Annotated in this window: 41 protein-coding genes (2 of these 41 cut by a window edge); 19 read left to right on the forward strand and 22 right to left on the reverse strand. The window is 46.3% G+C overall.

Going from position 1 to position 57,671, the window contains the following annotated elements:
• Together QVC79_RS09630 and QVC79_RS09635 are read right to left on the reverse strand one after the other, a co-directional pair.
• Positions 1 to 794 carry the 5' portion of a leucine-rich repeat domain-containing protein gene (locus QVC79_RS09630; protein WP_270593091.1) on the reverse strand. It extends 1,978 nt beyond the left edge of the window, so only the first 794 of its 2,772 coding nucleotides appear in the window; it begins with the start codon at positions 792 to 794; its stop codon lies beyond the left edge, outside the window.
• A gap of 321 nt (positions 795 to 1,115) precedes the next feature.
• Complete coding sequence (locus QVC79_RS09635; protein WP_270593090.1) at positions 1,116 to 3,002, reverse strand: amidophosphoribosyltransferase; 1,887 nt, start codon at positions 3,000 to 3,002, stop codon at positions 1,116 to 1,118.
• A 192-nt stretch (positions 3,003 to 3,194) separates the two neighbouring features.
• On the opposite strand from QVC79_RS09635, the gene QVC79_RS09640 reads away from it, so the two are divergent.
• The 11 genes from QVC79_RS09640 to QVC79_RS09690 all read left to right on the forward strand — a co-directional run bounded on the left by QVC79_RS09640 (position 3,195) and on the right by QVC79_RS09690 (position 14,684).
• Complete coding sequence (locus tag QVC79_RS09640) at positions 3,195 to 3,569, forward strand: hypothetical protein (protein ID WP_124317574.1); 375 nt, start codon at positions 3,195 to 3,197, stop codon at positions 3,567 to 3,569.
• Positions 3,570 to 3,702: 133 nt separating this feature from the next.
• Positions 3,703 to 4,053: an NADH-quinone oxidoreductase subunit A gene (locus tag QVC79_RS09645; RefSeq protein WP_087422139.1), complete on the forward strand. Its 351-nt coding sequence runs from the start codon at positions 3,703 to 3,705 to the stop codon at positions 4,051 to 4,053.
• Entirely contained in the window at positions 4,044 to 4,607 is a 564-nt protein-coding gene (locus QVC79_RS09650) for an NADH-quinone oxidoreductase subunit B (protein ID WP_027199792.1), read from the forward strand. Before QVC79_RS09645 ends, QVC79_RS09650 begins: the two co-directional genes overlap by 10 nt.
• A 129-nt stretch (positions 4,608 to 4,736) precedes the next feature.
• A complete protein-coding gene (locus QVC79_RS09655; RefSeq protein WP_270593088.1) occupies positions 4,737 to 6,362 on the forward strand; it encodes an NADH-quinone oxidoreductase subunit D-related protein in 1,626 nt (541 codons plus the stop codon).
• Positions 6,363 to 6,478: 116 nt separating this feature from the next.
• A complete protein-coding gene (gene nuoH / locus QVC79_RS09660; RefSeq protein WP_027199794.1) occupies positions 6,479 to 7,555 on the forward strand; it encodes an NADH-quinone oxidoreductase subunit NuoH in 1,077 nt (358 codons plus the stop codon).
• Positions 7,556 to 7,565: 10 nt separating this feature from the next.
• The gene (locus QVC79_RS09665; protein WP_087422137.1) at positions 7,566 to 8,060 is read left to right on the forward strand and encodes a 4Fe-4S dicluster domain-containing protein; all 495 of its coding nucleotides are present in this window, start codon (positions 7,566 to 7,568) and stop codon (positions 8,058 to 8,060) included.
• A gap of 75 nt (positions 8,061 to 8,135) precedes the next feature.
• Positions 8,136 to 8,648, forward strand: coding sequence for an NADH-quinone oxidoreductase subunit J family protein (locus tag QVC79_RS09670; protein WP_027199796.1), 513 nt, complete (start codon positions 8,136 to 8,138; stop codon positions 8,646 to 8,648).
• Positions 8,649 to 8,795: 147 nt separating this feature from the next.
• On the forward strand, positions 8,796 to 9,131 hold the full coding sequence (gene nuoK, locus QVC79_RS09675) for an NADH-quinone oxidoreductase subunit NuoK (RefSeq protein ID WP_151412216.1): 336 nt from the start codon (positions 8,796 to 8,798) through the stop codon (positions 9,129 to 9,131).
• A gap of 265 nt (positions 9,132 to 9,396) precedes the next feature.
• Positions 9,397 to 11,301, forward strand: a complete 1,905-nt coding sequence (gene nuoL, locus QVC79_RS09680; RefSeq protein ID WP_270593087.1) for an NADH-quinone oxidoreductase subunit L — start codon at positions 9,397 to 9,399, stop codon at positions 11,299 to 11,301.
• Positions 11,302 to 11,479: 178 nt separating this feature from the next.
• Positions 11,480 to 12,970, forward strand: coding sequence for a complex I subunit 4 family protein (locus QVC79_RS09685; RefSeq protein WP_270593082.1), 1,491 nt, complete (start codon positions 11,480 to 11,482; stop codon positions 12,968 to 12,970).
• A gap of 292 nt (positions 12,971 to 13,262) precedes the next feature.
• Positions 13,263 to 14,684: an NADH-quinone oxidoreductase subunit N gene (locus tag QVC79_RS09690; RefSeq protein ID WP_270593080.1), complete on the forward strand. Its 1,422-nt coding sequence runs from the start codon at positions 13,263 to 13,265 to the stop codon at positions 14,682 to 14,684.
• 226 nt (positions 14,685 to 14,910) lie between these two features.
• Here the strand turns inward: QVC79_RS09690 and QVC79_RS09695 are convergent, their stop codons facing one another.
• Positions 14,911 to 15,642, reverse strand: coding sequence for a hypothetical protein (locus QVC79_RS09695; RefSeq protein ID WP_270593079.1), 732 nt, complete (start codon positions 15,640 to 15,642; stop codon positions 14,911 to 14,913).
• Positions 15,643 to 16,027: 385 nt separating this feature from the next.
• Between QVC79_RS09695 and QVC79_RS09700 the strand changes: the two genes are divergently transcribed.
• The gene (locus QVC79_RS09700; protein WP_270593077.1) at positions 16,028 to 16,819 is read left to right on the forward strand and encodes a hypothetical protein; all 792 of its coding nucleotides are present in this window, start codon (positions 16,028 to 16,030) and stop codon (positions 16,817 to 16,819) included.
• Positions 16,820 to 17,104: 285 nt separating this feature from the next.
• Here QVC79_RS09700 and QVC79_RS09705 read toward each other — a convergent pair whose 3' ends face one another.
• The 4 genes from QVC79_RS09705 to QVC79_RS09720 all read right to left on the reverse strand — a co-directional run bounded on the left by QVC79_RS09705 (position 17,105) and on the right by QVC79_RS09720 (position 22,900).
• Positions 17,105 to 19,330, reverse strand: a complete 2,226-nt coding sequence (locus QVC79_RS09705) for a patatin-like phospholipase family protein (protein ID WP_270593075.1) — start codon at positions 19,328 to 19,330, stop codon at positions 17,105 to 17,107.
• Positions 19,331 to 19,761: 431 nt separating this feature from the next.
• Entirely contained in the window at positions 19,762 to 21,141 is a 1,380-nt protein-coding gene (locus tag QVC79_RS09710) for an alpha/beta hydrolase family protein (protein ID WP_270593074.1), read from the reverse strand.
• Between the two features lie 324 nt (positions 21,142 to 21,465).
• Positions 21,466 to 22,125 (reverse strand): hypothetical protein, encoded by a 660-nt coding sequence (locus QVC79_RS09715; RefSeq protein ID WP_270593072.1) that lies wholly within the window; start codon positions 22,123 to 22,125, stop codon positions 21,466 to 21,468.
• A complete protein-coding gene (locus QVC79_RS09720; protein WP_270593071.1) occupies positions 22,106 to 22,900 on the reverse strand; it encodes a metallophosphoesterase family protein in 795 nt (264 codons plus the stop codon). Before QVC79_RS09720 ends, QVC79_RS09715 begins: the two co-directional genes overlap by 20 nt.
• Positions 22,901 to 23,114: 214 nt before the next feature.
• Here QVC79_RS09720 and QVC79_RS09725 point away from each other — a divergent pair, with 214 nt between their 5' ends.
• Both QVC79_RS09725 and QVC79_RS09730 read left to right on the forward strand, forming a co-directional pair.
• Complete coding sequence (locus QVC79_RS09725) at positions 23,115 to 24,239, forward strand: sensor protein KdpD (RefSeq protein WP_270593070.1); 1,125 nt, start codon at positions 23,115 to 23,117, stop codon at positions 24,237 to 24,239.
• Positions 24,240 to 24,289: 50 nt separating this feature from the next.
• Complete coding sequence (locus QVC79_RS09730; RefSeq protein ID WP_270593068.1) at positions 24,290 to 26,005, forward strand: sensor histidine kinase; 1,716 nt, start codon at positions 24,290 to 24,292, stop codon at positions 26,003 to 26,005.
• A 305-nt stretch (positions 26,006 to 26,310) separates the two neighbouring features.
• On the opposite strand, the gene ybaK is transcribed toward QVC79_RS09730, so the two are convergent.
• On the reverse strand, positions 26,311 to 26,784 hold the full coding sequence (ybaK, locus tag QVC79_RS09735) for a Cys-tRNA(Pro) deacylase (RefSeq protein WP_027199809.1): 474 nt from the start codon (positions 26,782 to 26,784) through the stop codon (positions 26,311 to 26,313).
• A 298-nt stretch (positions 26,785 to 27,082) separates the two neighbouring features.
• Here ybaK and QVC79_RS09740 point away from each other — a divergent pair, with 298 nt between their 5' ends.
• Positions 27,083 to 27,478, forward strand: coding sequence for a response regulator (locus QVC79_RS09740; RefSeq protein ID WP_087422123.1), 396 nt, complete (start codon positions 27,083 to 27,085; stop codon positions 27,476 to 27,478).
• On the opposite strand, the gene QVC79_RS09745 is transcribed toward QVC79_RS09740, so the two are convergent.
• The 3 genes from QVC79_RS09745 to QVC79_RS09755 form a co-directional block, all read right to left on the reverse strand.
• Complete coding sequence (locus QVC79_RS09745) at positions 27,468 to 30,764, reverse strand: golvesin C-terminal-like domain-containing protein (RefSeq protein WP_270593065.1); 3,297 nt, start codon at positions 30,762 to 30,764, stop codon at positions 27,468 to 27,470. The two genes, QVC79_RS09740 and QVC79_RS09745, sit on opposite strands and share 11 nt — an antisense overlap.
• Positions 30,765 to 30,901: 137 nt before the next feature.
• Entirely contained in the window at positions 30,902 to 32,548 is a 1,647-nt protein-coding gene (locus tag QVC79_RS09750; protein ID WP_270593063.1) for a metallopeptidase TldD-related protein, read from the reverse strand.
• A 27-nt stretch (positions 32,549 to 32,575) separates the two neighbouring features.
• Positions 32,576 to 34,279: a TldD/PmbA family protein gene (locus QVC79_RS09755; protein WP_124318333.1), complete on the reverse strand. Its 1,704-nt coding sequence runs from the start codon at positions 34,277 to 34,279 to the stop codon at positions 32,576 to 32,578.
• A gap of 796 nt (positions 34,280 to 35,075) precedes the next feature.
• Here QVC79_RS09755 and QVC79_RS09760 point away from each other — a divergent pair.
• Positions 35,076 to 36,254, forward strand: a complete 1,179-nt coding sequence (locus tag QVC79_RS09760) for a metallophosphoesterase (protein ID WP_270593060.1) — start codon at positions 35,076 to 35,078, stop codon at positions 36,252 to 36,254.
• A gap of 86 nt (positions 36,255 to 36,340) precedes the next feature.
• Complete coding sequence (locus tag QVC79_RS09765) at positions 36,341 to 37,753, forward strand: alpha/beta hydrolase family protein (protein ID WP_270593059.1); 1,413 nt, start codon at positions 36,341 to 36,343, stop codon at positions 37,751 to 37,753.
• Positions 37,754 to 38,212: 459 nt separating this feature from the next.
• Here QVC79_RS09765 and QVC79_RS09770 read toward each other — a convergent pair whose 3' ends face one another.
• The 7 genes from QVC79_RS09770 to QVC79_RS09800 all read right to left on the reverse strand — a co-directional run bounded on the left by QVC79_RS09770 (position 38,213) and on the right by QVC79_RS09800 (position 51,444).
• Entirely contained in the window at positions 38,213 to 40,192 is a 1,980-nt protein-coding gene (locus QVC79_RS09770) for a TlpA family protein disulfide reductase (protein WP_270593058.1), read from the reverse strand.
• 86 nt (positions 40,193 to 40,278) lie between these two features.
• Entirely contained in the window at positions 40,279 to 41,712 is a 1,434-nt protein-coding gene (locus tag QVC79_RS09775; protein ID WP_270593056.1) for a RagB/SusD family nutrient uptake outer membrane protein, read from the reverse strand.
• Positions 41,713 to 41,724: 12 nt separating this feature from the next.
• A complete protein-coding gene (locus QVC79_RS09780; protein ID WP_270593054.1) occupies positions 41,725 to 45,321 on the reverse strand; it encodes a SusC/RagA family TonB-linked outer membrane protein in 3,597 nt (1,198 codons plus the stop codon).
• Between the two features lie 62 nt (positions 45,322 to 45,383).
• Entirely contained in the window at positions 45,384 to 46,550 is a 1,167-nt protein-coding gene (locus QVC79_RS09785) for a FecR family protein (protein ID WP_124317202.1), read from the reverse strand.
• Between the two features lie 73 nt (positions 46,551 to 46,623).
• Positions 46,624 to 47,187, reverse strand: coding sequence for an RNA polymerase sigma factor (locus QVC79_RS09790; protein WP_124317201.1), 564 nt, complete (start codon positions 47,185 to 47,187; stop codon positions 46,624 to 46,626).
• Between the two features lie 63 nt (positions 47,188 to 47,250).
• Positions 47,251 to 49,434, reverse strand: a complete 2,184-nt coding sequence (locus QVC79_RS09795) for a RelA/SpoT family protein (RefSeq protein WP_270593051.1) — start codon at positions 49,432 to 49,434, stop codon at positions 47,251 to 47,253.
• Between the two features lie 231 nt (positions 49,435 to 49,665).
• Complete coding sequence (locus tag QVC79_RS09800; protein WP_270593049.1) at positions 49,666 to 51,444, reverse strand: amino acid ABC transporter substrate-binding protein; 1,779 nt, start codon at positions 51,442 to 51,444, stop codon at positions 49,666 to 49,668.
• A gap of 163 nt (positions 51,445 to 51,607) precedes the next feature.
• Here QVC79_RS09800 and QVC79_RS09805 point away from each other — a divergent pair, with 163 nt between their 5' ends.
• Complete coding sequence (locus QVC79_RS09805; protein ID WP_270593047.1) at positions 51,608 to 52,432, forward strand: PASTA domain-containing protein; 825 nt, start codon at positions 51,608 to 51,610, stop codon at positions 52,430 to 52,432.
• Positions 52,429 to 53,505: an RluA family pseudouridine synthase gene (locus QVC79_RS09810; protein ID WP_270593045.1), complete on the forward strand. Its 1,077-nt coding sequence runs from the start codon at positions 52,429 to 52,431 to the stop codon at positions 53,503 to 53,505. Before QVC79_RS09805 ends, QVC79_RS09810 begins: the two co-directional genes overlap by 4 nt.
• Position 53,506: 1 nt before the next feature.
• On the opposite strand, the gene QVC79_RS09815 is transcribed toward QVC79_RS09810, so the two are convergent.
• The 4 genes from QVC79_RS09815 to QVC79_RS09830 all read right to left on the reverse strand — a co-directional run.
• Positions 53,507 to 54,805: an NCS2 family permease gene (locus tag QVC79_RS09815; protein ID WP_270593044.1), complete on the reverse strand. Its 1,299-nt coding sequence runs from the start codon at positions 54,803 to 54,805 to the stop codon at positions 53,507 to 53,509.
• Between the two features lie 27 nt (positions 54,806 to 54,832).
• Positions 54,833 to 55,933: a redox-regulated ATPase YchF gene (gene ychF / locus QVC79_RS09820; protein ID WP_087422353.1), complete on the reverse strand. Its 1,101-nt coding sequence runs from the start codon at positions 55,931 to 55,933 to the stop codon at positions 54,833 to 54,835.
• 291 nt (positions 55,934 to 56,224) lie between these two features.
• A complete protein-coding gene (gene araJ, locus QVC79_RS09825) occupies positions 56,225 to 57,376 on the reverse strand; it encodes an MFS transporter AraJ (RefSeq protein ID WP_124317208.1) in 1,152 nt (383 codons plus the stop codon).
• An 84-nt stretch (positions 57,377 to 57,460) separates the two neighbouring features.
• Positions 57,461 to 57,671 carry the 3' portion of a DUF5715 family protein gene (locus QVC79_RS09830; protein ID WP_270593042.1) on the reverse strand. The gene runs 422 nt beyond the window's last position, so only the last 211 of its 633 coding nucleotides appear in the window; its start codon lies beyond the right edge, outside the window; the stop codon is at positions 57,461 to 57,463.

A 57,671-nucleotide genomic window follows, 5' to 3' on the forward strand; every position in this document is an offset into this window, starting at 1 on the left:
TTTTTCAGTCGGCTCCAGTCCTTGGGCAACTCCCCCAGCAAGCGATTACCGTATATACTCATCTCTTCCAAGTTTTCCAGAAACATAAACTCGTCCGGTATTTTCCCCGTCAGCAAATTTGAAGAAATATCCACACACTCTAACAACGAGAGGTTCCCGATGGCAGCCGGAATGTCCCCCGTCAATTTATTCATACCCATTCGAAGGTATTTCAATTGCTTAAGCCCTCCGATTTCCTCCGGGATCTCCCCCGACAACTGGTTACGAGAAAGATCCAGTGTCATCAGATTTTCCAATTTACCGATCCCGACAGGTATTTCTCCCATCAAACGATTGCCGTTCAGTGACAACTGCCTCAACGCTGTACACTCTCCAATATCCGTTGGTATACTCCCCGTGATCTCGTTATTACACAAGTTAAGCACCTCTAATGTCTTCAGCCTGAAAATAGCTCCCAGCAGAACTCCCTTCAAACCGTTTGCTCCCAGATATATACTCAATTTCCCGTTATCATAGTTCCGCTTCACCCCGTACCACTCCTCTACAGGCCGGTCACTTAACCAGTTCTCCTTCGCCCGCCAATCTTCCCCTCCCAGAACCCAGTACAATTCTTTCAAAGCGGCTCGTTCTGCGGCCACTTGCTGCTCTTTCAGCAACAAATCCACCGCCTGTTCCCGAACGATCTTCTTTTCCTTCCCTTTTTGTCTCTCTTTACGCGTTTGTGCAACTAACGGGTCATTCCCGTAACAAATGGAAAATACAAATAACAGAATAAATGACACAACTTGTTTCATAGCCGATCTTTTTAATATCCGCTACTAATTTAAACATTTACAAACAAATTGCAATAACTTTGAACGGGAAAGTGAAAACTTATTAATTTTAGATTCCAGCCGCACAAGGCCGACGCTTCTTAATTTTCCACTTTCAACTTTTAGTTTTTATCTTTTAACTTTTAACTTTTAACTTTCCAACTACCCCCACCAACTCCCCCTTACACAGGGGGAGAGACGAACGCAAGAAGGAGGCCGACGTAACAATGCAACGTGTTCTCCCCCTTTCCAAGGGGGAGCTAGAGGGGGTTCAATTTAAAATCTAAAATCTAAAATCTAAAATTAGTAAGACCGTTCATTCCTCCCTTCTACCCAGTTGATATAAGCGGTGTTGACCACCTTATTGCCACCGGGAGTGGGATAATTTCCGGTAAAATACCAGTCACCCGTGTCATTCGGGCAAGCCACGTGCAAATCTTCGACAGACTGGAAAACCACTTTTACCTCGGCATTCAGATGCTCGTCACGCACCATCTCGGCGATCTTGTCGGAAATCTCTTCCTCGGTAAAAGGAGCGTAAATCTCTTTCACGTGGTTCACCACCTGCTCTTTGGGCAGTCCTTGTTGTGCTTTACACTTCCGGTACACCTCGTCAATTAGCCCCTCCATACCTCGTTCCTTCAACAACTCGATGGCCGCATTGAACGCTATAAACTCGTTCATCCGGGTCATGTCGATCCCGTAGCAATCGGGGTAACGAATCTGTGGGGCGGAAGACACCACCACGATACGTTTCGGGCCAAGACGATCGAGAATACGCAGAATACTCTTTTTCAAAGTAGTTCCCCGCACGATCGAGTCATCAATCACCACGAGGTTATCCGTGGGCTGCACTGCCCCGTAGGTCACGTCGTACACGTGTCCCACCAACCCGTCACGCCCGGAATCCGAGGTAATAAACGTGCGCAGCTTGGCATCCTTGATCACGATTTTCTCGATACGGGGTTCGCGGCAAATGATCTCGTCGAGCGTTTCCTCGCTCCACGTTGCCTTTCCCTCCCGGATCAACCGTTTTTTCTCCTCCACCATGTATTGCTGGATTCCTTTCACCATTCCGTAGAAGGAAGTTTCCGCCGTGTTAGGGATAAAGGAAAACACCGTGTTGTCGAGATCGCCATCTACGGCCTTTACCAAACGAGGCGTCAATAACTCGCCCAATTTTTTCCGTTCCCGGTATATATTCCTGTCATTCCCGCGGGAGAAGTAGATACGCTCGAACGAACAACTGGCACGTTGTCGCGGTTCACGCACGAGTTCCTCGGTCACGGTTCCATCTTTCTTGATCAACAGGGCGTACCCCGGACGGATCTCGGAAATTTCCATATTCATGCCTTGAAAAGCGGTCTGGATCACGGAAGCCTCGGAAGCCACCACGACCACCTCGTCATCTTTATAGTAATAAGCCGGACGTATTCCCCACGGGTCACGCATCACGAAAGCATCGCCATGCCCGACCACTCCAGCCACGGCATATCCCCCGTCCCAATCCTCGCTACTCCGGGAAAGGACCTTGGGTAAATCAACCGTACGCTCGATCAACGGGGTAATCTCCTGTTTCGAAAATCCCTTTTCCTTGTAGAAACGGTACAAATCCTGAATCTCGCTATCCAGAAAATAGCCTACCTTCTCAAGCAGGGTCACCGTGTCGGAATAATTTCGCGGGTACTGTCCCGCCCGGATCAAGCTCTCGAACAACTCGTCCACGTTCGTCAGGTTAAAGTTCGCCGCCAGTGCTAAATTGTGCGCCCGCCAGTTGCTTGCCCGTTTCAGCGGGTGAACGTAATCTATATTATTCTTTCCGAAAGTCGCGTAACGTAAATGCCCCAAGTAAACCTCGGAAACAAATGGAAGGTTCTGCTTTGCCCAAACAGCATCCTTCTCCCGGAGAATCTCCGGCGTGAACGGTTCGTGAATCCGGTCGAACACGTCCTGTATCGGGTTCGCGTCACAGGAACGCATGCGGTCCATATACTTGTAGCCCGGCTCCATGTCGAGCTTCAACCCCACGACTCCCGCACCGTCTTGGCCGCGGTTACGCTGTTTTTCCATTAATATGTACAACCTGTTTAGCCCGTAAAGGTAAGAACCGTATTTCTTCTGATAATAATCCAATGGTTTCAGCAATCGAATCAATGCGAAACCACACTCGTGATGAATGGTGTCACTCATATTTTTTTCCCTAATTTCATGTATTACCCCCGGGATATTCTCCTTTCCCGGAGAGATTACAAAAGTAAGAAAAAAATATGGTTTATAAACCTTATGGCCCCGAATGTTAATCTCTCGATTAACATTCTTTACCACACATTTTTCAACCAAAATTCAAAATTAGGTTATCTTTGCGAACCTTAAGTAAAAAGAATGATGTTGAACGTGCTGAAGAATAGTATATTGATCGTGTTATTCGTGCTGATAAGTTCCAGCGGGATATTGGCAAAAGGGCAAAATCTGTCCTTCAATGGCTCCTGCTTAGAATGCAATTTCTGCCGGAACGAGATCTGTGAAGTCTCCACGATTCCCCTGTTACTCTTTCTTCACGAAAGTTGCGAACTCACACTGGGTTACTTCCATGTTGTCCCGGACTCCAAGTCACAATTGGTTCCCTTTTTCCTGCAAAGGAACAGCAAGAACAACACCGCGGTAGCACACTCCAAACGCAACTTGTATTTCCACCCGTATTCGACTCTCGGGAAGACCAAATACTACGTCTTTGCCCTGCGAGAAATCATTGTTTAGCCGGAGATCAAACAAGTTACAGGCCGGGTTGGTGGCCCAGCAAGTTGCAGTTACAAGTTCGCAACTTGTCGTATTTATCCCCTGTAACTAAACTTGTACCTTGAAACTTGAAAACCTGAAACTTTTTATAATTATGAATCTTACTTTATTCGTGGTTGTGTTGATTACAGCCATTTTGCTGGTGGTTATCGCTATGAGCATTGCTCGGGCCATTTCTCCCCGTACCTTCAACAAACAGAAGGGGGAAGCCTATGAATGTGGCGTGCCTACGCGAGGAAAATCATGGATGCAGTTCAAGGTAGGATACTACCTGTTCGCCATCTTGTTTTTGATGTTCGACGTGGAAACCGTGTTTCTCTATCCTTGGGCGGTCACCGTTCAGGATGCCGGAATTAACGGTTTACTGAATGTATTATTTTTCATGCTGATCCTTATTCTCGGATTGGCTTACGCGTGGAAGAAAGGAGCGTTGGAATGGAAGTAAAAATCAAATCCATGAAATATGAAGAGTTCAATGATAACGAATATCTTGAACAACTTCGGGCGTCCGGCACCAATGTTATCGTGGGATGCCTTGACGATGTTATCAACTGGGGACGCTCGAATTCCCTCTGGCCGCTTACCTTCGCAACAAGCTGTTGTGGTATTGAATTCATGGCAGTGGGAGCGGCACGTTACGATTTCTCCCGATTCGGGTTCGAGGTAACACGAGCCAGCCCGCGCCAAGCCGACTTTATCATGGTAGCGGGAACCATCGTACACAAGATGGCTCCCGTGCTGAAACGTCTCTATGACCAGATGGCCGAACCCAAATACGTGATTGCCGTGGGGGGATGTGCCATTTCCGGTGGACCGTTCAAAAACTCTTATCATGTGGTGAAGGGGGTTGACTCCATCATCCCCGTTGACGTTTACATCCCCGGATGTCCCCCGCGACCGGAGGCCCTCCTCTACGGGATGATCCAACTGCAACGTAAGGTAAAAGTGGAACGTTTCCTCGGTGGCAAAAACCACAAGGAAAAAGAGAACAAAGAATAATGTAGAATTTAGAATGAAAAAGATTCCGTGATTGCCGATTTGATGATTGAGTGATTAAAATCACTTAATCGAAAATCATTAAATCACTTAATCAATAGGATCTAAAATCATTAAATCTAAAATTAGTACATGTTAGTAGATAAAATAAAACATATTGTCCCCGAGGCAGAGATCGACGAGAGCGGTATCCTTACCGTGACGGTAGAACCCGCCAAGTACAGGGAACTGGCTCTCCGGCTAAAAGGGGACCGGGATCTCTCTTTCGACTTCATGATCTGCATGACGGGAATGGACTGGGGCGACACGTTAGGCGTGATCAGCCTGTTACAATCCACGGCTCACGAGCATAAATTATTTTTAAAGACGTTCACTGCCAACCGGGAAAACCCGGAACTGCCCACCGTTTCGGACATCTGGGCCACGGCCAACCTGAACGAACGTGAAGTGTACGACTTTCTCGGTATCCGGTTTATCAACCATCCTGATATGCGACGTCTGTTCCTGCGGAACGACTGGGTCGGCTATCCGTTACGTAAAGACTACAATGCAGACCCTGAAATAAACCCGGTACGACTGGAAAGTGAAGAAACGTTGGATGCAACCCCCACGTTCGAGGCTGATTCCCACGACGGGGAAGTCAGCGAGAAAGAGAACATCTTGTTTGAAGAAGACGAATACGTGGTGAACATCGGGCCTCAACACCCCGCCACTCACGGTGTACTCCGTTTCCGGGTATCACTGGAAGGAGAGATCGTGAAAAAGGTGGATGTCAACTGCGGGTACATCCATCGGGGCATCGAGAAATTGTGTGAAAGCCTCACCTACCCGCAAACGCTGGCCTTGACAGACCGTCTGGATTACCTTGCCGCACACCAGAACCGCCACGCACTTTGTATGTGCATCGAGGAAGCCATGGGCTTGGAAATCCCGGAACGGGTGAAATACATCCGCACCATCATGGACGAGCTAAACCGTCTTTCCTCTCACCTCTTGTTCTGGTCATGCCTCTGCATGGATATGGGAGCGCTGACCGCTTTCTTCTACGGTTTCCGTGACCGGGAGAAGGTGTTGGACATCATGGAAGAAACCACGGGAGGACGACTGATTCAGAACTACAACGTGATCGGTGGCGTGATGGCGGACATCCACCCGAACCTGATCAACCGGATCAAAGAGTTCATCAAATACCTCCCCCCGATGATCAAAGAATATCACGACGTGTTCACGGGCAACGTGATCGCCCAACAACGTTTGAAAGGCGTGGGCATTCTCAAGAAAGAGGACGCCATCAGTTACGGGGCATCCGGCCCGACGGGACGCGCCTGCGGGTGGTCATGTGACGTGCGTAAACACACTCCGTACGGGGTATATGACAAGGTAGATTTCAAGGAAATCCTCTACCCGGAAGGGGACTCGTTTGCCCGTTACATGGTGCGCATGGAAGAGATTCTCGAATCATTACATATACTGGAACAACTGGTAGACAACATCCCCGCGGGAGACTACGCCGTGAAGACCAAACCGCTGATCAAATTGCCGGAAGGTCACTATTTCAAGAGCGTGGAAGCCAGCCGGGGTGAGTTCGGTGTTTACCTCGAAAGCCGGGGAGACAAATACCCTTACCGGGTAAAATTCCGTTCCCCGTGCCTACCACTGGTATCCATCGTCGACCTGATCACGAAAGGCGGTAAAATCGCCGACCTGATCGCTATCGGCGGTACGCTGGACTACGTTGTTCCGGACATTGACAGATAACTTGGAAGATAAAAGTTAAAAGATAAAAACTAAAAGTTGAAAGTAGGAAATTAGGAAGCGTCGACCTTGTGCGGCTGGAATCTAAAATCTAAAATCATTAAATCCAAAATTAGTATATGTTTGATTTCTCAACTATAACACAATGGGTAGATGAACTCTTGAGGAGTTTTCTCCCGCACGCTGCTGCCACGCTGGTTGAGTTTATCCTGATTGGGCTTTGCCTGCTCGTGGGATACGCCGTGATCGCCCTCGTGCTAATCTACGTGGAACGTAAAGTGTGTGCCTTTTTCCAGTGTCGTATCGGACCGAACCGGGTGGGGCCTTACGGGACCATACAGAGTGTGGCCGATATGATCAAAATGTTAACCAAGGAGATCATCGACATCAACCACGTCGACCGATTTCTGTTCAACCTTGCCCCTTTCGTCGTGATTATCGCGTCGGTACTGGCTTTTGGTTGTATTCCCTTCGCGAAAGGACTACACGTGATCGACTTCAACGTGGGAATCTTCTTCCTGATCGCCGTGTCGTCCATCGGTATCGTGGGAATCCTGCTTGCCGGGTGGGCCAGTAATAATAAATACTCGTTGATCGGTGCCATGCGAAGTGGCGCGCAGATGATCAGTTACGAGTTATCCATCGGGTTATCCATCCTTACCGTGGTGGTATTCACCGGAAGTATGCAGCTCTCCACGATCGTGGAAGGACAGGCAGACGGGTGGTTGCTATTCAAAGGACATATCCCGGCTTGTATCGCGTTTATCGTTTACATCATCGCCGGGACAGCCGAGACGAACCGGGGTCCCTTCGACTTGCCAGAAGCCGACTCGGAGTTGACCGCGGGGTACCACACGGAGTATTCCGGTATGCACTTCGGGTTCTTTTACCTCGCCGAATACTTGAACATGTTCGTGGTTGCATCCGTGGCCAGCACCCTGTTCTTAGGCGGTTGGATGCCGTTACACGTTCCCGGCTGGGAAAGTTTCAACCAAATCATGGATTACATTCCTTCCATCTTCTGGTTCTTCGGGAAAACAGCCGTGGTTATATTCATCATCATGTGGTTTAAATGGACCTTCCCGCGGTTGCGTATCGACCAGTTACTCCGCTTGGAATGGCGCTACCTGTTGCCGATTAACCTGATCAACCTTTTCCTGATGGTGATCATTGTCGTATTTAAACTACATTTTTAAAGACGAAGTTATGAAGAGTATTATAAGATATATTACCTCGTTTTTCAAGGGTCTTTTCTCTTTGCTGACCGGGATGAAAGTCACGCTACGGGAATTTTTCACCAAGAAAACGACGGAGCAATACCCGGAAAACCGGGCCACATTGAAAATGTTTGACCGTTTCCGGGGTGAACTGGTGATGCCTCACGACGAGAACAATCACCACAAATGTATCGCTTGCGGCATCTGCGAGATGAACTGCCCGAACGGGACCATCAAGATCACGTCCGAATTTGTCACGGATGAAACCGGCAAGAAGAAAAAGGTGTTGATAAAATACCGGTACGATTTAGGTAGCTGTATGTTCTGCCAGCTCTGCGTGAAAATGTGCCCTCAACAAGCCATCGAGTTCAAACCCACGTTCGAACACGCCGTCTACACGCGCAGCAAACTGGTGAAATACCTGCACGACGAGTCAATTGAAAATGAAAAAGATTCAGTGATTGCCGATTCAATGATTGGGTGATTAAAATCACTTCATCGAAAATCATTAAATCACTTAATCGATAGGATTTAAAATCTAAAATTTAAAATTAATATAATGAGTACAGCAGAATTACAAGAAACGGTCTTTTTCATCCTGGCAACGGTTATCGTTGTCTGCTCGATCCTGACCGTGACGACCAACCGAATCTTGAGATCGGCGACCTACCTGCTATTCGTGCTTTTTGCCACTGCCGGAATATATTTCCAGTTGGAATACTCATTCCTAGGGGCGGTGCAATTAACGATCTACGCCGGGGGTATCATTATCCTGTACGTGTTCTCGATATTGCTCACCACGGCAGACAAAAGCAAGGTGAGCAGGTTGAAGAATAGCAAGATGTTTGCCGGGCTAATCACGGCTCTCGCCGGGGCGGCAATATGTGTTTACATCACGTTAATGCACTCGTTCGGTCCCTCTCGCTTCGTGGGTGGGGAGATCAACCAGAAAGTCATCGGAACCGCCTTGATGGGCACGGAGAAATACCAGTACCTGCTTCCCTTCGAGGTAATCAGTGTTCTGCTATTGACCTGCATCATCGGTGGAATCATGATAGCGAGAAAAAGATAAAGAAAAGTTTAAAATGTAGAGTTTAGAATGAAAAAGATTCCGTGATTGCCGATTCGATGATTGAGTGATTAAAATCACTTCATCGGAAATCACTAAATCACTTAATCGATAAAATCATAAATCTAAAATAAGTATATGGAACTACACATGGAATATTACTTGGTGATCAGCACGATCATGCTTTTCGCGGGAATTTACGGGTTCATCACCCGGAGGAACCTGCTTGCCGTGTTGATCTCAATCGAGTTGATCCTGAATTCAGTGGACATCAACTTTGCCGTGTTCAACCGTTATCTCTTCCCCGAACAGATGGAAGGCTTTTTCTTCACCCTGTTCGCCATCGGGGTTTCCGCTTGCGAAACAGCCGTTGCCATAGCCATCATCATCAATATATACCGGAACATCCGCAATATACAGGTGAAAAACTTGAACGAGCTGAAAGAAGAAGAGCAAAGGAATGGACAATTGAAAATTGAGAATTGAAAATGAAAAGTTTCCCGAAGACGGTGAGTATTTTAGCTCTCCCTCTGTTTATAGAGGGAGTACCCCGAAGGGGGGAGGGAGTTCTTGTAAATAAAGCGTTTACATGGCAACAAACTCCTCCGTCTGCTTCGCAGCCACCTCCTCTATGAACAGAGGAGGAGCTAAAATACCATCTTGCTCTAAAAGATAAAAGTAAGAAATCAAAAAGCGTCCGCCCCGTGCGGCTGGAATTAAAATCTAAAATCTAAAATCAAGAAATCAATACATGGAATACACAGTTTTAATATTGATTCTACCATTGCTGACATTTCTAGCGCTAGGCTTGTTGGGTACGAAATTGAAACCCACCACGGCCGGGAGCATAGGAACGTTATCTTTGGCGATATGTGCCTTGCTAGCCTACATGACGGCATGGCAATATTTCTCGATGCCCCGGGTAGAAGGCGTACGCCTCCCGGTCATCCCGTTCAACTTCGAATGGCTGCGTTTCACGCAATACCTGCATATTGATCTGGGTATCTTGCTAGACCCGATTTCCGTCATGATGCTGGTAGTAATCACGACCGTATCATTGATGGTACACGTTTACAGTTTGGGATACATGCACGGGGAAAAAGGTTTCCAGCGTTACTACGCTTTCCTTTCCCTTTTCAGTTTCTCGATGCTGGGTCTCGTGGTAGCCACGAACATCTTCCAGATGTACATTTTCTGGGAGCTGGTGGGTGTTTCTTCCTACCTGTTGATCGGTTTCTACTACACGAAACCGGAGGCTGTCGCCGCGTCCAAGAAAGCGTTTATCGTCACCCGGTTCGCCGACCTCGGTTTCCTGATCGGCATCCTGTTGCTCTCGTTCTACACGAAAACATTCTCTTTCGACCTGTTAACTTCAGGTGACTCGTCACTCTTTGCCGGGGCTGCCGGGACGACCTTCATGGGATGTTCAGTGATGAGCTGGGCCATGGCCTTGATTTTCATGGGAGGTGCCGGGAAGTCGGCCATGTTCCCGTTACACATCTGGTTACCGGACGCAATGGAAGGTCCCACCCCCGTGTCGGCACTGATCCACGCGGCCACGATGGTGGTTGCCGGGGTTTACCTCGTGGCTCGCTTGTTCCCCGTGTATTACTTCGAGGCCCCCGAGGTACTCGTGCTGATCGCGGTCGTGGGAGCGGTCACTTCCCTCTACGCGGCGGTAGTTGCCTGCGTGCAGACGGACATCAAGCGAGTGCTGGCCTTTTCCACGATCTCGCAGATCGGTTTCATGATGGTGGCGCTCGGTGTCTCCGGGATGGAAGGCCACGAAGGCTTGGGCTACATGGCATCCATGTTCCACCTGTTCACGCACGCCATGTTTAAAGCCTTGCTATTCCTCGGCGCGGGAGCCATTATCCATGCCGTTCACAGCAACGAGATGAGCCACATGGGTGGTCTTCGTAAATACCTGCCCGTGACGCACATCACGTTCCTCGTGGCTTGCCTCGCTATTTCAGGTATCCCCCCGTTCTCCGGGTTCTTCAGTAAAGACGAAATATTGGCCGCCACGTTCATGTTCAGCCCGGTACTCGGTGTCGTGATGAGTTTCATCGCGGCCTTGACGGCATTCTACATGTTCCGCCTCTATTATAACATCTTCTGGGGTAAAGAAAGCGCGCATGAACACACCCCGCACGAGGCCCCGAAGAGCATGACTCTTCCCCTCGTATTCCTTGCCGTGGTAACACTTTTCGCCGGGTTCATTCCTTTCGGGAAGTTTGTCAGTAGCAACGGGATGGAATATATCATCCACCTAGACTGGGCAGTAGCCGGCACCAGCATCGTTGTTGCCGTGGCTTCCATCGCTCTGGCCACGTGGTTCTACAAAGGATCGAACCCCGTACCGGATCGTCTGGCCACCACGTTCAGCGGGTTGCATCGCGCCGCTTACCGACGGTTCTACATGGACGAGTTGTACCTCTTCATCACGAAACGTATCATCTTCAACTGCGTATCCCGCCCCATCGCTTGGTTCGACCGCCACGTGATCGACGGATCGCTGAACGGTTTGGCAAATGTCACGCAACGATTGTCTTACTCTATCCGGGGATTACAATCCGGACAAATACAGCAATACGCTTACGTGATCCTGTTCGGCTCGCTATTAATACTGGTCTTGGTTTTATTAATAATGTAAAAATGGAAGAGTTTATAAAGTTCATAAAGTTTATAAGGTCCATAAGGTCACGGGTGTCCTTCGGACAGTGTTTATCGGCAGCTCCTGCTGCCGTGGACAAAGCGCCCCGCAGGGGTCCACGAACCTTATGAACTTTATGAACCTTATAAACTTTATAGACTAATAAATTAAAATAGATATGAACTTTTTATCATTATTCGTTCTGATACCAATACTCACGATGGGCGGGTTATTTCTTTCAAAGAACCTGCAACAAATTCGTGTAGCGGTGGCCACGGGAGCTTCCCTGTTGCTGGCCTTAGCCGTCGGGTTGGTATTTGCATATTTAGGAGAACGGGGGGCCGGTAACACGGCAGAAATGCTGTTTACCGCCGACACGGTTTGGTACGCTCCCTTGAACATACATTATTCCGTGGGAGTTGACGGGATCTCGGTAGCCATGTTGCTGCTTTCCGCCGTCATCGTCTTCACGGGTACATTCGCGTCATGGAAAATGGACTTCCTGCAAAAAGAGTATTTCTTGTGGTTTAACCTGCTGGCCATCGGGGTATTCGGTTTCTTTATCTCCGTGGACCTCTTTACCATGTTCATGTTTTACGAGGTGGCCCTCATCCCCATGTACCTGCTGATCGGCGTCTGGGGTAGCGGGAAAAAGGAATACGCTGCCATGAAACTGACGTTGATGTTGATGGGAGGCTCTGCCCTGCTGCTCGTGGGGATTCTTGGCATCTACTTCCACTCCTCGACGACAGGGGCGCTCACGATGAACTTGCAGGAAATAGCGCAAGCCCACGCCATGCCCGAAAGCCTGCAGCGCTGGTTCTTCCCGTTGGTATTCATCGGGTTCGGGGTCCTTGGAGCATTATTCCCGTTCCATACATGGTCACCCGACGGTCACGCCTCTGCCCCCACGGCAGTCTCCATGCTCCATGCCGGGGTATTGATGAAACTGGGTGGTTACGGGTGTTTCCGGGTAGCCATCTACCTGATGCCGGAGGCCGCTAAAGAGCTTTCATGGATATTCATCATCCTCACGGGTATCAGCGTTGTTTACGGGGCTTACTCGGCCATCGTGCAAACGGACTTGAAATACATCAACGCTTACTCGTCCGTGAGCCACTGCGGGCTGGTATTGTTCGCCATCCTGATGTTGAACCAGACGGCCATGACGGGAGCCGTGATGCAGATGCTTTCCCACGGTCTGATGACAGCCTTGTTCTTCGCCCTGATCGGAATGATCTACGGTCGCACGCATACTCGTGACATCCGGGAAATGGGTGGTTTGATGAAGATCATGCCTTACCTCGGCGTGTGTTACGTGATTGCCGGTCTCGCCTCCCTCGGTCTTCCGGGATTAAGCGGGTTCGTGGCAGAAATGACCGTGTTCGTGGGAGCGTTCCAAGAGACGGACACCTTCCACCGGGTATTCACGATCATCGCTTGCACGTCCATCGTGATCACGGCCGTGTACATCCTGCGAGTGGTCGGGAAACTACTCTACGGGAGCGTGGTCAACGAGCATCACTATGCCCTCACCGATGCCAACTGGTATGAACGTTTTTCCACGATCATACTGATTGTTGCCATCGCCGGAATCGGTCTGGCACCTCTATGGCTCTCCGACATGATCCGGGCATCGCTCGGCTCCGTGCTTGCTGCCCTACAATGAACAATTGAAAATTGAAAATGGAGAATTGAAAATGAAAGGTTTCCCGAAGACGGTGAGTATTTTAGCTCTCCCTCTGTTTATAGAGGGAGTACCCCGAAGGGGGGAGGGAGTTCTTGTAAATAAAGCGTTTACATGGCAACGAACTCCTCCGTCTGCTTCGCAGCCACCTCCTCTATGAACAGAGGAGGAGCTGGAATACGATCTTGCGATTAAAGCTAAAACTAGGAAATCAAAAAGCGTCAGCCTCGTGCGGCTGGAATTTAAAATTTAAAATCTAAAATCTAAAATAAAAATGGGTTACGCTAATTTCTTATTAATGAAGGAGGAAATATCACTGGTAGCGGTGATCGTTATACTCTTAATTTACGACATATTCGGCACCCCGAAAAGCTTGAGGTATTTTCAACCGATAGCTTGTATTCTCGTGGGTATTCATATCCTGCTGAATATCTGGCCCGCCCCGGACGTGACGGCTTTCGGGGGGATGTATCACAGCACGGCAATGGGTGGGGTCATGAAATCCATCCTGAGCATCGGGACACTGCTCGTGTTCATGCAAGCCAACAACTGGCTTTCCAGCGAGCGCACGATTATCCGCCGGGGAGAATTCTACATGATCACGCTGGCCACGCTGCTAGGTATGTACTTCATGATTTCGGCCGGGAACTTCCTGATGTTCTTTATCGGGCTGGAAACGGCATCCATACCGATGGCAACACTTGCCGCTTTTGACAAATACAAGCAACAATCGGCCGAGGCGGGTGCCAAATACATCCTTACCGCCGTGTTCGCATCCGGCTTATCGTTGTACGGGATCTCGTTAATTTACGGGACCACGGGAACGCTGTATTTCGAGGACATCCCCGCCGGGTTAAACAGTAGCCCGCTCCAGATGATGGCTTTCGTGTTCTTTTTCGTGGGACTGGGATTCAAGTTATCACTCGTTCCTTTCCACCAGTGGACCCCGGACGTGTACGAGGGCGCCCCGACCAGCGTCACCGCCTACTTGTCGGTGATCTCGAAAGGCTCCGCGGCATTCGTGCTGATGGTCATTCTCTATAAAGTGTTTGCCCCGCTCGTTCAGGAATGGCAGGCCATCCTCTACTGGGTAATTATAGCCTCTATCACGCTGGCCAATATCTTCGCCATACGGCAACAGAACCTGAAACGATTCTTCGCCTATTCCTCCATCTCTCAAGCCGGGTACATCATGCTGGGAGTGATCAGCGGGACGGCCATGGGTATGACCGGACTGGTGTACTACGTGCTGGTGTACATGCTATCCAACCTAGCTGCCTTCGGGGTTATCGCTGTCGTGGAACATCGCTCCGGCAAGATCACGATTGATGATTACAACGGGTTGTACTCCACGAATCCACGCTTGAGCTTCGTGATGATGATTGCCCTGTTCTCGCTGGCAGGAATCCCGCCATTTGCCGGGTTCTTCAGCAAGTTCTTCATATTTGCCGCCGCGGCACAACAAGGATATTACGTGCTGGTTTTCATCGCCCTGTTGAACACCATTATCTCTCTCTACTATTACCTGAGAGTGGTAAAGGCCATGTTTATCAACAAGAACGAGCAACCGATCGCCAGATTCAACTCTGACAATTATTCACGTATAAGTCTCGTTGTATGCAGCGCCGGAATCCTGCTCGCGGGAATCCTTAGCATCGTGTACGAGAACATCGGGATGTACAGTTTCGGAATGTAGAATTTAGAGTTTAGAATGTAGAATTTAGAGTTTTGAAGGGGCTATCCGAAAAGTCATTTTTTAAACTCCCTCCCGGCTTCGCCGTACTCCCTCTATAAACAGAGGGAGAGTTGAAATACTCCCTGTCTTCGGGAGAAGTCACCAGCTCCTCCTCTGTTTATAGAGGAGGTGGCACGAAGTGACGGAGGAGTTTTTTGATGATAAAATGACTTTTTGGACAGCCCCTTCACCCAAGAGTGTCATCAGCACCGGGCGGAACGCGCAGGTAAACGGAACGGGTGTACTCGTCCGTATCCGGACTGGCGAGATAAGGATAAATATGCACGACCGTGTCCGGGGAGAGAGGTTCCCTGCCGGGACCCTCGGGATCGGGTAGCGTGAAAGTGGCCGTCCCGGCGGCACGGGTCACCGCGGGAAGGTGAAGCACGCGTGGCGCGTCGGGCAGGCAGTCGTAGAAGTAACCCACGACGAGCGTATCGTTGTCCCTCGTCTCGTCGAGTATGCCGTGGTGGCGCCATTCGAGGGTAAAGGTCCACCCGTCACGGCGGACGCGGGTGTAAAGCGGCACGGCGAGCCAGCCAACGCTGAAAACAAAGGCCCGGAAGTTCTCCACACCGTGCTCGTCGCAGACTGTGCCGTTCACCTTGTGACACAGGTTCGGGGCAGTCATGGAGGTGTCCTTGGCAAAGGGGACCCACGAGTTGGCTCCCACAAGTTTCCGCTGGAGGATTTTCACGAGCCTGTCAACGAACGCGAAAACACTTGTCAACAGTCGTTGCCTCTCCGATCGCTTCGCACGGCGACGATCACGTACCTCTGTCGATCCGGCGGGGCGCTTGCTGGCACAATGGCATTCCTTGCCTTTCCGGTAATACGTGGTGATACCGCCGGAACGAGTGGTCGCTTGTTGATTGACCGGTAGCGCGGTTTTCTTTTTCTTCTTCTTTTTCTTGCTCATGATGCCTCCTCTTAAATGATTCGATAAACCTCCAATAATGCTTAAACACACCTTAATGTCAAGTTTACATTTTTTTAGGGAAATTACCAAATCGTGAATGGCAAGTCACCGTGTTACTCCGGTAACTTTCCGGTAACTTTCCGGTGACTTACCGGTAACTTACAAAAGGTACAGTTAACTTATCACGAAGATAGCTAACGTTTTGCACGCTTATCGCCAGTTACCAAACGGGAATGAGACAGGATATGTATAAAATAGGTTAATTTTTCTTAAAAATAAATTCATTTTTTCTTGTTCAAGTCGAAAAAGGGTCATACCTTTACCATGTGCTTTCCTCGAAGCGTGGGGAAAGGCGTTTTGAAATACTTATCTAATACTCGAAAGTATGGCACGAATAAAATCAACCAACTTTTACCAGAAGAGCGGGAAAGTCGCTAACGAGGTATTTTCCAATCTAGGCAACGGCGAAGTCGGCTGCCGAGCCAAGAACAGCAAGCAAGCGCCCCTGAACGAGGAGCAAAAAATCAACGCGTCGGGCTTCTCGGCCCTTAACGCCGAGGTACGGTACCTGAACCCGGTACTCCACGTGACCTTTCCCCGTGACACGAACGGTATCAAGTGGGCCAACCGTTTCACGAGCGTCAACAAGAAACGCGAGGGCGTGCTGACTACCACGAAGATTCACCCGGACTCTCCCGTCGACCCGAAGAAAAAAGCCAACGAGGAGTATACCAGCGAGATCGACTGGACGAAAGTCCTTTTCGCCGCCGGCCCGTTGCTCGTTCCTTCCGTGACCGTCAGCAAGGCCAACTTGAACCTCGAACAGATCATCGCCGAGAAAACAAGGCTCCGTTCCCGTGTCACGCCCCTCGCCGACGCGGAGACTCCCGCCGTGACCGCCGAGGAGGGCGAGATGTATAGCATCACCTTCACGCAGGAAGCCACCGTTTACGAGGGTGCCTACTGCTGGACGAACGACCGCGTTTACGGTGTCATCTACAGTCCCGAAGACCATTTTGCCCTTGTCCAGCAACTGCGCGACAGGGGTGAGAACGGCGTGACTACCATCGTCGTCCCCTCTTTCGTCAAGCCCGAGAACATCCACGTCTACAGTCTCGCCATGACCGCCGACGGGAAAATTACTTCTAACTCCATTCACTCTACCTTGGGAGCGTAAGGTTTATGGGGCTGTCTAAAAAGTCATTTTATTTCCAACAAACTCCTCCGTCACTTCGTGCCACCTCCTCTATAAACAGAGGAGGAGCTGGTGACTCCTCCCGAAGACAGGGAGTATTTCAGCTCTCCCTCTGTTTATAGAGGGAGTACGGCGAAGCCGGGAGGGAGTTTAAGAAATGACTTTTTGGACAGCCCCAATTTTAAATTCCAGTCGCACAAGGCCGATGCTTCTTGATTTTCAACTTTTAGTTTTTATCTTTTAGCTTTTAACTTTCCAACTACCCCCTCAAAAATAAAATCCCAGATTAAAGTAACACCCTAACTTTTCCGACCAGTCGGAGAAAGTAAAGACCAGATCAATCGGTCCCAGCATAGAGTCCCGGGAATAACCGATTCCCCCACCCCATATACCTTTACGCCCGAAGAGGTCAAAGAAGTTATCATCTTGCAGGGCATAGTTCCCGATAACGGAAAGATAGTGCTTTCGCCCCATGCGTTGGCGGAATTCCAATTTCCCCACGATCACGGCATTCTCGAATACCTCCACGTGGTTAATTCCCACGAAAGGCATCTGTTGCGTGTTGTAACGTCCGAACTCCGTTCCCCCGAGATTATTAAAGTAAGAATAGGCAGGATCATGCCCGATTAACACCCGCCCGAACGCGGAAGGTAGTAATTTCAAACGGTCGGAAAGGGAAACAACCGGGCAGAAACGAACCGACAGGGCGGAAAACGGCGATCCCCCGTCATACGTCGCCAAGTTATCCGTGTACAACGAGTAAGCGGCCTCCAAGGAAACGCCCCGGGAGGGGTAGAATCGACGATCGTACGTGTCCAGTTCCGCCACCCCGTAATAACTGAAAAAGCCCTCGGGACGAACGCTCATCACCTCGTCCTCGTTGGAGAAAAGCAAGGAATTGTAATCAAAATACTCGTAGCGTAACCCCACCTTGAACTTAAAATTACGCAGGTACAGGCTGGACAGCCCCAGTTCCCCCGCGTGGTAACGATAAGTCACGTTATTCGTTTTCTTCCCCTTCCGGTAATAATCCACGTTATTATAGCGGAACATGTAGGCGAGGTTAAACCCTCGCAAGAAGGTATTTTCCAGTGAATATTCCAGTTTCACGTAAGGATTCTTGCTCAAACGCCCGGTTAATGCCAGTTGTGACCCCCGCAAGCTCCTGTTGTTTAAAGTCGTGTTCAACAAGATGGCCGCCATATCCTCCGAATCGAACCGGAAACCGATATTCAACGTACTCATGGGATTGGATTTCAGGCTTAACTCCAAATCGTGGGGAGCTGTCCCCAGCAACCGGTAATTCACCGCCACGAATGCTTTCGTGCCGTATAAAATCGCTATTTCACGATGAATATCATTCAAGGTGATCTCGCTATTTTCCTCTATCCGCATTTTCCGACGCACCCATCCTTCCTCCCGCGGGGACAGTCCCCGGATAATAACATTCCGAATGGCTATTTTTTCCGGTTGACGGGCTTTCGGGATCTCGTTGTCCACGTTCCCGGACTCCCCGATCAATTCTTTTACCCGCGTGATCTCGGACCATTGTTGCAGTGCCGCCACCTTTCCCCGGGCCAGTAGCGAGTCGATCGAGCGGGCGCTGAAACTGGCGGCGGTGTATCCTTTCATATCGGGACGAATCACCAGATCGGCAAGCTTCACGTTCGCCTCGTGCTTGTTCATGCAGAGAAGGTTGATGATCTGCGGGATCACGCCGGAGACAGACTCCAGCTTGTCCTCCTTCATCAAATCGGCCTGCACGTCAACCCCGATCACGATCTCCGCGCCCAACGCACGGGCCACGTCTGTCGGGAAATTATTCAATATCCCCCCGTCAACCAGTACCCGGTCACCCGTCCTCACCGGGGTAAACACGCCCGGAATGGCCATGCTCGCCCGCATCGCCTGCACGAGATTTCCTCCCTTCATCACGATCTCTTCCCGGTGGAACATATCCGCCGCCACGCAGGCAAACGGGATCGGTAATTGCAGGAAATCAAGGGAATCATGATAACCTATCGTGAGATCGGAAAAGAGATTATACACGTTCTGCCCGCTGATAAAACCTGACGGACGCTTTTTCCCCCGGTCAAAAGGGACGGAAAGCAAGTACTTGCCATCCTGTTCCTTCTCCCCGAAAGGCAGGTCATAACGGTTCACTTTATCACTTAGAAGGAACATCCAATCCTGCACCCGCACGAGGCTATCGAGTTGATCGGCCGAATAACCAATGGCATACAGACCGCCCACGATGGAGCCCATGCTGGTTCCCACGATGACATCCACGGGGATTCCCGCTTTTTCCAGCACTTGCAACACGCCGATGTGTGCCACGCCCTTCGCTCCCCCACCGCTTAACACGACGCCTACTTTTTTCCGTTGTGCCTCCACGGTCGGGAGCATCAATAGCAATAACAAGCCGATCACAAACAGGCGTCGGGCCACCGGGGTGTGGAATTTCGGGTATCGGGAAAGTCGCAGGTATTGCATGGTATATATTTTTAATTTAGAATTTAGAGTTTAGAATTTAGAATGCCCCCTCGAAGGGGTGTTCAAAAGTCATTTTCAAACTCCCTCCCCCCTTCGGGGTACTCCCTCTATAAACAGAGGGAGAGTTGAAATACTCCCTGTCTTCGGGAAGAGTCACCAGCTCCTCCTCTGTTTATAGAGGAGGTGGCACGAAGTGACGGAGGAGTTTTTTGAAATGAAATGACTTTTGGGAAAGCCCCGACAGGCTGCATTGTTACATTGTTGTACCTTCTCGCATCCGTCTCTCCCCCTGCGTAAGGGGGAGCCGGAGGGGGTAGTTAAAGCGCCGGCCCCGTGCGGCTGGAATCTAAAATCTAAAATCATTAAATCACTTAATCTAAAATCATTAAATCACTGAATCGGAAATCACTTAATCACTTAATCGATAGGATCTAAAATCCTTTCCCCTTGATCCAATCCCCGATCTCTTTCAAGGCCACGGGCGAAAAAGTTTCCTCTATCGTGCCGTATAAAGCGGGTGAACCTGATTCGCAAGTCTGGAAAAGATGATTTAACCCGGGTAATTCCTTCACGGTCACGCTCCGGTTTCTCCCAGCCTCCAAACCTTCCTTGATGATCCCCAAGTTTTCTGGCAAAACTTGCAGGTCACGACTCCCGTTCAAAGCCAGCACCGGACATTTCACGTCCCTCAAAACGGGAACAGGGTCGTATTTCACGAAGAAATACATCCACGGGGACAGCACTTGTCGACGCCAAAGTTCGGCACCTCGCTCGTCCTTCATGTTTACCGGCAATTTCCCCGTTTGGGCTAAACTATCCATATACGCTTTCAAAAGCGGTTCGGCCTCCCGGCTCGACGCGCTCGACAGCACGATGTCAAAACATCGGCGATTCACGGCAGCCGAGTAATCCAACTCCCCGGCAGTCGCTCCCGTCACCCGTCCCATCTCTTTTTGCTGTTCCAGTAATATATGGTCACCCCGTAGCCCGGGACCCGCCAACAGAACGATGAAAGACACGTCCCCGGAACGACTGGCCACGAGGGGAGCGACCATCCCACCCTCGCTATGCCCGATAAGCCCGATATTTCGCACGTTCCGGTCATTCTTTAAAAAGCGGACGGCTGCCTCCACGTCATCGGCGAAATCAAGCGTGGTTGCCGTCTCGAAATTCCCGGTTGACTGTCCCACCCCCCGGTCATCAAAGCGCAACACCCCGATCCCTTGCCGAGTGAGATAATCGGCAAGCACGAGAAAAGGTTTATGTCCTAATATTTCTTCATCCCTGTTTTGCGGCCCGCTACCGGAAATCAACACGACAACCGGGTAATGATCGCCCTTTTCCGGTAAAGTCAGCGTACCCGCCAAGGTCACGCCCGCTTTCGTGTTTTCAAAGGTCACTTCCTCCACTCGGTACGGGTAGGGTGGTTTGGGTTCCTGCGGACGTGCAAGAGCCACTTCTCCATCCACTCGCGTTAATTCCAACGGCAGTGTCAACCCGCCCTGCATGAAAGTTCCTTGTATCCTATCGGCCCCCTGCCATTTCCCGGAGAATTTCATCCCAAGGGCCGGTGCCGTGATGGTCAACACGCTATCCGCGTACTCCGTTTTCCCCGTGGGAATCCCCTTTGCCCCCTGATCAGGGCTATCCATCTTCGTCGTCCATGAATCCCCGGAGCGGGAAACATGAAAAACAAGCCTTAATTTCACGCCCTGAATATTCAAGGTTCCACCCCAATGTCCGGCAATATCCTGCGCATTCATGATCATCGCCACGAGGACAAAAAATACGGATACAAATACTCTTTTCATGCTATTTCTTGTTTTAACAATGTTCAACAAATATACGAGAAATAATGAAACTTATATACGAATTTACAGTAAACCAACTTCCTCCCGGCTTCGCCGTACTCCCCTTGCTAATTTTAGATTTCCACCCACAAGCCGACGCTTTTTGATTTCCAATTTTAGTTTTTAACTTTTACCTTTTAGTTTTCCAACTACCCCCTCCAACTCCCCCTTACACAGGGGGAGAGCTGATTATCAGGCGGTTTCTCTCCCTTACACAGGGAAAGAGTTGATTACCAAGCGGTTTCTCCCCCTGTGTAAGGGGGAGCTAGTGGGGGTAGTTGGGAATTACAAGATATGCAGTTTCACTCCAAACGAGAGACTCAGTATATCCCATGTTCTCACGTATTTATTCGTGGCACTACTGATGACGTAAAGATCACAGGTACTCAACTCGTAAAACGCCGTGATTCGACGAAAGGGGGAATGAGGCCCCAGATCGAAAGCAATTCGCTGTCCGGTAAAGATATGAAAGCGTACACGGGTGGAAAACTTATAATAGTTATTCGGATATTTCTCCGGTTCCTTCACCCAAAAATCATCGGATAACACCGTGTTCATGTACAGTCCCGTCACCAGTGGTTCCAACCACCACTTGCCGCCGAGACTAACCTCCCACGGCGCGTAATTTTGTTTCAACGTGAACGTCACTTTCGCCTTGTTGGAAGAAAAACGAGGAACCAAGCCGAACATGATCTCCGTTTCCCACTGTTTCTTTCGCCCGTAATCCCAACCCACGCCAAGGGAAAGCAATCCCATCGAACCGGCATATTGCACGTTTTGATACTTCGGGATCATACGGTTCCACCCGGACTTGTATTGTTGTAATTTACGCTGATGCCGTTCCGCCCGTCGTTGTTCCCGGTCATCATCCGTCATTCCTAGCACGTTCGTCGCCAGTCCCATGAACAGGGTCACGATGCCAATTCTAATAATAGACCACTTCATACTCGTACCCTCCCGGCGTTAAGGTGAATAACAAATAATTCTTATCTTTCATCGCGGCACAACCGATATACGGGATCCCGTCCTCGAACAATTCTTCATGAAGTAGCGTGTGACTGTGAGCGTGCAAGCAAAACTCTACCCCCGGGAACTCCCGCAACAAGGCATGAAAACCACGGGCCACGTTATTGTTGAACTCCACGTTGAAAGGTTGCACGTGCATCACCGGAACCGTCCGGGGGTATCCCACCGTGTCCTGCAATTCATTGTACATGAAAGTAAAGTCCGGCACCGGGTGCGAGTAGTCGAATTCCAAGGCATTCGTGTTCATGCAAACAAATTTAGTATTCCCCGCCTTGAAAGAGAAATTCTCTTTCCCGTACACCTTCAGGAAAACATCCATCCCGTTCCCGAGAATATCGTGATTCCCCAGCAAGGCCACGTAAGGAACTTTCAGCTTTCCCATAATATCCCGCACCCACATAAACTCCTTCGTCAAGCCGAAATCGGATATATCCCCGCCGTGGATCACGAAGTCCACGTCATCCCGCTTGTTGAGCGCCTTCACGAAATCTTCCGTCTCGTCATACCAACGCTGGCTATCTCCCATTAACACGAACCGCAAGGTGTCCTTCCCCTCGCAAATCTCCTCTATACGAGCTATATTCTTCGCGTTTATACCCGTTTCCCCGTGCAAACGCACATCGTACGGATGATACTCGATTAAATCACACCCGCATAGTAGTAGTACTATTCCATATAAAATCACTCTTTTCATTGCAATACCAGTTTATGCTTTCGATAATGCAAAAAACAGACCAAAGATTATTCACACGAAATCGACACGGTTACTATTTTGGAAAAATACCCTACCAAAATGAAAAGGTTTTATCATTTATCGAATCGCCCATCATTTCGATAAACGCTGATTAACAGGCAAATAAAGCAAACCATATTCATCTTGCATATTTTTTGCTATCTTACAGGTCGTTATGGACAAGGAACAGAACGTTGAACACTTCCTCAGTCTTATCAGAAAGGCTAAGAGAGGTCATTTAAAGATATATATCGGCATGATTGCCGGGGTCGGAAAAACTTATCGGATGTTACGGGAAGCACATGATTTGCTTACCGCGGGAGTTGATGTACAAGTAGGTTACGCGGAAACACACGGTCGTGTTGACACGGCAGCCAAACTGGAAGGCCTTCCCGTCATTCCCCGCAAAAAACTATTTTACAAGGGCAAGGAAGTCGAAGAGATGGATTTACAGGCAATTTTACAAATACACCCGGAAGTGGTGATTGTTGATGAGCTGGCCCACACGAATATCGAGGGGTGCGTGAACGAGAAACGCTGGCAGGACGTGCTTGACTTGCTGGACGCGGGGATCAATGTTATCACGGCCGTGAATATCCAGCACATCGAAAGCCTGAACGGGGAGGTACAGGACATTTCCGGAATCGAGGTAAAGGAACGAGTCCCCGATAGCGTGTTAGGACAGGCCGACGAGGTGGTGAACATCGACTTAACCGCTGAAGAATTGATCTCCCGGTTAAAAGCCGGAAAGATTTACAAACCGGATAAAATTGAACTGGCCCTGCGTAACTTCTTCAAATCGGAAAACATCCTTCAACTCCGGGAACTAGCCTTGAAAGAGGTCGCCCTACGGGTGGAGAAAAAGGTGGAAAACGAGGTGGTGGAAAATATCGGCCTACGCCATGAACGCTTCTTAGCCTGTATCAGTAGTCAGGAAAAAACACCACGCAAACTCATCCGGAAAGTGGCACGCCTAGCTACCCATTACAATAGCAAATTCGTGGTCCTCCACGTGCAAACCCGTCACGAAAGCGCTGACCGCATCCCACTGGCCAAGCAACGTTACCTGATCAATCATTTCAAGCTGGCATCAGAACTGGGCGGAGAGGTACTTCAAATACAATCGAACGACATTATCGGAACCATCATCAATGTTTGCCGGGAAAGGCAGATTAGCACGGTTTGCGTGGGAAAACCCAACATCCAGTTGTTTTCATACGTGCGTTCAGCCCTTCGATACAAGAGGTTATTGAATAATCTGGCGATATTAAATGTAGATTTAATCATTCTCGGGTCATAAATACGGAAGAATTCTTGAAAATATCATTAAATCGAATTAAGTTTAGGGGTATGAAAATAAAAACGAAATTAACATCGGGAATCGGTCTCCTTTTCATGATCATCGTGCTACTCGGTGTTCTGGCGATCAGTTACATTGATAAACTGGCCGATGACACGAAAAATATCCTGTCCGATAACTACAATTCGCTCGATTACGCGAAAGGTATGCTTTATGCCCTCGATAATCTTGAAACGGACCGGGAAGCGTTGAATATATTCATGGAGAACCTCGAAAAACAGAGACTGAATATCACGGAAATCAACGAGTCGGAAGCCACCAACCGCTTGGCCCGCCATTTCAAATTGCTGGACGAGAATCCTAGCGAACAGAACATCCGGCAACTCCGGTTGGATCTGAACCAGATCATGAGCCTGAACATGGCCTCGATTCAACGCAATAGCGTGATTGCCGAAGACACGGCCCGACAGGCCACGTTATGGATTTCTATTATCGGGATATGTAGTGTCGGGATTGCCCTCGCCTTGCTCCTGTTGTTTCCCACGCAAATTACCCGCCCGATCAGCGAGTTGACACGCGGGATCGTGGAGATTGCCCACCGCAATTACAGTAAACGCCTGCATTTCGACTCTACACGGGAATTTAATGAAGTGGCAACTTCTTTCAACGATATGGCCGAACGCCTAGAAGAGTACCAGCAAAGTTCACTGGCCACCCTGTTATCCAGCAAAAAATACTTGGAGGCTATCGTCAACAGTATTCATGAACCGATTATCGGTCTGGATCATGACCGACAAATTCTTTTCGTGAACAAGGAGGCTTTAACCGTGTTAAACCTCAAACGGGAACAGATGATTCACCAATCTGCCGACGAGTTATCGTTGAAGAACGACTTGTTACGCCGCCTTATTCGCGAACTGGTACATCCAAACGAAAAGCACGAGCCGCTAAAGATATACGCCGACGACAAGGAGAGTTTTTTCCAAGCCGTTTACGTGCCGATTAAATTGACGGAGACCGAAACCGAGGGAGAAAAACAGGTCGGCAACGTGATCTTGTTAAAGAATATCACGGAATTCAAAGAACTCGATTCGGCCAAAACAACTTTTATCTCCACGATCTCGCACGAGCTTAAAACCCCGATTTCAGCTATCATGATGAGCTTGAAATTACTAGAAGATCAACGGATTGGCAGCTTGAACGCCGAGCAACAATCTCTCGCAAGTAGCATAAAAGAAAATAGCGACCGACTGTTAAATATCACGGGGGAACTACTCAAATTGACCCAAGTGGAAACCGGAAAGCTGATTTTAAGCCCGAAGATCACGAAACCGATCGAATTGATCAACTATGCCGTGGCAGCCACCCGGGTACTGGCCGAACGTTTCGGATGCAATATTGAAGTGGAGTACCCCGAAAAGATTCATAAACTATTTGTAGATAGTGAAAAAATAGCTTGGGTGATCACGAATCTCCTCTCCAATGCCATCCATTATTCGAAAGAGAACTCCCGGATCATCGTGGGAGCCAAGGAAGTGGACCAGACCATACAAATATTCGTGCAGGATTTCGGCAAAGGAATCGACCCCAGATACCACCAAAGTATATTCGACCGCTATTTCCGGGTTCCGGGGACCAAAGTACAAGGTAGCGGGCTAGGACTAGCCATTTCTAAAGATTTCGTGGAAGCTCATGATGGAAAAATCTGGGTTGAAAGCGAGATCGGAAAAGGAAGTAAGTTCACAATCGCATTTCCAGTCCGATAAAAGAACTAAAAAGTAAAAGCTAAAAGTTGAAGGAGAGCCAACTTTTAGCTTTTAGTTTTTAACTTATCAACGTCGCCCTCTATACACATCTTTTAGAGCAAGATAGTATTCCAGCTCCTCCTCTGTTCATAGAGGAGGTGGCCGCAAAAGCGGACGGAGGAGTTTGTTGCCATGTAAACGACTTATTTACAATAACTCCCTCCCCCTTCGGGTACTCCCTCTATAAACAGAGGGAGAGCTGAGTTACTATTCTACTTCGGGAATCACGTCCATTATCTTACGTGTAATCACCAAGATAGTCCCTTTTAACTTATCAGCGTCGCCCGGGTATAAGTGATTAAATCTTTTGGGTTTAGCCGGATTTGTAATCCCCGAACACCCGCACTGATATAAATGTATTCGAACTTTAAACAACTTTCATGAATAAACGTGGGGAACTCTTTTTTCATCCCGATAGGCGAGCAACCTCCCCGGATGTACCCGGTAATAGGCAATAATTCCTTCATCGGAATCAAATCCGCTTTCTTGTTCCCGGACGCTTTAGCCGCCACTTTTAAATCCAGTTCATGATCACCCGGAATAACACAAACAAAGTAACCACCCCGATCCCCATGCAGTACTAACGTTTTGAACACCTGTTCGATATTCTCCCCCAACTGTGCCGCCACGTGAGCCGCGGCCAGATCATTTTCATCCACCTCGTAAGGAATTAACTCGTAGTCAATCTTCGCTTTATCTAGCAAACGAACAGCATTCGTCTTATTTATCTTGGCCTTCATATCTACACGATTTTACTTCCATACAAAAATAATGAATCACCAGAAAATTGGAGTAAAATAGATACAATTTCTGACATGGAAATCATATCATTAAACGAACGTTTATTGAATGTACAAATATAAGTATTTTTTACTTCATATCAGCTACGTTGCTTATTTTTTAAATTTCTCATGATCAAATGAAAAGCAAGATAAAAATTAACAATCCGCATTTTATTGGCAGCTCAATAAATGAGATATAATAAACGTTCATTTATTGCGAGTACAAAATTACAACACGAATAGCGTTAAACACCTTATGGAACCAGAGAAACGCCCTATAATTCTTATTGCAGAAGATGATGAAAGTAACTACTTGCTTTTATTCGCTTTATTAAAGCGAGATTACCAGATCATTCATGCACATGATGGAATTGAAGCCATCCAACTATTCAAGAATTTTCCTCCCGATGCAATCTTAATGGATATAAAAATGCCCCATATGGACGGGCTCACAGCCATGCAAACCATTCGAGAAATAGATCATGACATTCCGATCATTGTCGTTAGCGCATACGCTTATGAACAGGACAAACAAACAGCTTACTCGTGCGGGTGTAATGCCTATATCATGAAACCCGTGGATGCCAAAAAGTTGACAAGCACCATTTCCCTCTTGCTATCTATTAAAGAACATCACATTTCTATTCATTAACGGGAATCCATTTCACGGCATTGGCAAAAATCAACTGCACGGCGTCACGTTCCCACGCGTAAGTGCCATCATTCTCCCACGTCAAAGAATCACCACCCCGGTCACTCAAAAACACGCTATACTCACCACGATCAAAATCATATTTCCCCAAAGAGATCCATCCCGGTTCCTCGTTATCCAACAACACTTCCACGTCCGTGACGTCCCCCGCGGATGTCACCTGATAAAAAAGTCTCGCTCCCCCGATAAAAACCTTACGGGCCGCTGTCGCCTCCACGTCCGGGACATAAACCAAAACCTCGTACTTCCCGGGATTTTCCACGTTCACTTTCCACTCCACCTTAGATTTCCCTGTTCCGGCAATTTTATAATAAGCACTCTTCACGATATCCCCGTAACAATGGCTATCCGTGGTCAAAGTCCAATGCTCGTGGTCATACACGTAACTATACTTTTTCCCGTTCTCACCTGTTGAGAAATAAGCGGCCAATTTCCCTTTCCGCTTTTTCTCATGAATCACAAAACCGGGGTCCTCGGCATTCACGATCATTCCCGGAACCTTCCGGGTAAAAATGGTGCTATCCACATCCCAAATACCCGTTTTCCCATCTTTCGTTCGTGTCAAGTCTTTTGATGAAGTCCATTCCAATAAACGCTCACCGGGAAGATTCTGGCTTAGGCTCATTTCCAATGAAAAAGCCTCAAGCGTACCGAGATCGGCCCGAATCTCCTTACAACTATGTCCCGGGATTAAATAGCTACGTCGCCCGGATCCCATCTCGTTATCTCCCATGGAATACGTCGCCACGCTCAACGTCACGACTGCCGGCGCAGAAGTAGGATTATATATTTTACAGCTACCGATATGCCTAGCTTCCTCGTCCTTTTCATACAACTCCACTTTCAAATCTTGAACAAACAATGCCGGCAACTCTTTCCCCTCGTAATAATAATCCAGTATCTCCCGAAGATTCACGTGAAAACGAGCGTTAAACTCCCGCTCAAGCACCTCGAAATCAGGAGCCATAAACAAATAACGTTGCTTGAATTGTTTCATAAATTGGAATAATTCCCTTTCCCCGACCAGTGCCTGCAAATGTTTCTCTATCAAGGTATATTTTCTCTTTAGTAACTCCTGCAACTGATTGCCTTTCGTCTCCTTGTCCACGAAAGCTTCTCGCATGGATTTTCCATTCCAATAAGTAACGATTTCGGAATAGCCCAGCTCATCCCCCAAGTAAATCATCGGCCCGTTAGAAAAGTCAACCTTGGCCAAATCATTCACGATACCACCAAAACCCGGGTATTCTTCCGATTGCAGAACCCCACCGAAATCACCGAACAGGGCCGAACAATCAAAAATACCCGTGAGCAGGTTTACCTCCAACATATTACGAAATGCATCCACCTCTAACTCAAAACGTGTCCTTTCATCGTCATCTCCCGGCCAGAATCCCACGTGCGCATAATACCCCAAATACATCCGCTCCGGATAAAACAAGAGTTCCGGCTGTACAAATTGACTTCCCGCAAATCCTTTATATAGACGAGGAACGAAATTCACCGGAGCCTCTACCACGGTCAATTTGTCAAACGGATAATCACCCCCTTTTATCGCTAGTATTGTACTTATCGGCTCTTCCACAAGGAAGTCGGCAGAATCTTTCAGACTCGTGTAATCCCGCATGAAAAAGTCATGTCCGGAAAAATGATACAACTCGAACGTCAAGGAATCCAACACGATACTCCTCCGTTCGTACTCCCCGATAGTCAGACTTAGAGAAGGCAATGGCTCCCGATTTCTAAAGACCGTAGTATCCCCGCTCATCTCCATCTCTCCTTGCGAGATAGCCACTCGTTTCCCGACATCCCCGACTTTTAATCGATAACGGGTAAAATCATACTGACGAGCCAACGGGGCGTTCACGTTTACCGGGGGAACGGCAACCGGATACCACAAACATTCCGGGAAAAGCAACGTGTAATCATCCCCGACACGAGCAAAACACCTCCCATGACGGAACATCGAATGATACGTCCGGAAAAAGCTCATCAAGCGGGTATCATGAAACTCCTCGTCCGTGAAATCCGGGAAACAAATCGCCTCATCAATCTTTCCCTCGTAAACCACGTGTAAAAGGATTTCTTCACCGGGTTGTAACGCTCTCTCCAAAAGGATGGCTTGGGATTCCCGGGTATAAGGCAAGTTCTCCCCTTGCCCGCCTGTCAAGGCCGTTACCTCTAATCCCGGATTCAAGTAAAGCACCGGGCGAACTAAGGGTCGTCCTCCCACGTTTGCCACCACCAGATCACTCTCCCCCGTTATTTTATCCCCTTCTTGACGAAAATAGATATTATGCGCCTTAACGTGTCCCCCTTTCACTTCGGCGTACTTTTCGAATACCTCCCGGTACAAGTCTCTTCGATTATTTAGCTCGTGAAATATACTGTAATAAGCCCCTCCGAACAAGATGCCGATCAGCAAGAATGTCCATCCCCCGGCCCTAACTTTCCATGTAACACCTGCCCGTTCCGATAAACGCGGCATCATTCCCATAGCCAGCACAACAAGTCCCAACCCCAGAAGAACAAACATTCCCCGTTGTAAAACAACCCACTCCGGACGGGTCATTCCCGTCACATCCGAGAACAAAAGCGGCAATGCACGCCCCCATGGGTCAACGGTACCCCACAATAAATCCGTGGTCCCGAAATAAAAGGCAGCAAATACAGCCAACAATACCAATACTGCCAAAGCATGATTCTTTACCCGATTAGCCACGATTAAAGCTACTCCCAACACGAAAAACAGCGTGGGCAAGGTCATCACGAACAGGTAAACAAAATAAATCTTCAACTGAAAAGTTTCCGGTTCCCCGAACAAGATATGGAAAATCATCCCTAATCCCATCGTTATCAAGTTCAGCACGAGGCAAACCTCCACGATCCCCAACACCTTTCCCGTTTGATAAGCCAAATTAGTCACCGGACGGGCAGAGAACACGGCATTTGTCTCCAAACGTCGATCTCGCCACACGAAATCGATACCGATAAAAATCACGATAATCCCTTGCACCAAATTATAAAACCAAGCATTCCAAAAAGGAATAAACGAAGGCAAAGCCCTGTTTAACCACCTAAGCCCACCTAATGAATCGCCTTGCCATAGCCAGTGCGAAAGAGAAATTCCCACAACTACACAACAAGCGAATATCCAAAACAACTTATTTCTTATGATCAGGTTTCGCTCGTAACGGGCCACCAGACGTATATTTTCAAATGTCATACCTATTATCTTAAAAAAGTAACAACCAACCTACTGAACAAAGGTATTCATTCCCAGTGAACTTTACAAACTAGGGGTATGTCTTTCTCGACATACCCCTAGTTTGTAAAGTTTATAAAATTAGCCACTCGGCTACATTATCTCTGCAACGGGAATTTCAACACCGGTTCTTTCTCTTTCTTCGGTTCAGACTTGTTGATTTCCACGTCCTCGATCAAAACCGAGGCCGGATAAATCAAAGAAGAAAGCACTTGACGATTCAGGATGTAGTTAGACACGTTTTCTTTACTTGAAATGTCCAGTACCCGTTTGATCTTCGCCAGATTAATGGCAGAAACATCACCGAAACGAACCTGCGTTTCACTACCATCTTTCACGTCAACCTTGTAAATACGGGATGCCGGTCCGGCAATACTGCGCACGATGTAAGCATAATCCAATCCTTCATCCTTGGCAGCCTTGATTAATGCTTTTTTCATCTTGTCCTGTTTCGTTCCCTTATCTACTTGGATATGAATAGTTCCCGGGGCCGTGGCATAAACTATATCACTTCCGGTCATCACAAAACGAGAGCTACCCGTGGAGTGCTGAGTTTTCAAAGAAGGTACCCGACCATTCAACATTTGGCGCAAGATCCCCTTGTCAACCAGCGTCATCTCCTTTTCTGGAATAACACCTTCCGCGTCAATCTCGTAAGCACCTAACAACGGGGTCCCATCGTATTTCTCCAAGCTAGTGTAATTTTTCACGGTCAAACGGTTGTCAATAATCTTTCTCCCGATACGACCTTCCAACGTTCTGCCTCCCGCCTGACCAATCGGCTTACGATAAGCAAATAATCCCCCTTGATTCAACAGGTTGTTCACGAAGATACTGGAAGAAGCCCCGTCTTCAAAAAGAACCGGCCCGGAATAGAATTCTTCAACCACCGGGGCATTTCTCAACTTCATCAGATTTTCAGCAAAAGCAGTTACTTTCTTTTTCAAATCTTCCAAAGAAGGCATATCCTGCGGGCGAGCAACCAAAATAGAAAGCGCATCCCCGATCCGTACCCCGTCTTCCGTGGTTACATATCCCTGTGCAAACAGATTCGCATAGGTAACCGGTTGTTTCATGGTCACGTCCTCGCTCGTCTGTTTGTAAACTTCCATATCCAAACCGCTAATACCCACGGATGAATTGTAAATTTCCTTGTAATTCTTGAATATCGCGGAAAGTTCACGAATCGTGTTTTCCCATTTCTTTATATCAATTTCATAGGGAACCTTACTTTCCACGATCTTCGTGATCGGTTCTGCCTTCACCAAGTCTGGCAATTGAGCCTCCTCCGGAGTTTGCGGGTTTGACTTCAAGGCCGCTTCTTTGGCAGCAGCTTCACGCAACGCCATCTTGTAAGCCGCATCGGATACCAACCAAAAATTACGACGAATCATGTCATAATCCGCCTCGGCCGGCATCCCTACCTTCATGAATTGTCCCACGAAACGAGTATCGTTCGTGTTATTATAATCACCCAGCAACAACTGAGACGAGCCTACCCCTCTCCACGGCAATTCCAGTGAATTCGTGATCGCTCCTAGCTCCCCGACAACTTCAAACTGACGGAACCGACCTAAAGAATACGACAAATAAAACGGTTTATCCATTCCCGGCAATGCCAATTCAGCTTTATTTCTTTGTAATTCATCCTGCATCGCCTTGAAGATCACTTGATCTTGCTCATTCTGTGCCACCACTGGCCCTACCAGCAGGAAAAATATTAATAGTGATAATATATATCTCATCTTTCTAATTTTATAATTTCCACATCTTTATTTCGTTCCCGGAGCCGGTAAAATCGGTAAAATATCTTGAGATTTCGCTTTTCTTTGTGTCTCTACCTTATTCACCAAGATAGTCGGGGAAATAGCCGTTACAGGAATTGAACCCGATTCAGCACCACACATTCCCGTGAACACGCGGGCATCATTTCCGGCATATATAATATTAGAGAACATGGAAAGCGGGGTTCCAATCAAATCCACGCCACGAACCAACTGATCCGGACGACCGTCAGCAAATACTTTGTACACCTCCAGCGGGGTCACGTTGAAGGAATTGGTACCACCTTTACCGGTGAAGGTAAATCCACTCGTCACCTCCTTGAAGAAATAACCGTATTCTTTACCTTGTTTCTTTACCTCTTCAATCAATAACTGGCGTAATTCTTCGGGAGTTTTCGGGTTAGAAGTCTCGATCACCAAGTTAGACTGGCGCGAAACAGGGTCAAACCCATCGCTGGCACGGGCGTGTCCGTTCGTGCGAGGATGGCCGTCGATCGGGGTACGAGTCATCAGGAAGTCATTCAACTTACCGTTCACCACGACATCCACCCGTTCGGCTTTCACACCCTGATCATCATATTTATAAAATCCGTTCAAATCCTCTCCCGCATATTGCCGAAGTGTCGGATCATCATACACGTGCATCCCCTCCGGCAACACGAATTGGCCGATCATTTTCTTGAACGTCTGCCCGTCATTCTCACTCTTCATACGTTGTCCCTCGATCCGGTGACCGAAAATCTCGTGAAAGAAGACACCACTGGCAGGACCGGATAACAAGGCCGGTCCCGTGTAGGGATCAACCACCGGAGCCACACGCAAAGCCTCCAATGTTTTCACCATTTCCTTGGCATCAGCAATAATCTTATCATTGGCGGGAAGATCTGCCGGATCATAAGCAAAATAAGACAAGTTCAACGGCAATTCCATCCCATCATCGGCTTTTGTTTCCCCGAACACCATGATGCGGGCGTACGGTAGATTCTGCACGACTTCCGTCCCCTCGTTATTCACGAAATAACGTCTCTCCACCGTGTAGATCATGATCGCATCCCCTTTCATAATTCCCGGTTGGTTTTTGAACACGGCTGAAATCTCTTTCATCCGGGCTGCCCACTGATCCATATCAATCGTCATTTTTTCAGCAGGAAGCGGAGCCTCGTAATATTTTTCCACCTTCGCTTCCGAAAAATAAGGAGCCTTATCTTCCTCTTCCACGTTTACAGAGCTTTCAGCCTTCGTTTTCTGGTACATATCCACGGCAAACTTGTAACGATTGTTTACCTCGTCCCAGATAGCCTGACGAACGGCATCTTCATTATTTTCTTCATCCAATGGTAAACGAGCCACGGAAGGTCCTTGGAAACGGGACATGGCCGATCCCATTTGATTAAATCTAAAATTATCGAGTTTCTCATCCCCTAACCGAATCTGCGGAACTAACGTCCGGGAACGATATTGCTGACTGTTCATCAGCGCCCCGAAAGAAGCCGATACCACGGAAGAGGTCACATCAATCACCCTGTAATTCATGTGATACGGGGGAAATTCTTCACCCTTTAGTTCTTTCATCTGTTGTGCCAACTCTTCTTTCAGAAGTCCCAGCAACTTATCCTGTCCTTGCCCGTAAGTCTTCGGAACAAACAACAGGGAGAGAAAGCAACTAAAAATAACCAATACTGTTTTTCTCATGTGTAATTGTTTTAATCATGTGAATAATAAAAGATCATTGAAAGATCACGCACTATTTTTCGTTAACAAATATAAGACGAATCTTCATGGTTGCAAAACTCAAACGTTTTAAATTTTTCTTAAAGTGAAGAAATACAAAAAAAGGATGATTTCCCATCACGGTACTTTCACCCTCGTCGACAAATTAGAATTCAAAATATTACATTTACATGTAACTATATCTTTCAAAAAACGTTTTCCAAAAAAGCCTCCGGATCATTAAATGGAATGTCAACTCGAATTTAATAAAAAAAAGTGTATACACACTTCCGGAGGCTTATTCCTTCATGTGCTATACACTTTCTTTATTATTTTTCGAATTGACAAGACAAAGGTAGAGATTTCTTTAATATAAACCACAAAAGAACAAAATTATTTATCCCATCTCCCGGCATTTAACATTCCAACCTCCGCCTCTTTACGAAATTCTTCAACCGAATTTCGTTGAAATTATATCATAACACTTTTAATCATAACGCAGTAATTATATTTACATACATCATTTATTCCCTTTTCATCTCCCGCAAAATTCCCCATCATCAAAAATATTTTATCCTTTCATCCTAATTTCATCCAATCGGAACAAAGAATTAAGATTAAGTTGACAAGCTCCTCCTTGAACACAAACAATATCTCAAAGATTCCCCAAAGAAAGATAAAAAATCTTGTACACGACAACCACGTGAAAAGAAATGATAACTTTGTTAAATAAAGAAACAAACGACACGACAACATCACTTATATAAAAATAGAAAATATGCTTGGAAAACTATCCATCTATCTCTTTTTGTTACTCATCATTCCGGATATCTATATCTACAAATTGTATATCACCAGATCAACAGGCGGTAGCCCGTTCGGTTGGCTGTGGTTTCTCCCTTCCGTGCTCCTAGTGTTCACGCTCGTCTGGATTTTACTATCCTCTAGGGATGCGCTGGCCATACAAAGCCTCATCGGTACGTTCACAATCGCCTACATGACCATAGTCCTGCCGAAAACGATCTTCATGGTTTGCTCGCTGCTTGATTTACCGTTAAAATACTTACTCAAATGGCAAATCCAGCCTTTTAGCTGGCTGGGAGTCGTACTGGGAGCTTGCATGATGATCATGGTTCTCTACGGGGCGATATGGGGTAAAACACGATTTGACGTGAAACAGGTCACTTTCACCTCCCCGAACCTCCCTACGGCTTTCGATGGGTATCGTATCGCCCAGATTTCCGACATACACACGGGTAGTTGGAACGGAGACCGAGCAGCCCTGCAAAAAGCCGTGGACCGGATCAACGCCCAGCAAACCGATTTAATTGTTTTCACAGGTGACATCGTCAACACGAAAGCCACGGAACTGGAACCATTCGAAAACATTCTGGCACAACTGAAAGCCCCGGATGGCGTGTTCTCCATTCTCGGAAATCACGACTACGGTCCTTACCACAACTGGCCTACCACCGAGGCCCGGGATCAGAATATCCGAGATATACAAGACAAGCAGGCCGCCATGGGTTGGCAATTATTAAACAATGATCACGTGATTTTGAAACGTGCTGCGGACAGCATCGCCTTAATCGGCGTGGAAAATAACGGGGAACCTCCATTCTCTCAATACAGTGACCTCCCCAAAGCCATGAAAGGCACGGAACAATGCGCTTTCAAACTATTGTTAAGCCACAATCCCACGCACTGGCGCCGGGAAGTACTCGACACGGACATCGACCTCATGCTGGCAGGCCACACACACGCCATGCAATTTGCCGTCGGACGACTTTCCCCGTCCCGGTTCATGTATCCGGAATGGAGTGGACTCTACATGGAAGGCAAACAAGGTTTGTACGTCAACGTCGGGTTGGGATATATCGGACTGATGCCCCTGCGTTTCGGTGCATGGCCGGAGATCACGGTCATCACGCTGAAACAATTGAAAATGGAGGATTGAAAATGAAGATCCAGTAAGAAATTCGAAAATAAGTGACACTTTTCAGGCGGTTGGATGTTTTGAGGGAAAACTAAAATTAAAACTGTATGTTACACCTTAAAACAATCGCACTGTTATCTTCCGTCACGCTAATCGGATGCACCTCTTCGCCTCATGCTTGGCAAGGACAATCCGGTAGTAAACGAGTTTTCATCGAGTTAGAGACCACACCAGAAGGAACATCTCAAGCCTTCCTGTCACTTCCTGAACAATGGATTGACAAAGCAAAAGCCGACACGCTCGTACTTTCAGACGAAAGTATCCTTGCCATCTTCAACCGGGAGAACATCCGCTTTGAAGGTTCCTTCCATTCCGGCAAAGACTCCATTCAAGCCGAAGTAACCACCTACGGGAAGACTCGGGAATTCGCTCTCGGTAAAGTCGATAGCCTCCAACCGGTCTATTTTGCACAAAACCCACGCCCACCTTATCCTTATCGTTCCGAAGAAGTCACCTACGTGTCATGTGATTCGATACAAGTTGCAGGCACGCTAACGATCCCACAAGGTAAAGGCCCTTTTCCGGCTGCCATTATTATATCCGGAACCGGGAAACAAGACCGGGACGGAACCTTTTCCGGCCACAAGCCCTTTTTCAAAATAGCGGACTACCTCACCCGACAAGGCTTTATCGTACTACGAGCCGATGACCGGGGAACCGGAAAAACCAACGGGATATACGAGGAGGCCACGACGAGCGATTTTGCACGGGATGCCCAAGCCGGAATCAATTACTTGAAACAACGCCCGGAAACAGACACCAAGCACATCGGGGTCATCGGACATAGCGAAGGCGGACAAGTGGCACTCATGCTGGGAGCTGACTCCCCGGACGTGTCATTTGTTATTTCTCTGGCAGGTGTGGGTGTTGATGGCTTACAAATATTGAAATTACAAAATGACGCAATCTTGCGTACGACCCCCGGAATGACCCCGGAACGGGTGGATCAGTTTATGAGCCTTTTCAACACGCTATTCGACAAAGTACACTCCGTCCCCTTGGAACAACCCTTAGACATACCCTTACGACAAGTCTTCGACCAATGGGTAGCCCAACAAGATGAGGCCACACTGAAAGCTGTCAATTTTAATGACGGGAGAGACGAAATGTTTTTCAGTCGTTACCTGCATCAGGCACAAGGACGTTGGTACAGGGAGATGATCAATTATGATCCGGAAAATTATATCCCCCGCATCCGTAAACCCGTGCTGGCATTAAACGGGGACAAAGACATCATGGTTCCCGCCAAAGAAAACTTGGAATCCATCAAGCAATTACTGGATAAAGGCGGAAACACACAATACAAGATCGTGGAACTCCCCGGCCTGAACCACATGTTCCAGCGCTGTAAAGAGTGTACCCGGGAAGAAATTCCCGATCTGGAAGACGTGTTTTCAGAAGAAGCCCTGCAAATCATGGGGGATTGGTTACAAGAAAATGTACAAAAAGACCGAAAATAAAATAATCAGACCATAGACAGAATAAAATGGGCTGTCCAAAAAGTCATTTTTCAAACTCCCTCCCGGCTTCGCCGTACTCCCTCTATAAACAGAGGGAGAGCTGAAATACTTACAGTCGACAGCTTATTCTCTGTTTATAGAGGAGAAGGCACGTGACGGAGGAGTTTTTTGAAATAAAATGACTTTTTGGACAGCTCCTTTTCAATTACAAGGGTTTAAATCCCCAGAAGATCTGAATATCAGTAAAAACAAAAGAAACAAAAAACATACCTCCCAAAAACAAAGAGGACATGAACTCGGCTTTATCTCAGCTTTAACTCGGCTATATCTCGTCTGTAAGCCATTAACAGGGTATTATCAGAGTTTGAAAACGGTTAGATTAAGGACATAAAATTAGGATTTAGACAGGGATTCATTCACCCTGTTCTAAATCCTAACCCATCGAATGAATCTTGCCGATTATTCCGCTTTCAACATCTCTATCATAAGGTTCATTTCCTCTGCCAAAGCCGAAGGACTTCCCATATAACCGTTAATGCTCCAACGCAATTTTCCGTTCCCGTCAATAATCATTTTATGAGGAATACCAGAGAACTTAAATGCCTTTGAATAAGTATCATAAACAGCCGATTGCTTTTTCGTTTTCGGGTTCACGTTATCACAAAGTACCTTCAACGTGTAGTTATGCTCCTTCATGAATTTCCGAATCTGTTCTTTAAAATCAGCCGCCGTCTCCATCGTGGAAATAAAGAAAAACACCACGTTCGGATCATTCTTGTATTTATTTACAGCCATCTGCATTCCCGGCAAAGAGGCTTTACAAGGAGAGCACCAAGTAGCCCAGAAATCCAACACGATAATTTTCCCCTTCATCTTTGAAAGATCAACCTTTTTACCATCCAGATCTTCCATGGCAAAAAGCTCAATATCCTTGTTAATCATCGTCTCCTGCAAATGTTTTTGCAATTCTTGTTGTTTCTCTTGTGATTTCAACGAACTGACATAAGCCTCAAAATCTTTATCGTTTTTATGTTGTTTCACGTAATCTTTCCGCAAGATTTCCAACATTTCGGGAGTAACCGCATCTTCCCGTACACTAGCCACGATCGTGGGAATTACCATCGATTGATAGCCATTCTTCTCCAATAAATGAACATATTGATTGTTATATTCTGCCGATTTAAAATTATATTTCCCTTTAATTTCTTCCATCAACTCCAGTGCCTCGGCAGAAGAACCGGTAGCATCCAACACGAACGCATGTTTCAGAATCATATCTTTCCCCCTCGTGATCAGATAATCTTTCCACTCCCGTTCAGAATATACTCGATCTGCACCTACTTGAGGACGAGTCATCACCTCGTTATAAATAGCTTTGGCAAAAGGTAACACCTGTTCCGGTGTTCTCTGATTCGTGTTTAACGGTACTTGTACCATGTGCCAGTAGAAAGTCAGTAAATAAAGATGAGGAACATCGTGAATATATTTATACAACAAACTATAATCATTCTTCTTGATAATTGGTTGATAAACTACCGCTTGAAAGATCTTACCCAGATACATTGATGACGTTTCCGTTTCTATATCTTGAAACTTTTCCGTCGGGAAACGTTTCAGAAAAGCATCTAATTCAGGAGCTTTCGCATCAGCATCCATAATTCTGAAGATTCGCCAGATCTCTTGATCCCTAGCCAAAATCCCATTCGGGTAATCTTTCAAAATCCGAGCTTCCACTGCCGCCGCTTTCGTACTGTCTTTCACGATATTCTTAGCGACTTCAAGTGCCTTCAACAACGTCTCTTCATCCGCATCCGGTAAGTTCAGTATAAAATCCACGTCACCCAACATCTGTTCGTGTTTCTCTCCCGGCATCATTTTATTCAACAATTTTGCCGCATAGTAGAACACATATTTCCTAGCTTCGGGATCTTTCAAAAGCTGTTGGTTCAGCCAAAAACGCATAACTTCATCATCAATATACGCATCCTCTTCACAATACCCCGGTAAAGACTCCAACGTCTTGTTCCGCAACATTCCCCACGCCATGTAAGCCGTCGGTAAATTCTGCCTGTTCTTGTTAAAGGTCATTGTCGTGTAAGTAGAACGTCCCCCTGTATCCTTTTTGTCCCCCGCATAAAATTTACATGATACCAACGCACAATTTTCAGGCACTCGACAGGTTGCTTCCCATGCCGTATCATTCTTCACCAATTTCAAATCCTCTGCCCTCCAACGCAAATTCTCCCAGTAATAAACCGTTCCGTAGACCGTTTCTTCGTCAGCCAGAGTCGTCAACGAATTGTCATACGTGAACTTCACATCCTGACCGGCAACCGGCACCAATGGAATGATGTGAAAAGGTCTGCGATCCTGCGCATTAGCCACACAAGAAAATAACAGAAGTACAATGATACTTCCTAACAACGTGATTTTTTTCATACAATACGATTTATTAATTTATAAAGCTTGTAAGGTTCACAAAGTTTATAAAGTACCTTATAACTTTATGAACCTTACGAACTCTTTTATTTTATTTGTCCGATCTCCGGATTTTCTTCCAAATATTTTTCTCCCATCGGGAAAGTATATCGCACGGCTCCGGGTTCTAATGTATAAGTCGTTCCCTTGAATACCCGAGTTACCGTCTGTGTCGGAAAATCCGGATCATTTGCCAAACGACGTTGATCCATCCAACGTAAACCATGACACGTTAATTCTCTACGACGCTCCTGTAATACATTTCCTAAAGCCTCTTTAGCTGTCGCTGCACTCAACGAATAGTCCTCGCCTGCAACGTAACGATACTCTCTCAATTTATTCACGATATTCATGGATTCCGTCGTGTTTCCCTCGCGAGCCCAACATTCTGCCTCAATTAGCATCATTTCTGGAACACAAGGTCCCATGTTACGTCCCTCGTTCTTTTTCCAGTCATAAGGATAATAATTGTCCTTAAAATACACCCGACCGGAATAAGTCATTCCTAAATCATCTATCATGGAACGAGTAAAATAAAAATAACGCAAATCTTTTTCCTGATCAAAAGTATTCAATAGATTATCACTTAACACAAGGCCAGCCGTGGAATATGACTCCATGGAGAATGTAGTTACGGGCATTTTAGCAAAAATAACTTCCTTATCTTTCAATGTTTCCACGTAATTTTTCCTTCTCTCACTTTCCTCTGTACTCGCCAGATCAACATAGTCATTCAGGTTTTCCAACGTATTCTTCAATTTAAGCGCCTCTTGAGCGTTCTTTTTCGCCTCCGTGTAATTACCCATCAACAGGTAGGCTCTTGCTCGCAACGCATAAATAGCACATTTACCCGGATAGAAATTAAATTCTGCCACATCGGGCAAATATTCGAAAGCATCATCCAAATCTTTAAAAATCTGCTCGTACACTTTTTCGACAGATGCACGTGGCAGAGATCCTTCTACACGAGGGGTAGTTAACAAGGGGACTCCTTGATCCGTGGATGCCGTTGCAGCATTATACGGAACACCATACACGTTCACTAACGTCAAATACGCCTCGGCTCTATGTACAAGTGCCTCAGCCCGAATTTCCAATTTTTCCTCGTTTGTCCCGTTCTTACTATCCATCACCTCATCAATCACCACGTTACAATTATAGATAACCTGGTACACTTTATTCATCTCATCATCATTTTCAGACTGGCTATAAATTTCGTCAGCCCAAGTATATACCGGGATAAATTTATTCGTTTCATAGATCGCCTCTTGTTGAGCTGGATCAGAAATATCAATATCATCCGATGCCACATCATGGTAAGAAAGCGTCCAACGGTAATTTTCCGTGTTATTCATCAGGTAACGGTAATTTTCCGTCTCCTCCGGAACCAATGATCCTTTAGTCTTGACATCCACCCAATCGGAACAAGCGGAGAAACAACAGGAAAGTCCTATAATTATACTAAATATTTTCTTGTTCATATCTATCACGTTTTAGAAATTAAGATTTAACGAGAAGTTATAAGAGGGTGTCGGCGCCATCCGCAAATCTCTCGTGTTCGGAATAAAATCAGGATCTATACCGACATTATTCTTTTTCCAGATCAAACCCAAGTTTGTTGCAGTAAACCCGATATTAGCACTACCAAGCATGATTTTATTTATCCATTTAGACGGGAGTTCATAAGTCAATGATATTTCTTTCAAACGGATATGATCTCCTTTTTGGACATGAATATCAGCACCTCTATACCGTTGAAAACTATTGTTATCCGTTCCCAAACGGGGTACATCGGTTTTAGCCTCATCACCTGCCTCTCTCCAACGTTTTGCCATATCTTCATTAATTTCATAATTAGCTCCACCGTATCTACTTGCAGGCTGTTGTGAAATCGTCGGTTTCTGGAAAATATACCCTAACTTATAGGTGATCCCCACGTAAAGAGACAATCCTTTATAAGTGAACGTATTAAAAAATCCACCAAAGTACTTCGGTGTCAATGTTCCCATATACACCAAATCATCATTCGTAATATTTTCCGTAGATTTTATGATTTCTCCATCTGCATTATACACCAAAGCATCTCCTTTTTCATCCAAACCGGCCCAGCGAGTAGCCCAGAAGTTATTCATATTATATCCCTCTAACATACGGCCACTTCCCGCACCATTAGCTGCAAAACTGGAATACAATTCATAAGGAGAAGATTTTACTTCATTCGTGTTATAAGAGAAGGTTAAGCTAGCCCTATAATTAAAATCGCTTTTCTGCACAATCGTTCCGTTCAAAGCTATATCCACACCTTTTCCATCCACTTTAGCCGCATTCCGAGTAAGTGTGAACAGCCTGGAAGCGTTCGCTCCAAATATCGGGTTTATCGTGTACTCTGCGAACAAATCTCTCGAATACTTGCGATATATCTCGATAGAACCGGAAAGACGGTGATTCAATACTGCAAAATCCAACCCGAAATTCAACACGCCTGTTTTTTCCCAGCGAATAGATGGGTTCGCTGCAGAAGTGATACTGGATGAAGGCAATTGGGTAAATCCATCATTACTCGTGGATAACGATATGTTCGTGAAAGGATACTGACTTTGATCTATATTCCCGTTATACCCATAAGTCATTCTAAATGTCAATTGATTCAACCATCCGACATTATTCGTGATAAAATCCTCTCGACCAATATGCCATGAAAATCCGGTTGACCACATCGGAGTTGCCCGGTATTTTCGATCGACACCGAAATTATTGTAATCATCATAACGCACACTTCCCGACAACACGTATTTATTCATCAAGGTATAAGACAGGTTTCCATAATAAGACAGGAATCGCCGTTGATAATCAGTTTCCGGACTAGCATCTGTCAAGTAACTATTATATCCCCAAATATTTATATAAGGATTCGGCAACTGGCTACCGCTACCGGCAATTAATGTCTTCTCGTTATAACCATAATACCTAGCCCCATTCGCCCAATCTCTTGTTTCACGAATCTCCATACCTGCTAATGCCGTAATCTGATGGATTTCATCAATAATTCCATCATAATTAATCTGCCCACGAATACTGTAATTCTGGGAATTACCATTGTTCACCTTCAAGATACCTCCCCATGGAAGATTATTCGTTAACGTACCCGTGTTTGCATCATAAGTCGTGGCTAAGTTATAAAGATCTCTGGCCTCGAACGTATTCTCGTTAGCAAAAGTACGATTCTTGGTATTCTTCCTTTCAAACATGAATTGCCCGTCTAATGACAACCCTTTTACTCCCGGAATTGGAATATTCAATCCCACAGTCATCGCGAAAGTCTGCTCTTTACGGGTCTCATCTTTGTTATCCAGTTCATCCAAATAATTATACTTCCAATTTTTATATCCCAATGCTTCTTTTTCCGTTACAAAGTCTTCATTGTACGTCTTATAGTAATCTACTCGATTACCATTCTCATCTACAAATTGGTTATATGGTAATAATATTAGACCTCCGGATGCCTGCATCATGGAAAGTCCTAAAGCATTATTTTTAATATTAAAGAATGAGGCCCTCAATCCTGTGGTCAAGGTAGCCCAATTCAATATTTTAAAATTCATATTGGAAGTCAACGTGAAACGATCACCTTCTTCCCCTTTCATGTTAGATCTCTCGTTTGCATAAGATGCAGAAAGGAAGTAAGACATCTGGTCAGATGCTCCACTAAAAGATAAATTGTACTGCTGTGAAAAAGAGGGTTGTAATAAATACTTTTTCACGTCACGATAGGCCTCCCGACTGGCCAGTTCATTCAATACGGCATCCGCATCAGCTTGATTAATAAGCCCTTCCTTCGCGTCCAAAATCAATTTGGCTGCTTGTGAAATCGGAGCTCCTGCCGAATACGCTGAATTCACGGGTCTCGTGATATACCCCTTCTCCACCATTTCCTTCTCGTAATCAATCATTTCCGCAGAATTCATAATTGGTAATGTATTAAAGCGAGGAGAACCGGAAGTCGCTACATTCATTCCGAAATTTACGGTTGTTCCTCCTTTACCTTTTTTCCCTTTCTTTGTCTCAATAACAATCACGCCATTCGCTGCACGTACGCCCCAAATAGAGGCAGCTGCGGCATCTTTCAAGAAAGTAATTGATTCAACGTCGTTGGGATTTATATTCTTCATTTCCATATCCGTTGGGAAGCCATCTACAACAAGTAGTGGTCTTGTTGTGTTCAAAAGAGAACTTTTCCCTCGAATATTCATGGAAATATTAGTTTGTTCATCCACGTAACCATCGGAACGATCAGAACCATATAAAAAAGTCATATCCGAATTCTTGACATCCACGTAAACCCCCGGAACAACACCTTCCAAACGATTCATGATATTCGGACTAGGACGTTTTTCCAATTCTTTAGCTGTAACCACGCTAAATGAACCGGTGGCACGCTCTTTCGGCAGACGAGTGTAACCTGTTGAAACAACGACAACCTCATCCAATGCCTCCGTGGCCTCCTTCATTTTGATGTTTAAAGGGGAATCGCTATTAATTGCCACGGTTTGCATCTCGAAACCGACCATCGAGAAAAGCAAAGAATCACCCCGTGAACAAATCGCCGTGAACTTTCCTTCCACGTCTGACACGAATCCTAGCGTGGTTCCTTTGATAATAATATTCACTCCCGGAAGAGGCAGACCTTGTTGATCCGTGATCTTACCTGCCACCGTAAGTTTATTCTCTTGCTGTTGGTTAGTTGATTTCACTGGACTAACGACCACAGTGTTATCCACGATCGAGAAAGTAAGTCCTGAATTTTTTAAACAATACTCTAGCACGGCCTTTACATCCGCATTCGTGAAATCAGGATTCAATCCCGTAATATTACCTACTTTTGCATCATTATACAAAAAAGTCAACTCCGTTTGCTTTTGAATTTCTTTAGCAACTTGGATAAATGAACTATTCTTCATCTTCACAGTGACATTCTGAGCCACAGCCGTGAATGACGAAAACAATAATAAAACGATCGTCATTCTCATCATTAATCGGTTCTTTATTAACCATAAACCTCCCGGAAGAGACTTATTGCGGTTCTTCTTCATAATGTAATTAATTAATTTAGTTTGTTTTACACACTTGCCTTCCCTCGTGGCCATCGAGGGTTTCACTCTGTAGTTATATATACATCATTTCCATGTAATTCAAATCGCACATCTCCCGTCATCTGTAACATTTTCATTACTTGGGAGAAATCACCATATCGCTTCATATTTCCCGACAGAGAAATTCGTTTCGCCCCCTCATCCTTAAATATCACTCGAATATCGTACCATCGTTCCAATGTTCTCATTATATCTTCCAACGGTTGTTGTTCAAACACGAAACGCCCGTCTTTCCAACTCGTAAAACTCTTTACTTCAACCTCCCTCTTTACCATCTCTCCCGACAAAGCGTTCACTTCCGCCTGTTCTCCCGGTTTCAACAGCATTGAACTACCGGGGCTGTATATTCTCACGGAACCTTCTGCAAGAGTAGCTTGCGACTGTTTCTCTTCCGGATAGGCCCGGATATTAAAGGAAGTTCCCAACACCGTTACCGACGAACTCATAAACTGTACAGTAAAAGGTTTCTTCGCATCCTTCGCAACTTCAAAATAAGCCTCTCCTTGCACGAAAACCCGCCGTTCCTTTGCCCCGAAGGCTACCGGATACTGGATAGAAGTTTCCGAGTTCAACCACACCCTTGTTCCATCTGAAAGTGTCAAACAAAACTCTCCCCCGCGAGGGATTTCCAATTTATTATAAACGATCGATTCACTTTCTCCACCACTAGCGTATGTTACCCCAGACCCCGAAGCATTAATTTGTGTCCCATCCGTTATAATCGTACTATCCGCAGCCTCCTTGCCTAAAGGAATCATTTGTCCGTTCGCCAGTGTCAACACGGCTTTACTCGTCCCCGGAAGGATATTTGTTGCCAAAGAAGGACGTAACGTTTGTTCTTCATCTCGATTCAACCCGACATAAAGAACAAGTGCAATTATAAACGGTAACGCAACAGCAGCTACCCGAACCACGTTTATCAGAAATTTTCTTTTACGACGTTGTTGGTATTTCCTTTGCAAGAAACGCCCGTAGGCCACCCGGTAATCATACGTTTCCAACTTCTCCATCCCAACCGTGTAAAAATCTTCTGAAATCATTCGTTGAAAAGCACGTTCATTCTCTCCAGAAACCTTTCGCCAATCAGATAATTGTCTTTCCTCTGATTCTGAAAGTTGCCCTTTCAAACTCTTCTGAATAATTCGTGCTATTTCAAATGCTTCTTTCATCTTGATTTCTTTTACGACTTAAAAACAATCAAGTATAAAAAAAGTGTCACTTGAATGACACTTTCTTGTAAATTTAACAATTCGACAGGAATAAAAGGATAACCGTTATATCTCCTAACCGACTCTTCAACAATTGTTTTCCACGCTTTTTATGTGACTTTACCGAATCTATGGAGAGATTCAGTTTCTCCGCAATTTCCGCATTATCGAAACCTTCCATCACCAGTTGGAACACTTGCCCCGTCTGTTCCGGTAAATCCTGAATAGCCTCTGACAACAAGGCCAGTAACTCCTGCTCCACGATCTGGTTAAAAAAGAATGTCGTTGTTTCCCGTTCCTTCAAGAAAGACATATACTCCTGCTCGATCCGAGCATGTTTTAAATAATTCAGACATTGATTCTTGGTGACCAGGTACAAATAAGATTTCAAGGCCACCACGACATCAAAAGTCGGTTTATCCGTGTATAATTTGAAAAATATCTCCTGTACAATATCTTCCGCCACGTCCGGGTCATTCACGAAATTAGTGGCAAATGCACAGAGTGAGGCATAATACTTTTCAAACAGGACTTTAAAAGCCCGGTCATCCCCAACTCTTAATCCCTGTAACCATTTTACCTCATCCTGTTCCGACATATTACAATCACGTGTTAACCCATCATTTAGAACTATACAAATATATGAAAAATCAACATAAAACTACTCTTTCACAGAATCATGACGATATACCCGCATGACACCCTGTATACGTTTCAACCGGGAAATCAGTTGTGACAAATGTTCCGTATCACTAACCAACACGGTGATTTGTCCGTCAAATAATCCCTCACTCGAATTAATGGACAATCCCCGTAACGTGATCTTCGGGTCCTTCGCTATCACCTCGGTAATCTTGGTCACCATTCCTGCATCTTCACGTCCCACGATACTCAACACCGTCTGGTAAGAAGTTGCCCCGGCATTCGTCCAAGCCGCCTGCACGATTCGGTACGGGTAGCGACGCTGCAAATCAAGAGCATTCTTACACTGGGTTCGGTGAATCTTGATCCCCTCACCAATAGAAACGAATCCCAGAATATCATCTCCGAATACTGGGTTACAGCAACGGGCGAACTTGTACACCACGTTATCCACGTTCCGGTCGATCAACAACACGTCTTCACTAATCGGGCGGGATGGGGTAACCTGCACCTCTTCTCTTGGGGTAGTAACCGTACGTTCCTCCTCTTTCGGGCGAGTAATGAACTCCTTGATCTCCGCCATATCCAACTTTTCCTCGGCAATCGCCTGGTAAAGATCAATAGCAAACTTGTATTTATAATGTTGTTGCAAACGATGAATCACCTCGTCCGTCAACTCTAACTTCCAATTCTTAAACCGTCGAGCCAACATTTCCTTACCCAGCGTGGCCTGAGCCCGAGAATCTTCGGTGAGAAACTGACGAATCTTGTTACGAGCTTTCGAAGTCGTGGCAATATTCAGCCAGTCGGCATTCGGCTGTTGATTATTCGAAGTTAGGATGGATACCTGATCCCCGTTCTTCAACACATAGCGCAAGGTCTCGTTACGTTGGTTTACCTTTCCTCCTACACAACGGGATCCCACGTCCGTGTGGATAGCATAAGCAAAGTCAAGTAACGTCGCACCCGCCGGTAAAGTCTTCAAATCACCCGCCGGGGTAAACACGTGTACCTCCTTATCTTGCAGGTTAATTTTAATATCGTCCAGCATATCCACGGCTCCGACTTCCGAACTCTCCAATATCTCGCGTAATTCAGTCAGCCACTCCTCTATAGCCTTATCCGCCGTTCCCCCCTTGTACTTCCAGTGAGCCGCAAATCCTTTTTCTGCAATCTCATCCATCCGTTCCGTACGAATCTGCACTTCCACCCATCGGTTATTAGGTCCGAGAACGGTGGTCTGCAATGATTCATAACCATTGGATTTAGGCACTGAAATCCAATCCCGCAATCGCTGCGGGTTAGGCGTGTACTTGTCGGCAACGATCGAATATGCCCTCCAGCAATCGGCCTTCTCTTCCGGCCCCCTGCTATCCAGTATAAAACGAACCGCGAATATGTCATAGATTTCCTCGAACTCCACCTGTTTCTTCCGCATCTTGTTCAAGATCGAAGCAATCGTCTTGGTACGCCATTTCACCTTGAATTTAATTCCCCGGTTATTGAATTCTTCCACGATAGGGGCAATAAACTCGTTGATATATTTTTCACGGGCCTCCCGTGTTCCTTCCAGCTTTAAAGAAATCTCCTTGTACACCTCAGGCTCCCCGTAACGCAAAGCGAGGTCCTCCATCTCCGATTTGATATTATACAAACCTAAACGATGGGCAAAAGGAATGTAGATATAACTGGTTTCCCGGGCTAACTCCCGTTGTTGTTCCGGAAGTAAAGTCTCGGCGTGTCGTAAATCATACAATTTTTCCGCCAGAAAAATCAACTGCACCCGTACATCTTCAGCAAAACTCAGTAGTAATTTCCGGAAATTTTCGGAATCCACCACCCGGTGAGTAGCGTAGATATGGCTTATATCCCGTAAACCGGCTAATATCTGAGCCACCTTTTCTCCAAATGCCGTTTTTATCTGTTCCAATTTCAACGTTCCGGACTCTATTGCCCGGTGCAACATCAAACAAATAATAGAAGTCCTCCCTAACCCGATCTCGGAAGTGATAATTAATCCGGTATCCAGCAAACGATGAATATCTTTCTCGGTAACCGCTCGTAAATTTGCCTCGCTGCTTATTGCCGTGTCGAAAGCTTTTCGCACGAGACGAATATCCTCGGTTGAAATCAAGTTCTTACATGACTTTAATAAAGATCTATATTTTTGTTGTACAGTAATGTATGTCGTAGTTTCTGCCATAACAGGTTAATTTAGTAAATTTCAATTCCTATTAATCATATCAAAAAAAATGCCGTACTCCCCGATTTTCATTCTATTCAAGATGTAATAACAACTAATTATGCAGGACAACGACAATATCCAACCAAAGGTTACCCGCAAACCCCTAAAATTGATTTATTTCAAACTACACAGGATAAAACCGTATCATTACAGTCGTTTTTTTATGCTATCACCGTGAAAGAATCTGAATTATTTGACTATCGGTTTCACGATAATTTCGAAATTCCGACCATAGTTAATCAAGTATAATCCCCGATTCTCCAAGCCTCCCAATCCACTCACGGGATGGAACCGGAAACGGGTAAATGCCCCGCTTATATCCTTTTCCCGCAACACGTTCAAGGTGTTTCCACGTTCCATGTCGACCAAGGGGATAAAGCACATAACAATGTCAAACGCCCGGTTCACCACATTATTTGGCTCCGAATAAAAATAATCCCGGTGTTTCGCGGAAAACTCTTTAGCCACATCACCTTGATAATCCACGTAACTATTCGCCATCATCTTCACGTTCAATTTAAACAACACTTCCTCGTCGATAGAAGTAAATTTCAACCAATCGGGGAAACCAATTACCGTGATCCGGAATTGATCTGCCAGTGCAGACAACACGGGCAACGTCCGACTGGCTGCCGCCTCATTTATAGTTGGAAACAAGATCATATTTTCCACTCCCGGCCTCATGATCTTGCGTAATGAATCCAAATGCATTTGAGGACGCCATTGACAAATCGTCATACCTTCCATCCCGTTCGCCTGTAAGCGAGTCCGTACCAGATCAGTCAAACGACTCTCTTCCCCGGTACGCCCCCCTCCATCCGGAATGATATTTATTAGATGAGCCTGCGTATCGTTCGCAACAATCCAGTCCGCCATCTCTTCTACCAGAGAAACCGTAGAGGTATTCAACTGCACGAAATTCGGGAAACGGACTAAATCTCCTCCCCGTGAAGAAAGTGGGAAAATCATCGGAATTGTCCGGTTTCCTAGCTGTTCGGCAACCGCCTTATACGTGTTCGCATACACGGGACCAATAATCAAATCCGGAGATAACAAATTCAATTCCCCTACTAAACGTTGCACGGTATTGGGATCACGTTCCGTGTCATAAACATGCAAATCGATCGTGTATCCCAGCCGTTTCAAACTATCCACGGCCATCAATACCCCCTGATAAAATTGCAGGAAAGGTTCCGTGCGAGAAGATAAACGCCAACGCTCGTTCCGTATATTCACACCCAGCGTGTCCACCGGAATTTCCTCCTCAGATAAGGGCAACTTGTTTTCCTTCACGTACAAAGGCAACATAAGAGCAACTTTCACGTGGCGTTGTTCATGAGCAACTTCGGGAATAATAAACACGGTATCACCCACAACCTGCTGCACCATTCCTTCCAATGAATCGCGGGCAGGCGGGAAAGTATTCGGATGACTTTCCTCGTGTTTTTCCATCTCTTCACGCCGAGCTTGTTGAACCTCTTTCGCCTGACGTTTTTCCCAGCGTAATTCAGCCTCCAACACGGTCCGATCAATCTGCCTTAATGCCAATTTCACGACAGCGCCTTCCGCGATCGGTCGGCTCACGTCGTACTCCGGATTATCTTTCAGAATTCGTTTCATCTTGATATTAAACTTCCGGGAAAGAGAATATAGCGTCTCTTTCGGTTTCATCCGGTGATAATAAAACTTATCATCAATAGATTTAAAAGGTTCGATCACAGGTATTCTCAACACGTCCCCGATCGAAAGAGTATTATCTTTCTTATCATTCAAAGCCTTCACTTCATCCACGGAGGCACCGTAAGCCTTACATATGGAAAAAAGCGTTTCCTTGGCTTTCACCGTATGGAGATAATAGGACTTTCCCTGATACACGATTTTCTCTGTCGATTTCTCTATCTTGATTTCCTGCGCCCCGACATAACCCGTCAAACCCAGCAACAGGAATACTAAAATGAATCTTACCATCTTTATCACTTCTTATTTTCAAAGCAAAAATAGTAAAATAGTAGTGATAATTGAAAAATCTCTGCTATTTTTGCAAAGTTAAGGTATTTCAATACCAACACTGCCCGTGTTCAGTAGTGATGAACACGGCAAATTTTATAAATTTACAAACGTTATATACTCTATGGGTTTCTTTAAAAAAGGACATATCATCGTGTTATTGATCAACATAGCCGTAGCCTGCATCGTATTGTTCCTGATCGGGTATATCGTGTTGAATCGATTGGAGAAATACACGAATCATGGTTACTATATTACTGTTCCCGAACTCCGGGGACTCACTCCCGACGAGGCGGAACCTTTCGCCAAAGAGAAGAATTTGCAAATCCTTGTCATCGATTCTATCTATGACAACAATGCCAAACCGGGAACTATCGTGGAACAATTCCCGTCACCGAATGCTCACGTGAAGAACAACCGGGCCATTCAACTGACCATCAACGCCAATGCCCCGGAAAAAATCATTTTCCCGAACCTCCGCAACGTGGCCTTCCGTCAATCCTTGCAACGATTGAAGAACTTGGGACTCAACGTTGGAAGAATCGAATACGTTCCTTCCAACTTCAAAAACCTAGTACTTGATTTCAAATACGAGGGAAACATCATCGAACCCAATAGTTTGATACAAAAAGGGGAAACGGTGGATATTGTACTCGGGAACGGGAACACGTCCAATGACCAAGTAGCCATCCCATCGTTAGTGGGAAAAACACTGGCAGAGGCAAAAGCCATGCTATTGCGGGCATTCTTAAACGTGGGTGAAATCCTACCCGACAACACGGTCAAAACCGAGACGGACCAATCCACGGCAATTATATACCAGCAAGAACCTGAATTCGAAGAGAACATGACAATGAAGATGGGGGGAGACATCACGCTTTACCTCACGAAAGATAAAGAAAAAATAATGGCACTGGACTCCCTGTCCATTGAGGAACAACAACCATGATAGAAGAAGAAGTAGAAGATTTAGAAGAACTGGGGGAGGACGAACCGGAACAAGAGCAAGAAATGTATGAACATTTCCGTCTGGAAGTTGATCCCGGCCAAAATTTACTGCGCATCGATCGGTTTCTGGTCGATCGGTTACCCAACGTATCCCGCACGAAAATACAGGAAGCTGCAGAGGCCCAATGTGTACAGGTCAATAATAAACCGGTAAAATCCAATTACCGGGTAAAACCCAAAGACATCGTCACCTTAATGCTCCCCCACCCGAAACGGGAAATACGGGTCATACCGGAAGATATACCTTTAAACATCGTGTACGAGGACGACTACCTGCTGGTCATTAACAAAGAACCGGGTATGGTGGTACATCCCTCCTACGGGCATTACACGGGAACTCTCGTAAACGCTTTGGCATGGCACTTGAGAGGGAATCCGTTATTCAAAGAAAACGATCCCCGCCCCGGACTGGTCCACCGGATAGACAAGGACACTTCCGGCCTGCTGGTCATTGCCAAAACGGAAGAAGCTAAAACCAAATTGTCTTCCCAATTTTTTCATAAAACCTCCAGTCGGAAATACGTGGCCGTATGCTGGGGGAACTTGGAAAATGACAACGGAACGATTATTGGTAACATCGGAAGGAGTATCTCTAACCGGAAAATCATGGGTGTATTCCCGGAAGGTAGCGACTACGGTAAACACGCAGTGACTCACTATCACGTGCTGGAACGTTTGGGCTACGTGAATGTTGTGGAATGTGTGCTGGAAACCGGACGTACCCACCAAATCCGGGCTCATTTCAAATCAATCAGACATCCGCTATTCAATGATCCGGAATACGGTGGTAATGAAATACTGAAAGGCACCACTTTCACGAAGTATAAACAATTCGTGCAAAATTGTTTCGCCCTCTGCCCCCGACAAGCATTACATGCTAAAACCCTTGGTTTTGAACACCCGGGAACAGGCGAATGGATGGACTTCAATTCCGAAATACCACAGGACATTCAACAGCTCATTGAAAAATGGCGAGGCTACGTGGCAAAACGGGAACTGGAAGATATTGAATAACCTAGACAAACACGTATTTCAAAATACACAATATCGAGAGTATATACATCATGAGATTTAACTCTCGATATTTACCCGCAAACAATTTAAGCAACACGTAAGTCAACAGTCCCAACACGATACCCTCGGCAATCGAGTAAGTCAACGGCATCATAATAATAGTCACGAAAGCAGGAAAAGCCTCGGTCATATCATCAAAACGTATTTTCTTCACCGCATCAAACATAAAACTCCCCACGATCACCAATACCCCTGCTGTAGCGATGCCCGGAACCAACAAAAAGAACGGGGCAAAGAACAGAGCGACAATGAACAATCCGCTAACAACAGCGGCTGTCAAACCGGAACGCCCTCCCTCGGCAATACCTGCAGTACTTTCAGCGTAAGTCGTGGTGGTTGACGTTCCGAGTAAAGCCCCAAACGTTGTTCCCACGGCATCCGCCATCATCGCAGGTTTCAACTTCGGGATACTCCCATCAGGTTTCACCATTCCCACTTTATTTGCCGTACCGACCAATGTTCCTAAAGTATCAAAAATATCCATGAACACGAGTGAGAAAATCGCGATCAACATATTCGGGGACAACAAAGAATGAAAATCCAGCTTGAAAAAGACCGGCTCCAGAGAATGAGGCATCGATACTAAAGAAAAGCCTTCCGGTATCCGGGTAATCCCCAAAGGAATACTTAATAACGTGACCGCCACGATCGCATAGAAAAGAGCTCCTTTCACTTTCCGTGCAACCAACACTCCCCCAATAATAATTCCTCCCACGGCCAACAACGTCGATGGAGTAAACTCGCCTAAAGAAACAAATGTTGCAGGATTAGCCACGATCAACCCGGCCTTCTGTAATCCCAAAAAAGCAATAAACAAACCAATTCCAACGGATATAGCGTGTCTCAACGTTTCGGGAATAGCATTCACGATCAACTCCCGTATATTAAACACGGTCAACAGGATAAACACTAGTCCCTCGATAAAAACGGCTGCCAAGGCACTCTCCCAAGAATATCCCATACCCTGCACTAACGTAAAGGCAAAAAAAGCGTTCAACCCCATACCCGGAGCCAAGGCAAAAGGTAATTTCGCCAAAATAGCCATCACCAACGTGGCCAAAGATGCAGCCAAGGCTGTAGCCGTGAACACGGCCCCCCGATCCATCGATGCCGCCGAAAGAATATCCGGATTCACGGCAAGAATATACGACATCGTTAAAAAAGTAGTGACCCCAGCCATGATCTCGGTCCTCACCTTCATCACGCTGGGATCAAATCCAAAAAGTTTTTTTAATATCATCTTTACCCAGGATAAAACTATGCCTCATTACACGTTAAAACGGAAGTTCATCATATCCCCATCCTGCACCACGTACTCTTTTCCTTCCACCGACATCTTCCCGGCTTCCTTGCATTTTGCCTCGGATCCCAAGGCTATAAAATCCTCGTATTTGATCACTTCCGCACGAATAAACCCTTTCTCGAAATCCGTGTGGATAATCCCGGCAGTCTGTGGGGCTTTCATCCCGTTCTTGAAGGTCCACGCCCTCACCTCCTTCGGGCCTGCCGTGAAATAAGTACGCAAGTTCAATAACTTGTAAGCCGTACGAATCAATTTATTCACACCAGCCTCCTCCAGTCCCAGATCCTGCAAGAATAACTGTTTCTCCTCGTACGTGTCCAACTCGGCAATATCCGCCTCGATAGCGGCACCGATCACCAATACTTCTGCCCCCTCGTCCTTCACGGCTTCCCGCACGGCATCCACGTATTTATTTCCCGTCACAACAGACGCCTCATCCACGTTACAAACGTACAAAATAGGTTTATTCGTCAGCAACATCAACTCTTTCGCAGCCTCCTGCTGTAAATCGTTCAATTGCACGGAACGAGCGGATTTTCCCTGCACCAACGCATCTTTATATAAATGCAACACCTCGACCAGACGTTTCGCCTTTGCATCCCCTCCGGTCTGTGCCTTCTTCTCCTCTTTTGCCAAACGACTTTCTACCGTTTCCAAGTCTTTCAACTGCAACTCTGTATCAATCGTCTCCTTGTCCCGGATCGGATCAACATTACCATCCACGTGTACGATATTATTATCATCAAAACAACGTAACACATGAATAATAGCATCTGTTTCCCGAATATTAGACAAAAATTTATTTCCTAAACCTTCACCTTTACTGGCACCTTTCACTAACCCTGCAATATCCACAATCTCCACCACGGCTGGCACCACATTTTGAGGTTGTACCAACTCCACCAATTTATTCAGTCGCTCGTCCGGCACAGTAATCACCCCCACGTTCGGTTCGATCGTGCAAAAAGGGAAATTTGCCGATTGCGCCTTCGCATTACTCAAACAATTAAATAACGTCGATTTCCCCACGTTTGGTAAACCGACTATTCCACATTGTAAACCCATTATATTTTTGTCATTTTAATTATTACCTAACCTGCCAGCACGCCACTCTCGTGGAATGCATTTTTTTCGGCCGACAAAGATAATGATTCTTTTTAATAATACATACTCCGCTGTCTCTTATGTGTTTCACCTGTATCTCACCCGTAACTCTTCGATAAGTATTCGATAAGTTACCGATGCGGGAGGTTAACTTTTCCCAAACTTTACCTTCAGATACAATCCGGACATCAACGAGACACCAGAGAGATGGTGGTACAAGCCAGATTGATCCTATTACCGGACTATATCAGATCAAATCGTACGACGTTCATATTTTCGGAAAAAAGTTACCAACAAAAGACACCCGACAAATGCAAAAGGCGCACCTACTAATGCTGGGTAAGAGTAACTCATTCCAGCTTGCAAAGGTAATCCCCCAACATAAGCACCGATCGCATTTCCCAAATTAAATGCCACCTGTACACTAGCCGCACCCAACATCTCCCCTCCTTTTGAATAACGAATCAGCAACACCTGCTGTGGACTCGAAACTGCAAACAGGCCGGCTGTACACAAACACATCAACCCCACTGCCAACCAAGATATATGAGCGAAGAAAAAAATAAAAAGCAATGCAACACAGATCATTCCTTGTGCAAAAGCAGCCACTCGTCCCGGGGAAAACCGATCGGACAAACGTCCCCCGGCCAGATTTCCCACCACCATTCCAAAACCGGCAAGCACCATAAGGAACGTGGTCATACGAGCCGGGAATCCGGCAATATTCGTTAGTAAGGGAGTCACGTAGCTATACCAAGCAAAGGTTCCCCCATTACCCAACAACGTTGCCCCAAGAATCAACCAAGGTGCCGGAGATTTCAAAAAACAGAACTGCCCCCTCAAACCGGTATCCGGCAAATTTTCTACCCGTGGCACCCAACGCCACATATAATAAAGAATGATAACGCCCCAACACCCAACGAGCAAGAAAGTCAAACGCCATGAAATCGAGGCACTTAAAGCCGTCCCCAGCGGTACACCGAACAAATTAGCGATCGTCATTCCCGCAATCATGATAGATACCGCCTCTGACCCTCTCCCCTTATCCGCTAACTTCTCGGCGACAATAGATGCCACCCCGAAATAAGCCCCGTGCGGTAATCCCGAAATGAAACGGGCCACAAGCATCACCCAGTAATTAGGAGCTAAAGCTGCACAAATATTTCCCAACATCATTACTCCCACCAAAAACATCAAGATATACTTTAACTGATACCTGCGTGCCAAGATCAACATGGGAGCCCCAATACAAACTCCCAAAGCATAGGCCGAAATCAAATGACCGGCTGTAGCGATACTGATTCCTAAGTCACGAGCCACATCAGGCAATATTCCCATCATCACAAACTCGGCTATTCCAAGACCAAGTGTACCAAAAGCTAAAGCAATAAGACTCTTCTTCATACACGTTTTTCTTTATCGCCGCAAAAATAAAAAAATAAAGAATAACGTGATACAGAATAAAGTATAAACAATCTTACGATTATGTTATCTCGCTGTAATATGAAAACAACCTTGCTTAAACTCGTAACGAACGTAACATTTCTTTTGCAAACGCAAATCCTGCAACACGTCGGCTAACACACTTTTCAACTTTTCCTCCGGGGAGTCTTTACGCCCGTCTTTTTTGAAACGCGTATATGCCACGTCAAAAGTAGTCCCGTACACGTGAGCGGAATTGGCACTGGCATTTCCATTA

This window comes from Butyricimonas sp. (assembly GCF_019423355.1).
Lineage (GTDB): Bacteria > Bacteroidota > Bacteroidia > Bacteroidales > Marinifilaceae > Butyricimonas > Butyricimonas faecihominis.

Coding starts and splice junctions, on each gene's coding strand:
- QVC79_RS09635 (WP_270593090.1), bottom strand. CDS start 3,002: ATGAGTGACACCATTCATCACGAGTGTGGTTTCGCATTGATTCGATTG.
- QVC79_RS09640 (WP_124317574.1), top strand. CDS start 3,195: ATGATGTTGAACGTGCTGAAGAATAGTATATTGATCGTGTTATTCGTG.
- QVC79_RS09645 (WP_087422139.1), top strand. CDS start 3,703: ATGAATCTTACTTTATTCGTGGTTGTGTTGATTACAGCCATTTTGCTG.
- QVC79_RS09650 (WP_027199792.1), top strand. CDS start 4,044: ATGGAAGTAAAAATCAAATCCATGAAATATGAAGAGTTCAATGATAAC.
- QVC79_RS09655 (WP_270593088.1), top strand. CDS start 4,737: ATGTTAGTAGATAAAATAAAACATATTGTCCCCGAGGCAGAGATCGAC.
- nuoH (WP_027199794.1), top strand. CDS start 6,479: ATGTTTGATTTCTCAACTATAACACAATGGGTAGATGAACTCTTGAGG.
- QVC79_RS09665 (WP_087422137.1), top strand. CDS start 7,566: ATGAAGAGTATTATAAGATATATTACCTCGTTTTTCAAGGGTCTTTTC.
- QVC79_RS09670 (WP_027199796.1), top strand. CDS start 8,136: ATGAGTACAGCAGAATTACAAGAAACGGTCTTTTTCATCCTGGCAACG.
- nuoK (WP_151412216.1), top strand. CDS start 8,796: ATGGAATATTACTTGGTGATCAGCACGATCATGCTTTTCGCGGGAATT.
- nuoL (WP_270593087.1), top strand. CDS start 9,397: ATGGAATACACAGTTTTAATATTGATTCTACCATTGCTGACATTTCTA.
- QVC79_RS09685 (WP_270593082.1), top strand. CDS start 11,480: ATGAACTTTTTATCATTATTCGTTCTGATACCAATACTCACGATGGGC.
- QVC79_RS09690 (WP_270593080.1), top strand. CDS start 13,263: ATGGGTTACGCTAATTTCTTATTAATGAAGGAGGAAATATCACTGGTA.
- QVC79_RS09695 (WP_270593079.1), bottom strand. CDS start 15,642: ATGAGCAAGAAAAAGAAGAAGAAAAAGAAAACCGCGCTACCGGTCAAT.
- QVC79_RS09700 (WP_270593077.1), top strand. CDS start 16,028: ATGGCACGAATAAAATCAACCAACTTTTACCAGAAGAGCGGGAAAGTC.
- QVC79_RS09705 (WP_270593075.1), bottom strand. CDS start 19,330: ATGCAATACCTGCGACTTTCCCGATACCCGAAATTCCACACCCCGGTG.
- QVC79_RS09710 (WP_270593074.1), bottom strand. CDS start 21,141: ATGAAAAGAGTATTTGTATCCGTATTTTTTGTCCTCGTGGCGATGATC.
- QVC79_RS09715 (WP_270593072.1), bottom strand. CDS start 22,125: ATGAAGTGGTCTATTATTAGAATTGGCATCGTGACCCTGTTCATGGGA.
- QVC79_RS09720 (WP_270593071.1), bottom strand. CDS start 22,900: ATGAAAAGAGTGATTTTATATGGAATAGTACTACTACTATGCGGGTGT.
- QVC79_RS09725 (WP_270593070.1), top strand. CDS start 23,115: ATGGACAAGGAACAGAACGTTGAACACTTCCTCAGTCTTATCAGAAAG.
- QVC79_RS09730 (WP_270593068.1), top strand. CDS start 24,290: ATGAAAATAAAAACGAAATTAACATCGGGAATCGGTCTCCTTTTCATG.
- ybaK (WP_027199809.1), bottom strand. CDS start 26,784: ATGAAGGCCAAGATAAATAAGACGAATGCTGTTCGTTTGCTAGATAAA.
- QVC79_RS09740 (WP_087422123.1), top strand. CDS start 27,083: ATGGAACCAGAGAAACGCCCTATAATTCTTATTGCAGAAGATGATGAA.
- QVC79_RS09745 (WP_270593065.1), bottom strand. CDS start 30,764: ATGACATTTGAAAATATACGTCTGGTGGCCCGTTACGAGCGAAACCTG.
- QVC79_RS09750 (WP_270593063.1), bottom strand. CDS start 32,548: ATGAGATATATATTATCACTATTAATATTTTTCCTGCTGGTAGGGCCA.
- QVC79_RS09755 (WP_124318333.1), bottom strand. CDS start 34,279: ATGAGAAAAACAGTATTGGTTATTTTTAGTTGCTTTCTCTCCCTGTTG.
- QVC79_RS09760 (WP_270593060.1), top strand. CDS start 35,076: ATGCTTGGAAAACTATCCATCTATCTCTTTTTGTTACTCATCATTCCG.
- QVC79_RS09765 (WP_270593059.1), top strand. CDS start 36,341: ATGTTACACCTTAAAACAATCGCACTGTTATCTTCCGTCACGCTAATC.
- QVC79_RS09770 (WP_270593058.1), bottom strand. CDS start 40,192: ATGAAAAAAATCACGTTGTTAGGAAGTATCATTGTACTTCTGTTATTT.
- QVC79_RS09775 (WP_270593056.1), bottom strand. CDS start 41,712: ATGAACAAGAAAATATTTAGTATAATTATAGGACTTTCCTGTTGTTTC.
- QVC79_RS09780 (WP_270593054.1), bottom strand. CDS start 45,321: ATGAAGAAGAACCGCAATAAGTCTCTTCCGGGAGGTTTATGGTTAATA.
- QVC79_RS09785 (WP_124317202.1), bottom strand. CDS start 46,550: ATGAAAGAAGCATTTGAAATAGCACGAATTATTCAGAAGAGTTTGAAA.
- QVC79_RS09790 (WP_124317201.1), bottom strand. CDS start 47,187: ATGTCGGAACAGGATGAGGTAAAATGGTTACAGGGATTAAGAGTTGGG.
- QVC79_RS09795 (WP_270593051.1), bottom strand. CDS start 49,434: ATGGCAGAAACTACGACATACATTACTGTACAACAAAAATATAGATCT.
- QVC79_RS09800 (WP_270593049.1), bottom strand. CDS start 51,444: ATGGTAAGATTCATTTTAGTATTCCTGTTGCTGGGTTTGACGGGTTAT.
- QVC79_RS09805 (WP_270593047.1), top strand. CDS start 51,608: ATGGGTTTCTTTAAAAAAGGACATATCATCGTGTTATTGATCAACATA.
- QVC79_RS09810 (WP_270593045.1), top strand. CDS start 52,429: ATGATAGAAGAAGAAGTAGAAGATTTAGAAGAACTGGGGGAGGACGAA.
- QVC79_RS09815 (WP_270593044.1), bottom strand. CDS start 54,805: ATGATATTAAAAAAACTTTTTGGATTTGATCCCAGCGTGATGAAGGTG.
- ychF (WP_087422353.1), bottom strand. CDS start 55,933: ATGGGTTTACAATGTGGAATAGTCGGTTTACCAAACGTGGGGAAATCG.
- araJ (WP_124317208.1), bottom strand. CDS start 57,376: ATGAAGAAGAGTCTTATTGCTTTAGCTTTTGGTACACTTGGTCTTGGA.